The organism is Mesorhizobium sp. M0496 (assembly GCF_040321205.1).
Classification (GTDB): domain Bacteria; phylum Pseudomonadota; class Alphaproteobacteria; order Rhizobiales; family Rhizobiaceae; genus Mesorhizobium.
This window is the reverse complement of sequence record NZ_JAMYRC010000045.1, coordinates 1-47,319: the sequence shown is the minus strand read 5'-3', so window position 1 is coordinate 47,319 and position 47,319 is coordinate 1. Positions and strand designations below refer to the sequence as shown.

Genomic DNA, 47,319 nt, shown 5'->3' with positions numbered 1-47,319 from the left:
TTTTGTCGGCCACGCAGGTGGAGGGCATGGCGAAGGGGTGACATCTCAGGACTTGGGTTCCTCGCCCCAGCAAAGCGGGGGAGAGGAAGGGCGCGAGGTCGCTGGCCTTGGCTCCCTTCCTCTCCCCCACCCTTGTGGGGATGAGGAACCCAAGCTTTCCAATGATTTCGCGATGGTGGTGCAAAGATTCTCTTCGAACGATGTAAGTTGGAGAACCAAAAGAATGTCCCGTCACGTCACCTTCATGACCATCGACGAAGCCGAGCACTATTCCCCCGACGAGCGCGCGGCGATCGTTGCCGCCTATCCCGCGCATGAGCGCGAGGCCCGCGCACGCGGCATTCCGGTGCTGGGCTCCGGCCGCATCTTTCCGGTGGCGGAGGCGCTGATCGCCTGCGAGCCGTTCCGGCTGCCGCGCTACTGGCCGAGGCTCGGCGCGCTGGATTTCGGCTGGGACCATCCTTCGGCCGCGGTCGAACTCGCCTGGGATACGGAGGCCGATGTCGTCTATGTCACCAAGGCTGCCCGCGCTTCGCAGCAGACGCCGGCCATGCAGACGCTGACGCTGAAGCCGTGGGGCGAATGGCTGCCCTTCGCCTGGCCGCGCGACGGCCGCCGCGAGACGCTGGAAGGAGCGGGCGTTGCGCTCGCCCGGCAATATGCCGCGCACGGGCTGAACATGCTGACCCGCCACGCGCAATTCCCCGACGGTTCGGTGTCGGTCGAAGCCGGGCTGATGGAAATGCTCGACCGCATGCAGTCCGGCCGCTTCAAGGTGTTTTCGACGCTGGCCGACTGGTTCGAGGAGTTCAGGCTTTATCATCGCAAAGACGGCCAGGTGGTCAAGCTGCGCGACGATCTGATGGCGGCGACACGCTACGGCGTGATGATGCTGCGCGAAGCGGTGGTTGATCCGGCGGAGTTCAAGGCGGTGCGACGGCCGGTGGGGCAGAGTGATCCGTTGGGGGCGTTTCGGTGAGGGGCAAGGCTCCCCACACTTCGTCGGAGCGGGACTTTCTGGGCGGCATGTCGGCTCAAAATATGCCAATCTCGGGCCGATCCATTGGAGGCAATGATGCCCAACCACGCGATGAGCCAGGCAAGTTTCCCGGAGATGTACGAGCGGTGGCTCGCAGGCCCTCTCTTCCGGCCGTGGGCCGAAATGACTCTCGAAGAGGTGGCGTTGTCTCCAGGCGATCGTGTCCTCGACATCGCTTGCGGAACAGGAATAGTGGCCCGCGTTGCAAGGGAGCGGCTCGGTGACGCCGGATACGTTGTCGGCATCGACGTCAGTTCGGATATGCTTGCCGTTGCGCGCGCCGTGGCGCCGGGCATCGACTGGCGCGAAGGCAATGCCGGCGCCCTGCCTCTCCATGATGGAGAGCAGTTCGACGTTGTCGTCTGCCAGCAGGGATTGCAGTTCTTTCCCGACAAGCCCGCGGCGGCAGCGCAGATGCGGCGGGCGCTGGCTAAGGGCGGCAGGCTGGCGGTAGCCACATGGCGATCCGACGACGAAATCCCGTTCTTTCGGGCGCTGCGCCGCGTGGCGGAGCGTCACCTGGGCGCCATCAAGGATCTGCGGCACAGCTTTGGCGACGCGGCCTCCGCTGAGGCGCTGCTCCGGGACGCCGGCTTCCACGAAGTCCGGTCAACGACTGTATCGCGCACAATACGCTTCCAGGACAGCGCACCCCTCCTGAGCTTGAACACGATGGCGCTCGTCGGCATGAGTGCTGTCGGCAGGGAAATGAGCGATCAGGAACGCAAGCGCGTCGTGGAGGCCATCGTGAGCGAAAGTGCGCCCGTGCTGCGCCCCTACGCCGATGGGTCGGGACTCGCTTTCGAGCTCAGCACCAATTTGGCGACAGCTGAAGGCTAACGAAGGAATTGCGAATACGGTGACAGTGCACTTTTATCGGGCGCAAACTGTCGGCGGGCAGAGCGATCCGCTGGGGCTTCAGGTGAGGGGCGAAATGCCCGACTTCGTCATTCTCGGGCTTGACCCGAGAATCCATGCCGCGACGGCCGCCGGGGAACGCGGCACGTCAGAACTCCGCGCCGTAGCAGCGCTCTCAGGTCGCGGCATGGATCCCTTGGGCTGCGAAGCAGCTCCAGGGGTCTGCGCCGCGTCGCTCCGCTCCTTGCTCCGCCATAGGATGAAGAGGTATCGGTCGCACCACCGCAATTCGAAATGACGCCGTATCACTCCACGATCTTCCAGTAAGAATCCTTGCGGATCACCTTGCCGTTGCGAAACGTGTAGAAGTCGCAGCCTTGGACTTCCTTTTTCACGCCCTCGCGGGTGGCGCCGGTGAGGGTCCATTTCGACATGCCGGTGTCGGCGGCCTCGTCCGCAAAGTGCTGAGCCTTGCCGTAGTGGACATCGGGCAAGCCTTCGAAGCGTGTCGCCAGCGCGTCCCGTACGTTGCGCCTGCCCTCGCAGCGAGTTCCCCAGGGCTCGGCTCCCCTCGGCATCTCCAGGACGCAGTCGTCGGCGAAGAACGCCATGATGCGATCGAGATCGTGCGCGTTGAAGGCTTCGCATAGCTCCGTCAGTGTCGCTCGAATGTCCATTCGTCCGTCTCCTGGATAGCCGACAGCGTTCCGAAGTTAGGTCACCGACGAGGGGGACGGTCAAGTGCACAAGCCGCCAGACTCCGCCCGAAAGCAGGAACCACAACCCATCGCCCGGCCCGTTCATGCCCCTCCGCATCATCCCCGCCACACTGCGCGACCTGTCCTACATCGCCGCCAACCTCCGCCCCGAAGACCGGGCCGAGATCGACTGCCAGCTTGACCACTGGTCGCCGGTTTTGCTGGCGCTGACGGCGTTGCAGGGGTTTGCCCATGTCGCCGAGCTCGACGGCAATCCGGAGGCCGGGTTTGGCGCTGCCGAACAGCGTGGCGGGCTGTGGATCGCCTGGAGCTGGGGCACGCGCCGGATGCGGCGCTGCGTGCCCGGGATGACGGAATTCTTTCACGCCGTGCTGGGGCCGCAGGTATCTGCGCGCGGCGCCTGGCGGGTCGAGGCGCGGGCGCTGGCCGCCAATGATCTGGCGCTGCGCTGGCTTGGCCGGCTGGGCGCAACGCAACGCTGCCTGCTGCCGGGCTACGGCAAAAACGGTGAAGATTTTTTCCTCTATGACTGGACAAGAGAAGGCTGGAACCATGTGTCTGTTTCAAAAACCACCGGAACTGAAGCCGCTGCCGCCGACACCGACAGCCGAGGACAAGGACGTGCAGGCGCGCGAGGCGGCACTGCGGGCTGAGCTCGAACAGCGCCAAGGCACGCTGAGCACCATCAAGACCGACCTCGCGCCCGGCAGCCTCACCGGCCAGCGCCGCGTGCTGCTGGGGATGTGACCATGACGCGATGAAGCGCAGTTTCAGGAAGCGCGTGTGGGATTGGTGGGTGTGGAGACGGCATGCGCGGGTGATGAGAAGGCGGGGGTGATGAGAAGGCGGGGTGATCTCCCCCCTCGAGGGGGAGATGGCCGGCAGGCCAGAGGGGGTCGGTACGACGGGACGCGACCTTCTATCTTGAAAAAGAGAATGCCGGCGCTCCACGCGAGGCGACCCCCACTGTCGCCTTCGGCGACATCTCCCCCTCGAGGGGGGAGATTACGCTCGCCGCGCGAAGGCCCAGACCATCAGCGGGTATTCCTCGTCATTGCTCAAGTCCCGCCACAGGCCGTAGGCGCGGACGGGGCCGCCGATGTGAGCCCTGGCGCAAGCCTTGTTGCCCCAGCCGTGGACCTTGACGTTGGCTTCGGGAAAGCCGCCATCGACCATCAGCTGCTTGAGGCCGGCGGGCGTCCATCTGTTGTAGTCGTGCGGCCTGGCGTGCACCCGAAACAGGAACGGTGTCGCCACCATCGCCCAGCCGCCGGGCCGGGTCATGGCGTGGATGTTCTGCACCGCCGCCTGCGGCCGCCGCACATGTTCCAGCACCTGGTCTGCGATGACGATGGAATATTGCTCGTCGGTGCGGTCCTTGCAGATGTCGAAGGCGGGGAAATCGACCGAGCGGTAGTTGGGGCACATCGCCCGCCAGGTGCGGTTCCAGCCGGGCGAGATCTCGATCACGTCGGAAGCTTTGCGGTTGCCCGCTTCGAGAAAGAGGCTGAACGCCTCGATCTGGCGGATACGCAGCCAGTTGCGGGAATCATAGCCAAGCAGCCGCTTCGCTACCTGTTTGCCGCGGTTTTTCAGGGTGCCGGCAAGGCTTGTCGTCGTCACATCGACCTCCTCGAAACCCCGCCATGAGAGAAAGCTAGCCCAGGCAAGTGGGCAAAAGATGACAGGAGTTTTTAGGGGAGGTTGGCGCGAGGCACCCCCCTCTGTCCTGCCGGACATCTCCCCCGCAAGGGGGGAGATTGGATGTTGCGACGGCCTTCGCCAATTGTGAACGTTGCAGGAAAAGTGAGGCCGCAAAGCTGCCAATCTCCCCCCTTGCGGGGGAGATGGCCGGCAGGCCAGAGGGGGTGCTGTCCCTCGGCATTTCCAAGAGAACGCCACTACCAACAAGTGAGACACCCATGACCGATTCCCGCGCCCGCAATATCCTGTCCCGCCAGTCCGAGCTCGAGAGCGAGCGCAGCCAGTATGAGGCTGTGTGGGAGCAGGTGGCGGAGTTCTGCGACCCCGATGCGCCCGATATCTGGAGCGGCCGCCGCACAGGCAGCCCGGATTCGCAGGCCGAGCGGCAGGAGCGGCGGGGTGCGCGCGTCTATGCCAACACCATCAACTCGGCCGCCAACCGGCTGGCCGCGGGGCTGGAAAGCCTGATCATTCCGCAGTCGGAAAAATGGCATGGGCTGTCGACTGCCGCCATGAACGACGAGGAGACCGACGAGGAGAAGGAATGGGCGGAAGGTTTGCGCGATTTCCTGTTTGCGCTGCGCTACTCCGCCAATTCGAATTTCGTGCCGGCGACCCAAGCCTGCCTGCGCAATGTCGTGCGCTACGGTCCGGCATATCTCTATGCCGAGGAGGGGTTTGGCGCGACACTGATCCGCTACGCCTCGATCCCGGTGGTCGAGGGGTATCTCAGCCGCAATCGCTGGGGTCAGGTCGATATTTTCCATCGCCGCTATGAGCGCACGGCGCGGCAGGCGGCACAGCTGCTCGGCTACGAAAAGCTGCCGGCGCGCATCAAGGTTCTGCTCGACGATCCGGCCAAATGCGAGACGAAGATCTCGCTGATCCAGTGCATCCAGCCGCGCGACGAGCGCAAGATGTATCGGCTGGGCGGCCAGTACCAATATCTCGACACGGCCTTCGCCTCCTACCACGTCATCGAGGACGAGGAGGAAATCGTCCGGGAGAGCGGCTTTCGCACCTTCCCGGTGTCGACCTTCAACTGGCGCCGCTACGAGGGCGACCCCTATGGCATCTCGCCGACCATCGAGGCGCTGACGACGGTGCGCGAGGAAAACGCCGTGCGCCGCTCGGGGCTTCGCGCCCTGCAGCAGATCACCGACCCGGCCACCGCCTCGAAGGCCAGGCTCGACTATGTGCCGGTGCTCAACCCCGGCGAGAATTATCCCGGCCTCATCGACGACAATGGCAGACCGCTGATCGCGCCGATCTCGACCGGGCAGAACCCGACATATGCCTTCAACTACGCGCAGAGCCGCGCCGACGAGATCCGCGACATGATGTTCGTCAACCTGTTCCAGACGCTGGTGCAGAACCCGCGGATGACGGCGACCGAAGCGCTGATCAGGCAAGAGGAAAAGGGCGCGCTGCTCGGGCCGTCCGGCTCGATCATCCAGGCCGGCTTCGCCACCAATCTCGACCGCGAACTCGGCATTCTGGAGGACAAGGGCCTCTATGACGAGGACAGCCGCTTCCTGCCACCGGAAAGCCTGGCCGGCAAGGCGGTGCGGCCGACCTTCACCGGCCCGCTCGACGTGCTGCGCCGCTCGGCCGAGGCGCGCGACACCATCCAGGTGGTGACGACCGCCATGCAGATGGCGCAGTTCGACCCCGGCGTGATGGACAACATCGACAGCGACGAGGCGATCAAGATCGTGCAAAGCGCCGGCCGCAGCCCGCAGCGCATCTTCCGCCGCAAGGAGGAGGTCGACGGCCTTCGCGATGCCCGCGCCAAGGCCAGCCAGGCGCAGGCCGGCATGGCGGCGATCGCCACCGCCGGCAAGGCCGCCAAGGATGCGGTGCCGGCGGCGGTGCAGGCGCGCGACAGCGGCCTGCTCGACGGGTTGCAAGACATGCTGGGCGGCGCCCAAGATGCGCAAAGTGGTCAAGGCGGGCAGCCCATCGGCCCGGCGGGCAACGGCGCATGAGCCGGAAACGCTTCGCTCACTCCGGACAGGTAGGCAGTCCTGCCAGGGCCCGGGACGCGCTGGCCAAGGCATATCTCCGTGTGTTCTCCGGCGAGGACGGCGAGATGGTGCTCGCCGATCTGGCTGCGACGACGGGCTATTATCGGCGTCCGTCCTATGGCGAGTGGATGGCGCGCACCAGAACGCCCAATGGCTTCGAGCTGCACAGCGCGCTCAGCAATGCGCGAGCCGAAGTGGTGCAGCACATTATGGGGTTTCTGACGCTGGACGAGATGCAGCTGGTGGCGCTGGAGAAGGCGGCAAGGGCGGAGGAGCGGTAGCTGTTCGCCGACGCTGGTGCCCTACGGCGCCCCCCTCTGTCCTGCCGGACATCTTCCCCACGAGGGGGGAGATTGGCAGTTCCGCAGCAATCGCCTCAATAATCGCCGTTGTAGTACCGGTCGTCGCAAGGCGCGGTGTAGATGCGGCCGTAGCGGTCCTGGTAGCGGCAGAGTTGCTCGCCGCGGCGCTGCGGGGTGGTGGCTGAGCCGACGACGGCGCCGAGCAGGGCGCCGCTGGCCGCGCCGATGACCGTGCTCTTGGTGTTGCCGCCGATGGCCTGGCCGACGAGGGCGCCGCCGGCGCCGCCGATCAGCGCGCCGGTTCCGGCCCGCTGCTGGCCCTCGGTCTGCGCGCAGCCTGCCAGTGCTGCGGTCATCAGCACGGCGGCGATGGCTTTGTGAAAGTTCATGTGTGGTCTCCCTTGAAGGCCTGAAATCCCTATGGCTCGTCCCGTGCGGTCGCATTGCGGCGGAACGGGGGCACGAAGCCTCACGATATAAGACATGGTTTCTCGGGCGTTGATGGACCGGCGGCCGAAAACACTCCTTTCGAACAAGGCGCTAGCGTTGCTCCTTGTCAAAATGATTCAGCCTGTGGCGGCTCGGCCGGAGCCAAACCGGGGCCTCCCCCGCGCGCAGCGCACACCTCTTCTCGCCTCACCGAAAAATGGAGAAATGCCAATGACCCGAGGTCTTCCCCGGACGCTTGCCCGCGCCGCCGCCCGCGAGGCCGGTCTTGCCCCGCCCAGGCCCGGCCTGAAAGCAATCACAACAGGGCAGGGCGGATCGTATCGCACTGTCTTCACCTTCGCCGGCATGCAGGTGCCGGTCGCCGATGCGCTGGCTTATGCCGGCCAGAAGGTCTTCGATTTCACCGACGGCAAGGTGCGCATCAAGGGAGGCACGGCGCGGCTGCAGTTCGCAGTGCTCGGCATCCGTCCGTCAACGATCAACGACAATGCAGCGCTGACCTGGTCGCTCGGCTCAGCGGCGGCATCGAGCGCGACGTTGGCTGGAACCATGGTCAATGTGCTGGCCTCGACGGCCCGCACGCTCGACGGTGTGGGTGCCGCGCTCTCCACCGCCTCGACCGCCGACATCGCCGCCGCAGTGACGCTGGATGGCACCACGACGCCGATCGATCTCTATCTCAACCTGGCGTTTGCCACCGGCACCGACATCGATGCCGACGGGACGATTGCCGTGACCGGCACGATCACGCTGCTGTGGGAAAACTGGGGAGATAACGCCTAGGCGCCAATCTCCCCCCTCGAGGGGGAGATGTCGCCAAAGGCGACAGAGGGGGTCGGTTCGACCGGACGCGACTCCCGGCGACGAATGAAGTTGGCGCTCCACGCGCGGCGACCCCCTCTGGCCTGCCGGCCATCTCCCCCTCGAGGGGGGAGATACCAAGCTTTTGCCGTCGGCTCTTTTCTAACCTCAACAAAGGAATCTCACACATGACAGATCTGGCAGACGCCGGGTCCGTGGCGGCGCTTGCGCTGCCGGCGGGCAACCCGGCATGGCCTCCGGCCAACGGGGACAATGGGTCCTCCTCGACGGCCGGCAAAAGTTGGTTTGACGGTCTTTCCGAAGGCAACCGCAAGCTCGCTGAAACCAAGGGTTGGACCAAGCCTGAAAGCCTCGATCGGGTTTTCACATCCTATGCGGAGCTGGAGCGGCGGCAGGGTGAGAGCCTGCGCGTTCCCGCCCCGGACGCATCGCGGGAAGACTGGGACCGGTTTCATGCCCGGCTGCCCGAGACCATGCGTCCGGTCACCTCATCCGAGAAGGTCGAATACATCAGGCCGGAAGGACTGCCGGACAATTTCGCCTATTCGGACGAGCTCGCCAATGCGTCCAAGGCCTGGGCGGTCGAGGCCGGTGCTTCGCCAAAGACCGCGCAGGCCTATCACGACAGGTTTGTCGGCTACATGGCCGAGCAGGCCGCGCGCCAGGAAATCGCGCTCGCCCGCTCGGTCGAAGCCACCCATGACGATCTCGTCAGGGATTGGGGGCCGACCGACAGCGACGGCTTTCGCCAGAAGCTGGAGGTCGCCAACCGGGCGATGAAAAAGCTCGGCCTGGTCGACGCCTACAAGGCGAAGGGCATCCTTCTGCCCAACGGGGCGCTGACCGATCCGCAGATCGCCAAGGCGTTCCAGGCGATCGGCGAGGCAATGTTCCGCGAAGACACGATCGACGGCGGTGCTGGTCGGAGCGGAGCCAATCCGTTCAAGCGCAACGCCGCCGGCGAACGCAACCTGACTGATATCTCAGCCCTCGTCAAAAGCGACCCCGCCCGTGCCCGGCGGCTGGCTCGCGAGGCCGGGGAGAACCCCGACCTCTGGATGCCCAACAACCCCCTCTAAAGCTGTGTCGATATTCAGGTGATGCCGGCCTGCAAACGATGGCTTTCTGCGCTTCCGGTGCTCACGGACCCAAATGTCCGCTCCGCTCCGGTTCTCGAAAGCCATCATTTTCGGCTCGGCCTGACCTGAATCTCAACACACCTTCACCGCCAAACCAAACCTGAAGGAAGAGAAAAATGGCAGATGCCTACACCCGTATCGCGGACGCGATCGTTCCGTCCGTCTATGCGCAATATGCTTTCGAGGAACATGTGCAGTCCCTCGAAATCTACCAAGCCGGAATCCTGTTTTCCGACCCGGCTATCTCGTCAAAGCTGTCGATGGGCGGCCGCTCCGTCGATATGCCCGGCTGGAAGGATCTCGGCAACGACCCGTCCGAACCGGTCAATGACGATCCGGCCGATTCCATCGAGATGAAGAAGATCGGCTCGCGCCGCGAGGTCGCCGCCCGCAATGTCCGCGCCCAGGCGTGGGGCGTTCCGGACCTGACCTCGATCCTGGCTGGAGACGATCCGCAGAAGCTGATCGTCAAGCGGCAGACCGAGTACTGGCAGCGCGCCAACAAGCTGACCCTGCTCGGCATCCTGAAAGGCGTCGTCGCCGACAACATCGCCAATGACGGCGGCGACCTGGTGCGCACAACAGGCGCTTCCATCGTCGACACCGACATCATCGAGGCCGCCTATCTGATGGGCGACCGCGCGGACAAGTTCAAGACGATCTGGATGCACTCCAGGCAGATGAAAGCACTGAAGCTCGCCGACCTCATCGACTACGTGCCGTCTTCCGAGCAGGGCGGGCCGCTGATCCCCTACTACATGGGTCTGCGCGCCGTCGTCGACGACGACATTCCGCAGGCCGGGGGCGTCTACACCGCCTTCATGTTCAAGGACAAGGCGATCCTGTGGAACGAGCTGCCGGTAAACACCGAAGGCGGCCCGCTGGAGTTCGATCGCAAGCCGCGTCAGGGCCATGGCGGCGGCGTCACGGAAATGGTGGGGCGTCGTCACTTCGTCCCGCATGTTCCCGGCACCCGCTTCCTCGACGCCTCGTCGGCCGGCGAATTCGCCACCGATGCCGAACTGGCGCTGGCGGCGAACTGGGACCGCACCGCGTCGAGCGTCAAGAACATGACGTTTATTGCGCTGAAGACGACCGAGGCCTGATCAGGCCGAGGCGAGGGGCGGGGGCGACGAGCTCGCCCTTCGCCTCTCGTTCTGACAGCATTCCTTCGCGCCCCCTCTGTCCTGCCGACATCTCCCCCATGAGGGCCGGGCTATTGCATATGGAAATCCTGAGATGTCTGCGCGGCACGGACCCCCACCCCTAACCCCTCCCCACAAGGGGGGGAGACTTCCGTTGGTGCTGACCTAGGCGAATCGCTGTCTTTCGGCGCCAAAGAGGAATTAAAGGCACGCGGCAGCGTTCCCTCCCCCCTTGTGGGGAGGGTTAGGGTGGGGGTCTTCTTCGCAAGAATCCATATGCGATAGCCCTGCCCTCAAGGGGGAGATCGGGTGTTACTGCGCCCTCGCCAATCTTCGATGTCGCAGGAAGAGCGCCAGCGCCTGAACTGCCGATCTCCCCACCCGTGGGGGAGATGTCCGGCAGGGCAGAGGGGGGCGTCGTAGAGTGCGATCTCTGAATATAGCCATCCAATTCCCCAGCCGCTTCGCAGCGGCTTTTTTCATGTCCGGAGAAAAATCATGACCCGACCTGCATGGACGAGGCGCTGACCCATGGCCATCACCCCGCTCGATATCGCCAACATGGCGCTCGGCGTGCTTGACGAAGCGCCGATCGACAGTCTCGATCAGGACGTCAAGGCGGCGCGGCTCATCAACCTGCATTTCGACCTCGCGCGCGAAGCAGAACTGACCAAATGTGCCTGGGTATTCGCGATCCTGCGCGCCACTGTGGCGGGTGCGGATACCGGCGGCGATTGCGGCTTGAATTTCGTCTATGAACTGCCGGCCGATTGCCTGCGGCCGCTGCCGCCGACGCAGAATGGCGAACCGGACGGCGTGCCGATCTCCTGGCGGCAGGAGGCTGGCCTGATCTACTGCGACCAGTCCGGCCCGCTGACCATCCGCTACATCGCCAACCTCACCGACCCCAACGACTGGGATGCGCTGTTCACGGAGGTGCTGATGGCGGCCCTTGCCATCAAGGTCGCGCATCCGCTGACGCACAAGTCGGGCATGATCGACATTGCCCGCTCGGCCTATGACCGGGCGCTGGAGGCGGCGCTGACCGCCAACGCCATCCAGCGCGGCGGCCGGCTCTACAGCGCGTCGTGGTCCAACCAGCGCGGCGACAACAGGATTGCGCGCTGATGACGACGCTCTATCCCGTCCAGGACGTCTTCACCCGCGGCGAGATCTCGCCCCGGCTGCACGCACGCGCGTCGCTCGACTTCTATCGGGCGGCGCTGTCGAAATGCGAGAACTTCGTCACCCTGCCGCATGGCGGCATCCGCAAGCGCGGCGGCACTTATTTTGCCGGCGAGGTGAAGATCTCGGCCAAGAAGACGCGGCTGATCCCATTCATATTCTCCGCCGATCAGGCCTACGCGCTCGAATTCGGCGACCGCTACATCCGCGTCTACGCCTATGGTGCGCGCGTCGGCACGGTGGAGGTCGCCTCGCCCTATCTCGAGGCGGATCTGTTCGAACTGGCCTATGTCCAGTCTGCCGACCAGATGTGGATCACGCATCGGAACTACCAGCCCAAGGTGTTGACGCGAACCGCGCACACCATTTGGACGTTCGAAGATTTCGAATTTCTCGACGGTCCCTACGATCCGCTCAATGACACAGCAACGACGCTGACGCCATCCGATACCGGGCATCTCACACCACAAATGACCAGCAATTCCGCTCCATCCGGCACCGCATCCACGGGCAGCGGTGGCGCGTCGGCCTGGCAGATGTTCGACCGCGACAAGACGCAGAATATCGAGGTCGCAAGTGGTGGCGACGGCTACATCCGATATCGCAACGCCGACAGTGCGCGGCGCGTGGTCGATGCTTATTGGATCACCACGTCGAAGACGGCGACCGGCAATTATGACTTCTTCACCGCATGGGAATTGCAAGGCTCAAACGACGGTGCCAACTGGGTGACGCTGGACACGCGCACTGGGGAACTCGGCTGGGGAAACGGCGAAACCCGATTCTATGATTTCACCAACAAATCAGCGTTCGAATACCATCAGCTGGTGTTCAGTGGTGGCGGTGGCGACGATGCCAACGCCAGCGTCTCGGCTGAATTGGCTATGCATATCGCCGCTTTCGATCAGACGCCGTTCGACCTTACCGCCTCGTCAATCGTCGGCATAAACGACGACAACGGCTTTCAACCGTCGGATGTTGGTCGCACCATTCGCCTTCTCGGTGCCGATGGCATCTGGCGCTGGGCCAAGATCACCAGCCGCACGAGCACGACTGTCGTCAAGATCAGACTGTATGGCCACGCCTTGCCGAACGCGAACCCGATTACGCGCTGGCGGCTCGGCACGTTTGTCCCGGGAAAGTATGTCGAGAGCGGCTCGCTCTACGAAGAGCGGCTGACCTTCAGCCGGAAATTCTCCGTCTATGCCTCGGCCACCGGCGATTTCGACAATTTCGCTCTCGGCGAGAAGGACGACGACGCGCTCGAGTTCATCCAGGCCGGCGGCGGCCAGGCCAACGACATCGTCTGGATCGCCGACAGTGACGGTGCGCTTTTGATCGGCACATCCGGCGGCATCCGCGCGCTTTCGGGCTCGGGCATAGACGAGGCGCTGACGCCGTCCTCGTTCAAGAACCGGCGCTCGCGCACCTTCGGCTGCGCCCGCATCCGCCCGGTCGATGCGGGCCAGTCGTTCCTCTATGTCACCCGCTCGCGCAAATCGATCGCCGAGCTGACGCAGACGGCGCAAAGCCGGTTTGCTTCGGACGATGTCGGCCAGGTCTCAGAGCATATTCCCAAACAAGGCGTGGTCGAGCTGGCCTTCCAGACCGACCCCGACCCGTTGCTGTGGTTCCCGCTCGAGAATGGTGAGCTTGGCGGCTATACCCATCAGCCGAGCCAGGACGTGCGCGGTATGCACCGGCATCGCCTGGGCGGCAGCGTCAGCGGGGCCAACTGGGCGGTCGTCGAAAGCGCTGCGGTGACCCCCGGCCAGAACGGCAATGACGATCTCTGGCTGGTGGTCAAGCGCACGATCGGCGGCGTGACCAGACGCTACATCGAGATCAAGACGGCGCCGTTCGAATATGGCGCCATTGCTGAGGCCTTCGAGGTCGATTGCGGCCTGAGCTACACGGGCATTGCGGTTACCACGGTGGGCGGGGCCATCCATCTCGCCGGCCAGTCCGTCGATGTGCTGGCCGACGGAAAAGTCTATCGCGGCCTCGTTGTCAGCGGCGGCGGCACCGTGACATTGCCTGATGGCTCGACCGCCGCCAAGTGGCAGCTCGGTCTGCCCTATGCGGCGGGCGCCGACACGCTGGAACTCGACGTTGGCGGCCGCGACGGCTCCATCATCGGCCGTCGCAAGAAGGTGGCGAAGGTGATCCTGTCGCTGCTCGAGACCGACACCACGGGGCTCCAGGTGCAGTCCTTCATGCGCGGCCGCTGGGAGCCGGTGCGCATACCCTCGATCGTCGCGCCCGATGGGCGGGCAACGCTGTTCACCGGCAATGTCGAAGTGCCGATCGACGACAGCTGGGAAGGGCAGGGCCGGGTGAGAATCCGCCACGTCAACCCGACGCCTTGCACGATCAGGGCATTTACGCCGGTGTTTGACGCCGAGCCTTAGATAAAGCTGCCAATCTCCCCCCTTGTGGGGGAGATGGCCGGCAGGCCAGAGGGGGGCGCTGTCCCGCCGACAGATCAATTTGGCATCTTCGCGCCACCTCTGCCGAACGCACTCTAAGCATCAGGCCAAGGCAAGTCAGGCAAGGCCGCGATCCTTCGCGCCCCCCTCTACCCTGCCGGGCATCTCCCCCACGAGGGGGGAGATTGGCGGTTTCGACGCTGCGCCTTCTCCGAAGTCATCCCGCTCTCCGAAAAGGAATCTCCCCCATGACATCCCTCCATGCCGAGCAACTCGGCAGGGCGCGGACGGCTGCCGAATTCGCTGCCGCCATCGCCTTGCTAGACGCCGACCTCATTGACGCGCTCGCCCGCAGACGCGAACTGGCTGAGACCGAGGACCGCGCGGTCTTCGGCGATGGCGACCTGGCCGCCGCGCGTGCAGCCCTCGACGACTGCAACGACCAGATCGCCCTGCTGGAAAAGACGATCGACACCGCCGGCAAGCGCCGCGTCGATGCCGCCGCCAGCGAAGCCCGGGCCGACATCGCCGCCCTTGGCGACGAGATCAAGGCCAGGGCAGGAACGCTGGGCGAACGCTGGCGCGACGTCCGCCGGCTGGTCGAGCAGCTGCGCCAGCAATTGTTCGAGGCCGACGCGCTGGCCCGCACTATTGCCACCGCCAATGGCCTGTTCGACGCCGCCGGCGTTGCCGATCTCAAGGTCAACCTGACCACCATCCGCCGCGCCGCCATGGTAGGTCCGCGGGCCGCCCCACCCGCCCGCCTCAGCCGGCCGGTGCTGCAGGCCGACAAGCTTTTGCTGTCCTTCCTCAGCCCCGGCGGCGCGCTCGACCCGCGCCCGCCGCTCGGCGCGCGGGTCGACAGCGTCAAAAGCAAATTCATTCCCGCAACAGCAAGCAAACCCCTGGGCGAACGAGGCTGAACCATGTGCACACTTGCCCTTATCGGCACCGCCCTTTCGGTCGGCGGTGCGCTGGTCGAAGGCCAGCAGTCGAAGCGGATGGCCGACTACCAGGCCAGGGCCTACGAGCAGCAGGCGCAGGCCGACGCGCAAAGTGCCGCCTTCGACCAGAGCCAGGAGCGCAATAAGCAGGATCTCTTGCAAGGCCAGGCGCGCGCCCAGGCCGGCGTGTCGGGCGTCGGCATATCGGGCTCGCCGACCGAGGTGCTGGCCGCCAATGCCAGGCAGGGCCAGCTTGATCTCGACGCGATCCAGTACGGCTCGAAACTGCGCCAGAACAATCTCAATACGCAAGCCGCTATCTCACGCTTCTCCGGCAAGCAGGCGGTGACGGCCTCGATCTTCAACGCTGGCACCGTGCTCGTTGGCGGCCTCTCCAAAATCCAGGACCCGACGAAGGCGGCAGTCTCAAACATGGCAACCGGCGCCGTGCCGACGCGCTCGGTGATCTTCGGCCGTTCGCCTCTCAGGGCTGCGTGGGCGGGGAGAAGCTGAATGGCGACCATCCCTCTCCAGATAGCGCAGCGCCGGCTCGATACCGGCAACGCGGTGCAATACCCGCAGGGCTCGCCGATCGGCGGCGCCATGCAAGGGCTGGGCGATAAACTCTCAGCCGTCGCCGAGCGCTACCAGCAGATGAAAGACCAGCAGGAGGCGTTCGACGCCGAGCTTGCGCGGCGCCGCTTCAACGGCCGGATCGCACAGGCGGAAGACGAGGTGGCGGCGAATGCGCCGGCCGACGGTGCCGGCATGCACGACACGATGTATGGCCAGGTCGATCCGCGCACCGGCCGGGTGCTTGAAAGAGGCCTTTTCGACACGCTGTTCGACGATGCCCTGGCTGATATGCCCGGGAGCCAGCGCGCCAGTTTCGCCGGGCAAAAGGAGGCGATGCGCGCTGTGCGAGCGCGGCCCATGGCACAACGGCAACAGACGCGCCGCGACGGCTATGAACTGGCCGAGTGTACCAAGGTCGACAACATCTCCACCAGTTCCATTGCACAAAGCGACCCGAACGACACCGCCAACTTCGAGGCCATTCGGCAGAGCGGCTTTGATCTGATCGCCAAGATCGGCAACCCGATCCTTCGGCAGACAGCCGAGGCCACTTGGCGCGGCAACACGGCCAAGGCGCTGGTCCAGGCGATGATCGCCCAGGACCCGAAGCGGGCGGCGGAGATGCTGGGGGCGGGGCGAACGGCAACAACGGCAAGCTCGGCGGTCAAAGCCGTCAACAGTTCGGTTGCCGCGACCGGAAAATTCGAGAACTCCAGCGCCCCAATAGACAGGCTGGCGCCCGACGCAGAGACGCTCCCTGGGAATCCCGGACAGCCCGAGAGCAAGGCAACCTGGGCGGCCGGGCCTTGGATTTCCGACCTGTCTCCGGAAGACCTTCAGGATCTTGGCCACAAGGCCCAAGTCGTGATGACGGCGCAACTCTTTGAAGCCCGCACCAATGTCCAACTCGCGCACCAGAATGCACCGGACGCCCTCATGTACACCGGCAACTACTCCGGAAAAAAACCGGACAACGGAGAGCTTGCCGCGGTCTATGGCGTCGAGGAGGGCGACAAACAATCTCTGGATCTCGAACGGACGTTCCAGGTCGGTCACCAGGCATTCGACATGGTCCGGATGCCGAAAGATGCCATCGAGGCGAGAGTGCTCGCGGCCAGACCCAAGCCAGGCAGTCCGGAGCAGGATCAGGCAGAGTTTGACGTAACGGCCGCCGCTGCCAAGCAGGTTTTGCAGGCTCGTGCCGCCGCTCCCGCCGACTTTGTGCGCAAGATCGATCCGACAGCGGACGCGTACTGGAACGCGGTATCGAGCGAGGACAGCTATGATCCGGCTGCCTACCAAAAGGCAATCGTCCGCTCTGTCGCGGTGCAATTGCAGCTTGGAATCAAGCAAGTCCAGCCGCTGCCGCCGTCTGTCGTCAAGTCACTCGTCGATACGTTGAACGATGAGAGCGTGCCGCAACGCGAGCGAGATGCAGTGCTGCGTGATCTGTTCACGGGCACGTCTGATCCGGGTGTTCTGGCGGCCATGGCACTGCAACTGAGCGACGAGAACCAATCTCGGATTGCGCGGAGCATTGCGAACAACACAGTTCCTGTATCCGCTGAGGAACGTGTCAGCCGAAATCTGGCGGCTTTCGACGCTCTGCCTACGGCTCTGAAGCCGCTTGTAGCGCTCAATGACACCGTCCGTCTGATGGCGGACGGAGCGACATTCGGATATGCGGACAAATTCGCCGCCACAATGAATTCCCTGATCTCGGGAAGCAGCTACGAGGACGAACTCGCGGCTGCGCGTGCCGGGACACAAGACGCACGAGATCGAGCTGGCTCCGCTGGTACAGCGGCAGAGGTGCTGGGCGCGTATCTGAGTGGCGGCGGCCTCGGCAACGCAGGCATCACCCTCACCGGCAGGTTCGGCACAGTCGCCATGGAAGGCTTGTCCGGCCTTCTCGCACGCACAGGTCTCGTGGCCACCGAAGGCGCTGCGTACGGCGCCTTGGAAGCCGCCGGTCACGACCAACCCATCGGCAATGGGGCAACTTCCGGTGCATTGTGGGGTGCCGGAGGCGGTGTTCTCGCGGAAGGCCTTAGCACCATCTTCAGCCAGCTGGCGCAGAGGTTTGGACGAGGCTCCGTTTCTGCCGAGCCGAATGCTTCTCCAGAAGCTGCAGATACTGCGCTAAGTTCGGATACTGCGAATCCTCTGGCTAGCGAGGCAGTCCCAGACCCGCTTGCGATGGAGGGCGAGGCTCCCGGTGCCGGCGTCAGCGAAGCCTCCGTTGGCCACGATTTACATCTATACTACATGCCTAAGTGGGATGCCGCGCAACGCGCTGCGGCGGACCTCAAAGTTAAGATATTGACCGAGGCCGACACTGTGGTTAGCCGTGCTGTGCGTTTATTCAGATCAGCTCGTAAAAAGTTCATAGCTGCTGGTAACCACTTGCCCGCAGGCAGCCATGTTGATCACAGAGTTGATTTGCAGCTAGGAGGGGGAGACATACTGGAGAACATGGGCCCACTGGATCCCAGCGTTAACACCAGTCTTGGGTCGCAGATAAGACAGCAAACCAAGCTTCTGCCATATGGAACTAAAATCAACAAGGTAACGATTGGAGATCGCGATGTTCGAGACATTCCAACAAAACTTCCCGGTGGATAGCAGGGCGCCAACCGATGCGGGCGACCTTTCGCTTGATACGAAGGTGCCGGGATTGAAAGAGTTGCTAACGAGTTTCGGAGGCGGATCGTTCAAGCAAGGCTTGTATAGGATTGTCCGCGCACAGGACGTGGCGCGCTGGAACGCGAGGGTCAGCCTGGGCTTTCCCGAGTTCACCGGGCGGATCACCTGCTTTGGCTATGATTGGCAGGGCACGGCGTTTGCTGTCGATACCGGACGGTTGGAGCAAGGCGAGCCCGGTGTCGTGATGTTTGAACCCGACACGGGCGAGGCTCTGCAGATACCGTGCAATGTCCGAACCTTCCACGATATTGAACTTATCGAAGACGAGGACGCCATATTGGCGTCCGATGGGTACGCAATGTGGCGGGAAGCCGGCGGCGCCCAGCCGGCGTATGCTCAATGCATAGGCAGTAAGAAACCGCTTTTTCTTGGAGGCGAGGAGACGATCGAGAATCTGGAGTTGTCGGACCTTGATGTCTATTGGCACATCATGGGCCAAATCATTGCGAAAGTAAAAGGCCTACCACCTGGAACACCAGTGCGCATATCACCTTAAGCTGGATGGGCAGGTGCATGGCCATCTATTCAGCCCGATAGGTGAGCGATGCGATATTTTCATCTCGGTCCTGAGGCGGCTGGCGAGCTTGCAATTACGGTGACAGTCCACTTTTTACCGGTCACATCCATGTGACTGGGGTTAACCTCCGGACGCGCCCACGCGGCAAAATCGAACCCTTTTTCACAGCCTCGCTTTCGCGGGGCTTTTTTCATGGAGCAAGCCCAATGGCCCGACCCGCAACTGCCGCCGTTCGCCTGTTGACCGGCGAGCGCGAACCCGTGCGCCTGGCGACGACCGCGAACCTGGAAACGATCGTCATCGACGGCGTTGCCTGGATCCAGGGCCTCAAGGTCGTCGACGGCATCCAGACCGCGACCGGCGACCGGGTGCTGGTCAAGGATCAGGCTGACGCCAGGCTGAACGGCATCTATACGGCCTCGCAAGGCTACTGGTACCGCGCCGCCGATGCGCGAGCGGGTCGCACCATGCAGAAGGGGACGACTGTGCATGTCCAGGAGGGGGCGGTTTCATCTGATTTCGTCTTTGCCTTCCAGACGCTGAACCCGGTCGTTGGAACCAGCAGCATAGTCCTCAGCTTCTATCAGTCCGATGACATCGTCGGCGATATTCGGGACGCCACTCAGGGCATCATCGACCAGGCCCAGGCAGCGGCCAATGTCGCGGCCGAAGTCATGACCACGGTAATTGACCCGCAATTCGCCACGCTCGCGGCCGCCCAGGCGTTTTCCCCACCGATCGCGCCGACCTACATCCGCACCGCGTTCTACGACAGCCACCAGGTGGTAGGCAGTGGCGCCGTGTATCGCAAGAACGGGACCTCGGCAGGGGATCTGGTGATCACCTTGAGCGGCGGGGCTCTGGCAGGGTATGCGCTGGCCGATACACCGGCGCCACCGCAAAAGGGCGCTCGCAAGGACAACGCCAACGACGACGCACCGGCCATCCAAGCAGCACACGATCTGGCGCTTGGCGGCGTAAAATTGCCAGCCGGCACCTACAAGATGGTTCCCGTATCCGAATCACCGTTCACCTTCGGCAACTTCGCCACGACCAGCGTCTATCGGGCAGTCGCGTTGACAGTCGACAACATCACCTTCAGCGGCGATGAGGCTGTGTTGCATGGCGTGAGCCGTACCGCCGTTGTAGCGGGCGATGTCCAGCCAATCTTTTCAACCGACAAAAACATGACAGTGGGCACGCGAAAGAACATCACGTTTGATGGCATCACCTTTGATCCAGCTAATGATGCCGATGCCACAAACACTAACCAGCGTTTTGTCTACGCGGTTGGCGTCGATGGCCTTCGTTTCATCGGTACCAAGGGCAGTTCCAGCGGCAGCCGACGTGGCTACTATGCCCACATCCAGAACGGCAAGAACGTCCAAGTTGACGGCCATCGTCATCAGAAGATGACAGGCGGCTTCAACGTCCGATACGTCGATACTTTCATCATGACGAACTTCATTTTCGAAGATTTCTCGGAAGCGATCGACCTAGACGGCACAAGTCAGCGCGTCGTTATCCGGAATGGCGTATTCAAGTCGGTCTCGCGTGCTAGTCAGTGCATCGACATCAATGAACAGGTGGATGCCTCGATCGGCGATTTCTCGGTCAACAACACCGGCAACATCGCTACAATAAACTATAAGACCACGACGCCGGACACTTACGCGGAGTATGTCGCCAACAGCCTGGTGCGGAATTTTCAGGTGGCCAAGCGCATTGTTTTGTCCAACATCAGCGGGACGGCGGTTGGCTCGGCTGTGGCTCCTGCCTTTTACATCGGTTGGGATTGGGCGGCTGGCGGCCATGCAGGCGCGGGTCCGGTGCAGGACATCACCTTACAGAACATTACGCTTGATGATCATGGGTATTTCTGGATCCGTGAAGCCGTCAACCTTAAGCTCAAGGACATAACATCCTATCGAGCGATCTGTGGTTTCAACCACGCCTTTACCTGCTTTTCAGGCGTAGCCAACGCCGATCAGATCGGATGGTCAGACCTTGATATCGACATCGACGGGATGCGCATTGAGGCTTCCGAGAAAGGTGGTATCAGCATTCAATCCCCATCAAGCGCAAAAATTCGGCGGTTGGTCACTCGTGGCAACAACACCTCGGGCTCAGCGCAAACAGACCTCACCATCACCGCGCTACACCAGCGGGCCGGGCGCGCAACGGTCGATGAATGCGACATCGAGGGAAACGTCAACTTAAACGGCGACAGTACGGCGATCGGCGCGTGGGCGGCTGGGACGCTCTACAAGCGCAACTCTCTGGTGACGAACGGCGGCAACTATTATCGCGTGATAGCGGAGGGCGTCTCTGCTGCAGCTGGCGGGCCGGCTGGCACGGCGCTTTCAATTACGGATGACGGAACGGCGGCGATTGCAGCGTGGGCCGCATCAACCGCGTATGTCGTTGACAACGTTGTGTCTCGCGGCGGTGCCTACTTCATCTGCATGACTGCCGGCGTCTCTGCTGCCGCTGGCGGGCCAGCGGGGATGGACCAGCGAACTGCCGATGGCACAGTGGTTTGGCGTCCGATCAACGGAGTGGTGAAATGGGAATATCTGCCTGCCCCGTACTCGCTGCGGTGGGGCAAGAATAACCGTATTCGTGGCATCGTCACGGTGCAGGGCGACATCCACAAGTTCATCAAGGCCGAGAAGATCACGGCACGCCTCGGGGACGTGGCGGCTGCGGGCACGACAATTTTCCCGATGATCGTTTGCGATCGGCGAGGCCTAGTCACGGCGGCGTCATTCACTGTGAACACTGATGCGACGGCAGACGGCACGAATTACCGCAGTCTGCTTGTGCGGCGGTATCGTGCCGGAGTCGCAACTACGCTCGCCACGACGGACACGATCAGCGGGCTCACGGCCTTCTTTCCGAAAGACAGCAGCATGAGCGCGGGACAGGTATCATTGGGCTTTGAGCCGGGCGACGTCTTGACCATCACAAGCAATTCGGCTGGAACCGGAAAGGTTCTCACTGGCCTCGCCGCAACGCTAACCTTCATGGAGTTTTGATCAGCGTATTGCAATCGCCCAAATCAGGGACACCACAACAAATGCCAAGGCGTTGGGCCGGCAAATTGAAGAGAAGGCATGGTGCGGCCCTGCTCTCTATGACAGCTCCGCTCTCTATGACAGATGTAAACGACCGCCGCATGGATTCGAAAAAGATTCTAAATTCCTGTTTGGGAGAACGTTATGCGGCACGCAACAAGTCGACAGGCACAATGCGGCTTCAACTATGCTGTGCGTCGCCGTGGTCGGATTGTTCGGGCCAGCGCCAAGCGACTGCCGATGCCACCGCCGATGCGGCCAATTACCGGGACCTGATCTTGCAACGCCTCCGGGCAGGTGATTCGGCAAACGTTTCGACCATTGATACTAGCGCACCAGGGCTGACGGCGTTCGGCATGCGCGACGGCGCTGTTGCTGCCAACTCAGCCGGCGCTGACCTGGAGCCGGCGACGTCATATTCGTCAACTCAAATTCAGTCGGCACAGGTAGGGCTCTGACGGGGCTTGGCGTGACAGTTGAGTTCATTGAGTTTTGAAGCCCACAATCGAGACCGCCGGTCGGCAAGCACCTAGCGAGTCCACGTAGCGCTGGCCGGCAACTTTATTTGGAGGGGGTCAGCATCTTGCATTTCACATAACAATAATGAAGGTGCTATTGCACGTGTCGCCAAGATCAAAGGGGCGTTCGAATGCGGTCCATTCGCCAACTCTGGTTCCCAACGTTGCTCTTTCTAGCGCCAGTGCTCTTCTTCGCGGTTTCTCGAACCGACTATGCGAATTACGCCTCATATGCTTTGGAAGGTGATATCGTCGCCTACTCAAGGGATTTTGTCTATGCAACCAGGGCAACGTTCTTGGTCTATATGACGGCTGTGGCGCACGAGCCTGTGTTCATCGCCATGCATTGGGTATACGCCAACCTGGGGTTGTCGATCTCTGACAGCATGCTAGCCAATAGCATGGTCATGGTTTCAGTATACTATCTTTACTCTGTCAGGCAAAGCGATAGTGTAATACTTGGTGCGATATCGACTGTTGGCCTGATCATGCTGCCTTGGTTTGAGCAACTAGGTCAAAACACGTTGCGTCAAGGGTTTTCGCTTATCTTCATTCTCGCGTCCTTCCTCGCGATCAATGACGGTAAGCAATACCGATCCATCCTCTTTGCTGCCTTGGCGATCGGCAGCCACTATAGCGCTGCTCTATTTGTTGCGATCTATGTCTTGGCAGATTTTGTTCCACGCTCAGGAAAATTGATCGTTGGCGCCGTTACCTTGATTTTCGTGGGTTACATTACAAATTCCATCTCCGGTATTTCGAATATAATAATTACCCCGATTTTAGCGCAGGCTGGTCTATACGCTCAGTACTCCTCCGAAATGTTTTTGAGCTATCAAGTAGGATTCAAGCTTTTGTTTTTTGCCTATTCGCTAGTCCAATGCCTCGCCAGTGTCTTATTGATCAAGAGCGCGGTAAAGAAGTCGGATGAGCGCTTGGGAAAGTATTGTATCCTCATGACAGTTATATACATGTTGGCGAGCGGACTACCTTACTATAACCGAGTCGCCATGATGCCGATGCTTTTGCTCCCGGTGGTGCTCGTGACGCTGTATGCTCGTATAACCGCGCCGCGCCGTTTTTTTCGGCAAACCGATCCGCGTACTGAAACTCACTCGTCCAGCCGTTGGCAAGGCGCCTAACTCATAATCCACGGCTTGCTCCGTTCTCGCGCTCCCTTCTGTTTAGCCTGATCACCGCTTGAGCGTCGCTCAGCGCATCGACTGATGTGCTGCGAGCGATTTTCTCGCCACACGTCGCCTTGAGTGTGAAATTCCCCATCGGCCCCCCCTCCCGAACATAAGGAACCGTAACCATGGACCGCAACTTCGCGCGGGCGCTTGCGCTCGTTTTGAAATCTGAAGGGCTCTGGTCGGACAATCCGGCTGATCCGGGCGGCGCCACCATGAAGGGTGTGACGCTTGCCAATTTCCGCCGCTACGTGAAGGCCGGCGCGACGAAGGCGGATTTGCGTAAGATCAGTGATGATCAGGTGGCGACGGTTTTTCGCCGTTTCTACTGGGACGCAGTGCTTGGCGCCGAATTGTCCGATGGTGTCGACCATGCCGTGTTCGATTTCGCGGTGAACAGCGGGCCTGGCCGAGCGGCGAAATACTTGCAGGCGGCCGTGGGCGTTGCCCAGGACGGCCGGATTGGGCCGGCAACCCTTGCAGCAGTCAAGGCAAAGCCGGCCGGCGTCGTCATCGATGCGCTTTGCGATGCGCGGCTGGCGTTTCTCAAACGGCTGCCAACGTGGACAACATTCGGGCGCGGCTGGTCCGATCGCGTCAGGTCGGTACGGGTTCAGGCCTTGCTGATGTCGGCGCAACGACCGGCGGTACCGGTGGCCGCACCGGCACCTGTCCCACAGCCGCCCAAGGTCGAAACGCCCGCTAGTGAGGCGCCGACGGTCCAGATCGTGCCGCCAGCGCCGCCATCCGGCGGCAAGACGGCTGCAGCGGCCGGCATCCTCGTCCTCTTTGCCGGAGCGCTCGCAGCCTTCTGGCATCACGTCACCGGTTTTTTCGGGAGCTTCTTTTGATGACATGGTTCAACACCAACACGCTGCACAATCTTCTCAACACGCTGATCGCCATCATCTGCGGCGGCGCGCTCGCCGGTTTCGACTGGACGATGTTCGGCGTCACCGATCGCGCCGCGCTTCAGATCAGCGGCACACTTGCTCTTGCCAAGATCATCATCAACGCGGTGCGTGACGGACCGCGCGGCATGGTCGCGCCGCCAGCCAGGGAGACATGAAATGGGAACGCTCGTACTGCTTGGCCAGGTCTGGCCGTATCTCCTTGCAACGGGTGCCGCACTCGCCGGTCTCTGGACGGCCTACGCCAGGGGCAAGGCAAGCCAGAAGGCCAGGCAGGATTCCGCCGACGCCGCGGCGCGCACCGAAGCGCAGAAGATCGATGACGCCGTCGCCGGGCGGACGCCGGACGACAACCGGGGGAGGCTGGGCAGATGGTCAAAATCGTAGCGCTCTCACTCCTCTTGGCCGGCTGCACCACATCGGGTGGATCGTTTTGCGCGGCCGGGCATCCCATCCGGCCTACAAAGGCAGAGGTGGCAACCCTTTCCGATGCGTCGGTGGCGGCGATCCTGGCTCACAACGAAAAGGGCCAGACGCTTTGTGGGTGGAGGCCGTGATGCACGATCTTTTCGACCTGCTCGGCGTCAAGGGACCGGTTGTCGCCGCCGGTCTTGCCGGTGGCGTTCTGCGCGCGCTGTCGCGGCACCGCTACAAGTTGCGCGAAATGGTGGCCTCGCCGATCTGCGGTGCGCTTGCCGCAGCTTATCTGACGCTGCCGGCGGTGTCCTACTTCAAGACCACCGGCCTGCCGATGCCCTATCCCGCCGACGACACCACCACGTTGGCCGCCGCCTTTCTGATCGGCGTCTGCGCCATGTGGATCTCGGACGTGCTGTTCGAGTTTGTGGTGCGGAGATTCAGGCAGGCGCCAGAGGAGTAGTGGCTGGCTCCGGCTGGTATTGTCTGTTGGCGACTGCAACAGAATTCGAGACACATAAAATCGCGCTGAAAAGCCGCCGGACGCGGCATAGTCCTCATTTTTTTGCCCGCCTCGGCTCACGCCGAGGCGGGCTATTTTGCGTTTCGGCGATGCAGCGAAGATTCGGCCTGGCAAGCCTCAAGCCAGGATGTTGACCGCCCGTGCCGCGACCAGCGCGATGGTCAGCAGCGAGATCATGGCCTCGGCCATCATTAGCAGCTTGGCGCGTTGGGAGAGTGGCAAGGTGTCGGTGGGTGAAAACGCTGTCGCATTGGTGAAGGCGAGGAAGAAATAGTCGACGAAGCCGGGCAGCCAATCGCGAAGCTCACGGTCGTTCAGCGTCATCTGCGCGAACAGGAAATCGGCCTGCGCCAGCTTAACGAGGCCGCAGGTCGGCGGGCCGCCGCGGTCGGTGCTCCAGAACCACAAAGCAAAGACGATGACGTTGGTGACCCAGATGTTGAGCGCGTCGATCAGCAGTGTCGTGCCGCTGTTGCCGGCATGACCCTCCAGCAAGGCACGCACCAGCAAGACCAGCGAACCGCAATTCATGACGCTGATGAGGGCGGTCATGGTCAGGGCGGTTCTGCGGATGATGACGCGAAACTGGCCGATCGCGTGCCACTCGTGATCCTCGACCGCCTTTCGGGTGGCGGCCTGTGTCCAGGCGGTGGCCACCGACAAGGGCAGCAGCAAGGCGGCCTCCAGCGCCGGGGCCAGCCAGCGCGGCCCGAATGAGAGGTTGTTGATGACCAGAAGCTGCAGGCAGATGATGACGAGAACGGCCGCGCGCGCCATCCAGAAGTCGAGCGCACGGTAGTGGATGACGGCATGGTGGTGGCGCATTAGGATCCGGATTTTTCAGGCAGGGGTCAGACGTGCAGCGCAATCGTGCCTAGCGAGAGGAGCGCCGATACTCCTGCCCGATTTTGGTGCTGCAATGGCACATAGCTATACTTTTTCGTAAGCTTCGACGTTTGGGCTGTTCGTTAAACTAGACTATGTGATTTAAGCGTCGCATGGCGGGGATAGATGGATCCATGGACAACTGGGTGCCGGCGGGATTGCCTGCCGCCGGCGTCGATTCCCCATCGGTTTTGTCCAGCCTAATCCGTCATCCCTGGCATTTTCTGGCGATTTTGTGCCTGATGCAGATATTCTGCTGGACCGTGGCGCCGGCGCTTGTCAACGTCGCACCGCCCAACGATGTCGTCGAAGGCTTCATGTGGGGCCGCGAATGGGTGCTGTTGACCTACAAGCACCCACAGCTTCCCGGCTGGCTGCTCGAGACCAGCCATCTTCTGACCGGATCGTTCCGCTGGCCGCAATATTTCGTGGCCCAGCTGACGATCTCGGCGACTTTCGTCCTGGTCTATCTGCTGGCCCGTGACCTGCTAGGGCAGAGGCGCGCGCTGGCCGCCGTGCTATTGATGCCGTCGCTCTATTTCTTCGGCTGGCCGACCCCGCAGTTCAATCATGACTACGCGCAGATGCCCTTCTGGGCCGCCATCTGCTGGCTGCTGTGGCGTGCCAGCCGTGGTGGTGGGCCGGGCTGGTGGCTGGCGCTCGGACTGGTGTCGGGCGTCGGGCTCTATGCCAAGTTTTCCACCGGTCTGCTGTTGTTGTTCGGGGCGATCTGGCTGTTGTCGGATACTCGGGCACGCAGCCGGCTCGCCACGCCCTGGCCATGGCTTGGGCTTGTGGTTTTCATCGCTGTCGCTGCGCCACTGGCCGTCGAACTCTATCGCGTCGATTTCCTGCCGATCACCTATGCCGCATGGCGCGATCAGTGGGTGCTGGCCCATCGCTCCCGCTTTTATTATATCGGCGTCCAGATGGCCGGGCTCTGCGGTTTTATTCTGGTGCTGGCGATATCAGGGCTGCTGCGGCGCTCGCCCCCGCCGCAAGAGCCCGTCGGGCGCGGCATCCTTGTCTATCTCTTGTGGATGGGGCTTGGCCCGGCGCTCCTCATCATGGTGGCGTCCCTGTTCACCGGCGCCGGCGAGGCCTGGGGCGCGCCGATGTACAATCTTGCTGGCGTTGTGGCGCTCGCCTTGCTGGGCCACCGCCTCGGCACCGTCGAGATGCGAAAGCTGGCGATCTGCGCGTTCGTCTGCATTATCGGCATATCTGGTGCTTATGCCGGGATCCGCTGGACAAAATGCAATTTGCGTGGACGCATGGACGCCGTCTGCTGGCCGGCGCAGAAGATATCGGACGAGGCCGAGACCGTCTGGCACGCGGCCGCATCCGGTCGGCTCGACACCGTCGGCGGCCATACCCTTATCGCGTTGCTGGCGGGCCTCAATGCCTATGACAAGCCGTCGATCTTCACCGACCTGAATATGCAGTACGCCCCCTGGATCACCAAGGAGCGGCTGCGCGACCACGGCATACTGCTGGTCTGGCCTGGGCGCGACGTGCCACCCTATCTGCAGGCGTGGCTGGGTAACGTCCCGGTCAAAACCGTTCTTTTCGACTGGTCGCTCAGGGCGCCGCCGGTGGCGGTCAGCTTTGCCGCCGTTCCGCCCGGTGCGCCGCAGTTGCCGGGTGTGATCGACAGCCTCGCGCGACCGAGCAACTGAAGCAGATCAGCTGGTCCGCTGGACGAAGAAGGTGACAATGCCCATTTATGGGGAGACCAACTTGCTTTTGCGCAATTCTCAAGGGAAAGCGCTATGCGCTTTTCCCGGGAAACCCCTACATTTTCCCGGAATTGCTTTTGAGGAGACGTGATATGGCGACTTCGACCGAACGCGCAGTCCTTGCCGGCGGCTGCTTCTGGGGTATGCAGGATTTGATACGGCGTTACCCCGGCGTCATCTCCACCCGTGTCGGCTACAGCGGCGGCGACGTGGCCAACGCCACCTATCGCAACCATGGCAGCCATGCCGAAGCCATCGAGATCAATTTCGATCCGGCCATCATAAGCTATCGCACGCTGCTGGAGCGCTTTTTCCAGATCCACGATCCGACGACCCGCGACCGGCAGGGCAACGATGTCGGGATGAGCTATCGCTCGGCGATCTACTACACCAGCGACGAACAAAAGCGCATCGCCGAGGACACCATCGCCGATGTCGAGGCCTCGGGTCTGTGGCCGGGCAAAGTCGTCACCGAAGTCGCGCCCGTCGGTCCCTTCTGGGAAGCCGAGCCTGAGCATCAGGACTATCTGGAGAAATACCCCAACGGCTACACCTGCCACTTCGTCAGGCCGGGCTGGAAGCTGCCGGTTCGCGAAAAGGCTGTTTCGTAAACTTCACAACAGGCGGTTCTGCCATGCATTGCCGCTCGACAAGGTCGTCGAGCGGCTTCATCGCATCCCAAACCCCTTTCAGTCAGTCAGTGCGCCTGGTCGCTTCGGTGAAGCCGTCGAGCCTTCCACCGATGTCCGAAAGTGCCCATGATATTGGCGTTGTCGAGGAGTGCCCGATTGTGCTGACGCCCAAAAGAAGCCGCAGAGCATACGCTCGCGGCTTCCTCGGTTGCCAGCAATGGCCTACTTACCGCAATGGTTGTCATTGACCGTCGGCACAGAGGTGCCCGGCGAGGTGTGGGTGGCGTCAGGCTGCGCGCCCTGCGGGCCGGCCGGGCAATTTCGATCTGCGTTCGAATTCATGTCGCCGGTCGTGCTGTTGGTTATGCCGAGGTCGACAGTACCGGGGCTGACCGTATTCGGCGAGGCCGGGGTGTTCGGCTCCACAGTCACCGACTTCCCGCTGCCGACGCCATCGCCATTTGCGTTATTGCTACCGGCACTTTGCGCCATGGCTGATGTGGCCAGACCAATCGTGAGAGCCGAAGCTGCGAGGATTTTCATGAACATGGTTTGTCTCCATTTCTGTGAACTCGTCGCTTGTTTCTACGAAGGTGATCGCATTTGCGACTGTGGGGACAACCGGTCGCGGCAGCGAAGGTTCCCGATAAAATTCTGCTCCAGCAGCATCGGCGGCTTCGACCAAGGACCAGGCCTGGCGCAATGCTTTTTGGTGCAGCGCGCTGAAAAAATGGCTTTCACTTCGGTTTGATTGGTGCTTTAACCCGCGCATCCACAGGGGTGCTCCGTACGGTCGGGGCTGAGACGGGGGCGGCAAGCCCACAGACCCTAAAAGCTGATCTGGGTAATACCAGCGGAGCGAGGCGGGCCATGTTTTCAGGCGCACAGATTTCCCTATACCCCATGGCCGACGATTTCGTCGGTGTCATTCTTGGCGCGCTGGGCGCGCTCGATCCCTACCGCGACAAGCTCCGGATCGAGACCGACGACATCTCGACCCTGCTGGTCGGGCCGCCCGAGGTGCTGTTTCCAGCCATGCGCGACCTCTTCGTGGCGACGGCGCGCAGCGGCAAACATTGCGTGCTGTCGGCTACCATTTCACGCGGCTGCCCGGGCGAGCCGGATGACCCGATCTGTCGCTCCGATGCGCTTGGCGGACCTGTCGGGCCACTCGGCCCGCGCAGTGATGCGGCCATCGCGGCGGTGCGCGGCGCGGCTTCGACTGGCCAGCCGGCGGCAGCGCAGTTCTCGCTCTATGTGATGGGCACCGACGACCATATGGACGAGATTTACGGCTGCATCGATTTCCTCAAGCAGTCGGGTGTCTATGAGCTCTCCAAGCATTTCTGTACGAAATTGCGCGGTGATGCGGGCGCGATCTTTTCGGCGCTTGACGCAGCATTCTGCCGCTTCGGACCGGGTGCCGGCCACGTAACCCTCGATGTCACGGTCTCGGCCAACAGCCCGTCGGCTGTCTGAAGCTGCCGCTGCTCTCCGGCCGTCAAAGGTCATCTGCCGTGGTCTCACCATCAGTCGCTTCGCGCCCGATCGCGAGCCTTCTTGTCAAGGCGGTACCGGCGATGATGTCGGTCGGACTGCTCCTGCTGGCCTGGGAGCTTTATGCCACCTATTCCGGCATCAAGCCGACGATACTGCCGGCGCCATCGCGCGTCCTCGCGCAAGCGATGCTCAATCGCGAGGCGCTGGTCGACAACGCCGTTCCGACTATCCGCGCCACGCTGCTTGGCTTTGCCTGTTCGCTCAGTGCCGCCTTCGCGCTGTCGATGCTGGTCGACTTCTTCCAGCCGCTGCGCCGCGCGTTGTTTCCCGTCTTCATCGTCAGCCAGACATTGCCGCTGGTGGCGATCGCGCCGCTTGTGGTGCTGTGGTTCGGCTTCGGGCTGGCGCCCAAGATCATGCTGGTGTCGCTGGTCACCTTCTTTCCGATGCTGGTGGCGTTGGTCGAAGGTTACGAGTCGACCGAGGCCGAGATCGGCCAGATGCTGCGCGCCATGGGAGCAGGGCGCTGGCGCGTCTTCGTGCTGGCGCGGCTGCCTTCGGCGCTGCCTTACTTCTTTGCTGGCCTGAGGATCTCCATCACCTATGCCGTGGTCGGCGCTATCTTCGCCGAATATGCGGGTGCGGCGAAGGGCTTGGGCATCTATATGCTCAACGCCAAGAACAATTTCCGCCCCGACCTGGTGCTGGCCGCCGTCGGCGTCAGCGCAGCGCTTACACTTGTCCTTTTCGGGTTGACTGTACTGTTGCAGCGCCTTGCCATGCCTTGGGAGCACGCCGGCAACGAAACCGCCGGGAAGGGGCCGTGGCGATGAGCCGGCTCGAGCTGCGGCATCTTCGCAAGGCGTTCGGTGGGCTCGACGTGCTGGCCGATATTTCGCTGAGTGTCGGCACTGGTGAATTCGTCTCGATCCTTGGGCCCTCGGGCGCCGGCAAGTCGACGCTGTTCCAGCTTCTGACCGGCACCGAGCATGGCGAGGGCGAGATGTTGTTCGACGGCGCGCCCCTCGATGACCACGGCAGGCATTTCGCCTTCATGCCGCAACGCGACGCGCTGATGCCGTGGCGGCGCGTCCTCGACAACACGACGCTCGGGCTCGAAGTGCAAGGCATCAGGCGCAAGGCGGCGCGGGCACGTGTTGCGCCGCTGTTTGCCGAGTTCGGGCTCGCTGGCTTCGAGCGGCATTTTCCCGCTCAGCTGTCCGGCGGCATGCGCCAGCGCGCGGCCCTGCTGCGCACAGTTGTGCAGGAGCGCGACATGCTTTTGCTCGACGAGCCATTCGGCGCGCTCGACGCACTGACGCGCACCGCGATGCAACGCTGGCTCGAGCAGATGTGGCGTCATCACCGCTGGACGGCGCTGCTGATCACCCATGACGTGCGCGAAGCCGTGTTCCTGTCCGACCGCATCTACGTGCTGTCGGCGCGCCCGGCCCGCATCGTGCGTGAAATCAAGGTCCCGCTGCCGCGCCCGCGCAGCCTTGGCGGCGATGCCGCGCGGAAGGCAAGCGCGCTCGAGGCCGAGATCCTCGACACCATCCTCAACCCGCACCAATCCAAAGGACACGACCATGACTGACTTGACGCGCCGGCAGGCTTTGCTGCTGACCCTCGCTACCGGCCTTCCCTTGATTGCCGGATCGGGGCGAGCCTGGGCACAATCGGCGGCGCAAAAAGTCACCGTCGCACTCGACTGGACGGTCAACACCAATCACATCGGCCTGTTCGTCGCTCGCGACAAGGGGTTCTATTCCGAAGCTGGACTCGAGGTCGAGATCCTGCCTTACAGCGATACCGGTGCTGGCACGCTGGTCGCCAACCGCGTCGCCGATTTCGGCATCAACGGCACGATCAGCCTGTTCACCCAGAAAACCGCCGGGGCCGACTTGAGAGCCGTCTATGCCGTGGTGCAATCCGAAACCGGCCGCGTGGTTTTCAATGCGGCACGCAGCGAGATCAAAAGCCCGAGGGACCTTGACGGCCTGACTTATGGCGGCTTCGGCAGCGCCTGGGAGAACGCACTGATCGGCACCATCATCCGCCACGACGGCGGCAAGGGCAATTTCGAGACGGTGACGCTCGGCACCTCAGCCTATGAGGCGCTGGCCAATGGTTCGGTCGATTTCACGCTCGAAGTCTCGACCTGGGAGGGTGTCGAAGCCGAGCTCAAGGGCGTCAAACAGCGCAGTTTCGTCTATGCCGATTACGGCGTGCCCGACGAGCACACGACACTGATCTCTTCGAGCGAAGCCTATCTCCAGGCAAATCCGAAACCTGCCGCCGCCTTCGTCCAGGCAACGCGGCGCGGCTACCAGTTCGCTGTTGATCATCCCGATGAGGCGGCAGCCCTATTGGTCGCCGCCAATAAGGACACGCTGACCAATCCGGCACTGATCGAGGCTTCGCTGAAGATGCTGGTCGACGGCCATTATCTGCGCAGCCAAAGCGGCGCCATCGGGACGATGGATCCGGCCAAGATGGAAGCGATCGGCGACTATCTCTTCGCGTCCGGAATCCTGCGCGATGCCGATGGCAAAGTTCTGACACAACGCCCTGATTTCGCGAAGTATTTCAGCAATTCAACCCTGGGGTAGGGAGCCAATCGGGTCTTCGACCTTCGAGGAAATGGCTGGCCAGCCAAAGAAGCTCACGAGGTGCGGCAGCTCTACGTCAGACCCACAGATCAGCAGACCCGACCAATTCAATTCCGGACGATCTCATAGAGCAGAGTGGTTTTGATGTGTCGCCCGGGTTCACCCTGCAGCGACAGGGCGGCTGCGTAGAGTTTTGCTACGGCTGGCAGAGACCTTCGAATTCCCGACTGACATTGGCAATGGCAGTCATCTCGGCGGGAGTGCCGCCAGCGTTGATGAAAGCGTCGGCCAGCAGCGACCAGTCTCCGTCGCTGGCAGCGGCGGCCGGCAGACTGCCATTCTTCGCTGCGCCGAAAGCGTGGAACAGGGTGGCGCCGACCTTGTCCATGTCGATCAGGAAATCCTGGTCCGGCGTGCCGAGCGCATCCGGCCCTTCACGAAGGTAGTTGTTGCAGATGGCAGCGGTTTCCCGCGCCATGACATGGTTGAGCATATCCGATTGTGCACGCAGCGCTTCGGCGGCGTTGCCGTCCGGAGCCGAGGACAGCAGGGATGCGTATCTTCGCCTGAGATCGGCGACAGCCATCCTGCTCGTATTTCGCACCTGATCGACATTTCCAAGTCTGGCCATGGCCGTGATTTTTTCCACGACGACGTCGTAGTCGTCTGGAAACTCCTGCTTGATTGCCTTGAAAATCTGGCTTCCTTGGCTCTCAATCTGTTCGCTTACCTGAGCTGTGGTCAGCATCTGTGGATCGGGCGAGCCCGCCACCGTCTGGTAAAGATATTTGCCGCCGGCAAAGCCGAGCGCCCAGGGCAATACCTTTATCGCAACAAACGACAAAGCGGCGACCGCCGCCACACCAAAGCCTTTCCAACGTCCCATCCACCGGCCCTCCCTGACCCTGTCTAGTTCGCGCCGAGGCTCCGCGCCTTCTTGCGGTCGGCTTCGGCGCGCTTTTGGTTACCCTTGGCGTCCCACGCCCTGCTCCGCACTTTATAGGCGGCGGCGAAATCCGGTTTGAGCTTTATCGTCTGGCTCAAATCGGCGATGGCCCCGTCATAATTCGCCTTGCCGATCCGAATCACCCCCCGGCCCAAATAGGCAAAGGGATTCTTCCCGTCGAGGCTGAGCGCCTTTTCGAAATCACGTAACGCTGCGACGTCCTCATGCCTGCCCATCAATATAAGGCCTCGATGGGCATAGACCCTTGCGTCCTTGGTATTGAGACTGATGGCCTTTCCGTAGTCAGCAAGCGCTCCGTCGTAATCTCTTTGGAAACCGCGGTTCTGACCACGGTCGTAGTAAGTCTCGGCAAAATTCGGATTGAGCGTGATTGCCTGACTGCAATCGGCGACGGCATGAGCGTAGTCGCTCTTGGCCTCCCAGACCATTGCTCGGGCCAGATAGGCGTCGTGGAATGCGGGAAAGAGCGCAATCGCCTTGTCATAAAGCGCTATGGCGCCGTCATAGTCGTCCCTCTCGTGCAGCGTCCAGCCCTTGCTGAACGCCTGCGCAGCCGGCGAAGCGTTACTTGGCTTGATCGCCCCCTCGCCAGCCTGGCCAGCGGCTTCGCCTGATGTCTTTGAGGCGTTCGCCGCTGCCGCAGCCTTGCGGCCTTTGCGGGCAATGGCCAGCTTTGGGTCGAGCTTGAGTGCCTGGTCGTAGTCGGCGATGGCCTGATCGTAGTCGCCCTTGGCGAACCAGGTGCTGCCGCGCCCGAAATAGGCAGGTGCGTAGCCAGGTTCGATTTCGACCGCGCGGTTGTAGTCGGCGATGGCACGATCCAATTCGTTCTTCTTGCCCAAGGCGATGGCGCGGCCGAGGTAAGCGTCGAAATAGGTCGGATAGAGTTCGATCACCTTGCCGTAGTCATCGATAGCACCATCGTAGTCGCCCTTCTCGGCGCGCGACAGTCCTCGCCCGACATAGGCTGCTGCCTTTCTTGGATCGAGCGCGATCGCGCGGCTGTACTCAGCAATCGCGCGATCGTATTTGCGCTTCGTGTAGAACGCATCGCCGCGATCCATGAAAGCCTTGAGGTTCTTGGGATCAGAGCCGACAGCATCAGGCGCGGCGGCCCCTTTCTTTAACGCAGTCACCGCCGCCTTGCGGGCGACCGCGTAATCGCGGTTGCCCGGATTGAGTCCTATCGCCTGGTCGAAGTCGGCAATGGCGCCGCTGTAGTCCTTGTTGTCGGCCCTTTCTATGCCACGTCCATAATAGCTGGGAGCATCCTTCGGATCGATTTCGATCGCCGCCGAGTAGGCTGTGATCGCTCGCCCGGCGTCGCCCTTGACGTGCCAGGCCATGCCTATGCAGAAATAGGCATCCAGCAGTTTCGGATCGACCATGGCCGCCCGGCCGCAATCGAGGAGAGCACCTTCGGCATCCTCGGACGTGGCCTTGGCCATGCCCCGGCGAACATGGGCAGAGAGCAGGTCCGGTACGAGCCGGATCACCTGATCATAGTCGGCAATCGCCCGGTCATACGCTCGCTTGGCGGACCAGGCATTGCCGCGGCCAAAATAGGCGAGGGGGCTGTCGGGGTCGAGCGCGATCGCCTTGTCATACGCGCCGACTGCCTGGTCATACTTGCCCGCATTCGACAGACTGTCGCCGTGCTGTACCGCGGCAAGAACGCGCGGGTCTGTCGCCTGGACGAGTTCCGCCATCCTGACGGCGGAACGCTTGCCGCCGGACTTGGCGCTATTGCCGGCGTTCCGCGGAGTGGCACGTTTGGTGCCAACCGCGTCGTCCTGTCCCAACGCCGCCAACGCCGCCTTACGGCTGACGAGGTAGTCCGCATTGTCGGGGTCGAGCTTGATTGCGTGGCCGAAGTCGGCGATAGCCTCGTCATAGTCCTTCCTGTCGGCTCGCGCCATGCCGCGCCCATAGTAGCTGGCGTCGTCCTTCGGATCGATCTCGATGGCTACCGAATAGGCAGCGATCGCGCGCGCCAGGTCGCCCTTGGCGTGCCAGGCCATGCCTTTGCAGAAGTAAGCGTCGCGCACCTTTGGATCGAGTGTTGAAGCCCGGTCGCAGTCGGCGAGAGCGCCATCGATATCGCCTGAGGTGACCTTGGCGAGGCCGCGGCGAGCATGCGCCGACGCCATATTGGGGGCGAGGTGGATGACATTGTCGTAGTCGGCGATCGCCCGCTCGTAATCGCGTTTGGCTGCCCAGGCCTTGCCGCGGCCGAAATAGGCGAACCGGTTGTTCGGATCAAGTGCGATCGCCTTGTCATACGCGCCGATTGCCTGGTCGTATTTGCCCATATCCAGGAAGGCGTCACCGCCCAGGATCGCTTCCAGGGCGCGCCAATCGGTTGACTCCAGGGCCTTGGCTGCCAGCGTGTCTTCCGTGGCCGCCATGTCGGAAACGGCGGCTTGGGGTTCTGGCGCATCCGCAGGCGCGGGCGCCTTGCCTTCGACGTTCGCATCATGTTCGCGACAATTTCCCGTCCGCTCCGGGTCGAGTTCGATGGCGTGCCGGCAATCCGCCGCCGCCCCGGCTAGATCTCCCTTCAGCGTCTTGGCGCGACCCCGGCTGAAATAGGCATCGGCATTGTCCGGATCGAGGCTGATAGCGCTGTCGAAATCGAGAATAGCGCCCTCGATGCCATACTTGGACAGCCGCACCATGCCGCGCTCGACCAGGATTTTGGCGGCGCCAGAATCCCCGATCTCTTCCCCTGCAGCGGATGCGGCTGGCTGGACTTCGTCTGCGACCTGTTCATTGCAGGTACCTGTCCGTTTCGGATCGAGCTTGATCGCCTGCCTGCAGTCGGCGGCAGCAATCACATAATCTCCTACAGACGCGCTGGCCAGGGCGCGATCGTAATAGGCGTCGGCATTGTAGGGATCGAGCCGGATTACAAAGCTGAACGAGTCTATGGCGGCCCCGACATTCCCTTGTATCTGCTGGTCCAACCCCTGCTGCAGATTCCAGGCAATGGCGGCGGAATTGTCCTGCCGCGGAATGGCCATCGCTTCCTCCCCAGGCAGAGCTTCGCCGCCCATCATCTGCTCGTTGCAGGCGTCGGCCCGTTTCGGGTCAAGTTTTGTCGCTTTTCGGCAGTCGGCGGCGGCGCGGTCCAGATCGCCCTTGCGCGTCAGCGCCAGCGCACGGCCGAAATAGGCGGCGGCATCCTTCGCGTTGAGGTCGATCACCTTATCGAAATCAGCTATGGCGCGATCATCGTCGCCTGTATTCGTCCAGGCGACGGCTCTGTTATAGTAGCCATCCGCACTGCCGGGGGCGATCTCAACCGCCCTACTGGCATCGGCAAGCGCGCGCGGCCAGTCGCTCTTGCCAATCCAGGCTGCGCTTCGATTGGCATAGGCGTCGACGCTTTCCGGATCGAGGCTGATGGCATGGTCGAAATCAGCTATCGCAAGGTCGTAGTCGCCCTTGGAGGCGTGGGCGATGCCTCTGTTGACATACACTGTGGCGTCTTGTGGATCGAGGCGGATCGCCTCGTCATATTCGGCGATAGCCCTGTCATGGTCGCCCTTGCGTTGCCAGGTGGCGCCGAGACTGTTGTGCGCCTTGTTGTTTTGCGGATCGACCGTGAGCGCCTGCTCGAAATCGATAATGGCCGCGTCGGTCTTGCCTTTGCGAAAAAAGGCAAGGCCACGGCTGTAGTAGGCATCGCCGGAGTCGGGCTCGAGGCTGATGGCGACGTTGAAATCAGCGATGGCGCGGTCGTTTTCCTCCTTGCAGTACCAGGCAGCCCCGCGATTGAAGTAGGCCGAGGCCTCTCTGGCATCAAATGTGATCGCCTCGCTGTAGTCGGCGATCGACCGGTCGTAGTCGTGCTTGTCGTCCCAGGCGAGGCCGCGATGGAAATAGGCGATAACACGGTTCCGCGACGGTTCCGTGTTGTCCTCGGCAATCGGCGTGCAGGCGGCGATGAGCTGGTCGGCAGCGATCTTGCGGTCGCTGAAGCAGACGGCATAGTCCTTGCCGGCGGCGAGCGCGACGGCGTTCAGAGCGAGAATGAGCGCAAGCCCAGCCAGCCAACCCGGGCGCAAAACCCTCACCAGCAAGCACGACCCGACCGCAGCGGCAACCTGCCGCGCACCTTTGCTCGTCATCTCGCTGGTCCTCCCCCGAAAACCTGGTCCGCTTCAGCGGCAATCGCGCATTGTTCCTTATTTGTTCCAGAATGCAAGCATAAATTGCAATGGAGCAGAGCCAATCTGCACCGCAGTGCCTTCGGCTTGCGTGCGTTTGGGACGTTGTGCGTTCAATGCCGATCTGATCTTGTTGATTAACTGCCCGGCAATGGCCGGCACTTTCACGAGGCCTCCCGCCCATCCTTCACTTGTGATGCGGTAACGCGTGAGGCGATCGCCTGGTGCGTCGCCGCAAGACCTGGCGGATGTCATGCCTTCCGGGCAGATTGTCTGCCTGATGCAGTACCCTTGCCGCTCGCGTTCGGCCGCCGACAAGCTCTGGTCAGATCGGAGCCATCGTGGCGGCGATGCTATCCTTGGCCAAGGGCTGTCTCTGACGCCATCGGTGATGCTGCCTCAACTATCAGAGCAGAATTCCAGTCATGAGGGATGGAATTTTTAGGGTTTTACAGAAAATCGTTTTTTGGCTGCCTCGTAAATGTATATCGACGATACCCGCACGTTGATATATTGCACTAGTGAAATTTGTATTTAAATTTTACTATTATTACGAATTCGCAATTAAAAAAACAGACACCATAATTTGTGCTATAAGATATCAATCTGAAACTTAAGCCAACCTGTTTCGTAGATAAACTTTGCAATCGGCTTCTCGCCGACTGCCCTAGCGTAACGACAACAGGAGAGTGTTATGGCTTTTACGATCAAAACAGTCGCCAGTGTGTTGGCAGGCAGTGCAGTAGTCCTGGCCCTTTCCCTGCCGGCAAATGCCGCAGGACTTGGTATTGGCGTCGGCGCCTCGGTGGGTGGAAGCGGCGGTGTCAATGCCGGCGTCGGGGCCTCCGTTGGCGGCAGCGGCGGCATCAATGCCGGTGTGGGCGCCTCGGTCGGCGGCAGCAGTGGCGTCAATGCTGGTGCCGGTGCCAATGTTGGCGGTTCCGGCGGCATCAACGCCAGTGTGGGCGCCAATGTCGGAGGGTCTGGCGGCATTACCGCCGGTCTCGGCGCCAATGTTGGTGGCTCGAGCGGCGTCGGCGTTGGTGTCGGCATCGGCGGCGGAACCAACCCGAGCAACCCGAGCAATCCAAGCAATCCCGGAAATCCGGGTAACCCTGGTACTCCGGGACATCCGAACCTGCCCGGTGTCGTCGCCGACATGTCGGATAGCCAGTTGGCGCGGATGAAGAAGCGCTGCGTCGATGTTCTCGGCAGTTCCGGGGTCTACGACCGCGACCTGCGCCAGCTTTGCCTGCTGATCGCACGCCGCTGACACCAGGAGCGCCGGGATCGGAAGTGCCGAACCAGCCGTGAGGCTTGACCGCACTCTCCTGGCCTCCGGCCGGTTGGAAAGCCCGCCATCCTTGGCGGGCTTTCTGCGTGGTTACTCGTGGGTCTTTCCCGTGCGGCACCGTTGCACGGGGTGGAACGCCAATCCTTTGAAAGTGTTCACATCCTCTGCAACATCCGAATAGGGCGATGTTGAAACCGGCGCGAGAGCGCCTACAGGAACGGGAGGATCATGAGCCTTGGAACCATTCTCATCATTATCCTCATCATTGCGCTGCTTGGCGGCGTCAGCGGCTTCGGCGGCCCTTCTATGGCACCGGCAACGATGGCGGCGGCGGCCTCGGGCTCGTGTTGTTCATCATTATCGTGCATGTCGTGCTGGGGCGGATTTAGCCGCGCTCGATCATCTCGGGGTGATCGCAATCTCGTGACCGGCTCGATAACCCGCGCCCACCGGATTGTGATGCGTGCAGGTCTGCTTGTGATCCGGCTTGTTTCAAAATTTTTGTAGGATGGTCGCGGTCCACACCCCCCGTGGAAACAAGAGGAGAGGGTCCCACCCCTTGTCCTCCTCCAAGGCCCGCTCCGGTTCACCGTGGCGGGCTTTTGCTTGGCGCCAATAGATTACTCCATGTCAGGTACATCGCCGCTGACGAAGAGGGTGTTCGGCGGGCCGTATTCGCCTAGCGTCGGATCGGCCTCGCGGCTCCATGCGATGACGCCGGCATGCTTTGCCGCCAGAGCCCTGGCGGTGCGTATGGCGCGGTCTTCGCTCTGTTGGTCGGCGGGTCCAAAGGCTGGAAACAATTCCCCATCCTCGCCGCGATCGAACGCAACCACGACGATCAGCCTGGGATTTTTCTGGCCACTGGAATCAGACATCTTGCACCTTTGGCGCGAAACCTATCACAATACAGGGAATTGGGTCGGCACGTTCGATTCCGGAGGTGGGGTGGTGCAAGACCAGCGTTTCGATGAGCCGATCAGGATTGCGCTCGGTCGGTCGCGAAACTCGATCTTCAACGTGGAGAGGGTCGCTCAGGCTGCCGACATCCTGATGAACCGCTGGCCGGTTGCCACAGGGCAAAGGCACATGGTTGCCCGCAAGGTCTGCCTGGCCGTGCTTGAGGGAAAGAAAGAAGCTTCGGCGGCACGGGCGGCGTTCATCAACGCCGCGATCGAGGCGGATATCCTCGTTGAGCCTCGTGAAGTGTCGATGCCGTAGCCTGCTCGGCCAAAATTGAATCAAGATTTGCCTCTATCCTGTTGATTGATTGCGGTCTTTTCAGCGATCGGTGGTCGGCTTTTCCAAGCCCATATTTGACCGTCCTGTCGGCGCGCTTCGCGGGCATTTCGAAATTTTCTGCCTCGTCTCGCTTGCCATAGGCATCCGTTGACACGGCATCCGTGTCTCTGTATTGAACAGGATTATACAGGTTCATTGAACAGGTACCCATATGAAGCGGCGCTCGGTTCAACTGTCTCCAGGCACGGGCAAGCCCGAGCAGATCGCCACCGTCCTCGAACATGAGATCCGCTCCGGCGTTCTCGGTTTCGGCGACCGCCTTCAAAGCGAGAACGAACTCGTCCAGCGCTTCTCCGTCAGCCGCAATACGGTCCGCAAGGGCCTCGAGGAACTATCCAGCCGCGGGCTGATCACCACCAAGGTCGGCATCGGCTCGTTCGTCACCTTCGACGGCAAGCCGGTCGATGACGCCATCGGCTGGTCGCGGGCGCTGGCCAATGCCGGCGCCAACGCCGAGACGCGGACACTGCGGCTGGAGGTCATCGAGGACATCGATCTGGCTGCGCTGCTTGGTATCGAAAGCCCGCTCTTCATCGCCGTCGACCGGGTGCGCACCAACGCCAGCGATGGCCATGCGATCTCCATCGAGCGCAGCCGGCTGCCCCTTTCTCCCGAACTGGAGGACGTGCCGCTGCGTGGCCTGCGCGAGGGCTCGCTGCACCAGACGCTGCGCGCCGCCGGCCTCTTTCCCGACCATGGCGAGGAATGGGTGGAGATCGAGATGCTCAACGCCGAGGACGCCACTATCCTCGGCTGCCCGCAAGGCACGCCGTTCCTGCGCGGCCGCCGGTTGACACGCGCCGTCGACGACCGGCCGATCGAATATGTCACCAGTCTGCTCAACCCGGCGCATTTCGCGCTGCATATGAGGTTCTGAGCGATGCCGGACACAGCCAAGGACCCGCTCGATCGCGCCATGGGCGCGCTTGTCGGCGGAGCGCTGGGAGATGCACTCGGCATGCCGACACAACTTTTGTCGCCGGCCCGAATTGGCGAACTCCACGGCCATGTCGAGGATTTCATCGCGCCTTTCGCCAATCATCCGGTGTCGAAGGGACTGGCTGCCGGCACCATCACCGACGATACCGAACAAGCGCTGCTGCTCGGCCGCATTCTCGTCGAATCCGGCGACCGCTTCGACCATAAGCGCTGGGTCAATGCGCTGCTCGACTGGGAACGCGAGGTCAAGGCGCGCGGCAGCTATGATCTTTTGGGACCGTCGACCAAGCGTGCCATCGACGCTATCAACAATGGCGTGCCTGCAGAGGAAGCGGGACGCAGTGGCGACACCAACGGTGCGGCCATGCGCATTGCCCCGGTCGGCATCATGATGCCGCTCGAACCATTGGGGGCATTCGTCGACAAGGTGGCGGAGACCTGCCGGGCGACGCACAACACCTCGATCGCCATCGCCTCCGCCGCCGCGGTTGCTGCCGCCGTCAGCCGCGGCATCGCCGGCGGGGACTGGCGCGATGCTTCCGCCAGCGCCGTCGCGGCGGCGAGGCGGGGGGCGACGCTCGGCCATTGGGTCACCGGCGGCGACATCGCCGCCCGTATCGTCTGGGCACAGGACATCGTGAGCGGCAAGGCGACGAAGGACGCGATCCGGCTGATCACCGATCTGGTCGGCACCGGCGTCGCCAGCCAGGAATCCGTTCCGGCTGCCTTCGCGGTGCTGGAAGTCGCCGGCGGGGATCCATGGCAGGCGGCGGTCATCAGCGCCAATCTCGGTGGTGACACCGACACGATCGGCGCCATCGCGGCCGGCATGGCCGGCTCCTGCACCGGCTTTTCCCGATTGCCGCAACAACATATCGCGCGGCTTGTCGGCATCGACATGTCAGAGGTTCGCGCGCTTGCAGCCGACCTCGTGACGGCACGAGTGGCGAAAATCGGTTCCAGCAAGGACGCGGCGGGATGAGCGGGCGTCTCGTCCATATCGGCAGTGCCGTGGTCGATTATGTCTACCGCATCGACGCCTTGCCGGCGCCCGGTATGGAAAAGACGGCGTCGAGCTTCGCCCAGGTTGCTGGCGGCGGCTTCAACATGATGGTCGCGACCAGCCGCACCGGTATGCAGGTGGTGTTCGGCGGCCAGCTCGGCTGCGGGCCGAATGGCGACTTCTTGCGTGCTGCGTTCGCCGCCGAGGGCATCGAGACACTGACGCCGCCATCGCCCTTGATGGACAGCGGCAATTGCGTCGCCATGATCTCGAGCGACGCCGAACGCACCTTCGTGTCGTGGCCAGGTGCCGAAAGTGTGCTCAGCCTCGACCTGATGGCGCCGGTGACGGTCGCGCCTGATGATTGGGTGTTCATCTCCGGCTACACGCTGAGCTATCCCGGCAGTCGCGATGCGCTCACCGACTGGATCGAGGCACTGCCGGACGAAACACCTTTCGTCTTCGACCCGACGCCGGTCGTCACGGACATTCCGCGCCCGATCCTGTCGCGGGTACTCGCCCGCACGACATGGCTGAGCTGCAACACGACGGAGGCGGCCGAGATTGCCGGCCCGGGCGATATCGAGGCTGTCGCGGCACGGCTTCTGGACGACCATTGTCCGCAGGCTGCCGGCGTGGTCATCCGCGCCGGGGCAAAGGGCTGCCACGTGCGGTTGGCCGACGGGTCAGCGCAGACCATTGCCGGCTACACGGTCACCGCCATCGACACCAACGGCGCCGGCGACACCCATATCGGGGCTTTCGTCAGCGCGCTGGCACGCGGTACCCCACCCTTCGAGGCAGCGCGCTATGCCAATGCGGCGGCGGCTATTTCGGTCACCCGCCATGGCGGCTCGTCGGCGCCGACCGATGACGAAATCCAGACATTCCTGAGCCATGTCGATGATCACGGGCATGGCCGGAAGCAAGAGGCTTAAACAAGCCCCGCCAAGCGGGCAAACAATGAGAGGAACGAACATGCGCATGCCCAGACTGACCGCCCTGCTGACGGCGACTGCCGTCATAACCTCCGTACTCACGCCGGCCGCAAGTGCCGCCGAAATACATGTGCTCAACTGGAAGGGCTACGGCACCGACGAGCCGTGGGCCGTCGAGGCTTTCGAAAAGGCGACCGGCAACAAGGTCGTCAACGACTTCTTCAATTCCGAACAGGAGATGCTGACCAAGATCCGGACCAATCCCGGGCTCTACGACGTGGTCATGATCAATGCCGCCTTCAACGACCAGGCGATGGACGGCAAGCTGATCCAGCCGATCGACGTCTCCAAGTTGCCGAACTACGCCGACATCAGCAAGGACAAGGCGGGATCGCCAATGCTCGTCCATGACGGCAAGGTCTATGGCGTGCCGTGGGTGTGGGGCCTGACGGCGCTCGCCATCAACGACAAATCCTTCGACAAGCCGCCGACGAGCATTGCCGAGATGTGGGATGCCGCGCACAAGGGCCGCGTCGTCATTCGCGACGACGCCGTCGAGGCGGTGCAGTTCGGCGCCATCGCCACCGGCCAGAACATCAATGACATCAAGGATATGGACGCGGTCAAGACGAAGCTGACTTCGCTGATGCCGCAGATCAAGACCTTCTGGAGTTCGGAGAACGACTGGAACCAGATGGTCGCCTCCAACCAGATCGACATCGGCACCTACTGGAGCGGCTCGGCCGATCGGGCCAAGACGCATTTCAAGCTGCCGGTCTCGCTGGTCGTGCCGCAGGAGGGTGCTGTCGCCTGGCTCGACGCATTCTCCATTCCGGTCGGCGCCAAGAATGTCGCGGGAGCCGAGGCCTTCATCAACTATATGATCGACCCGAAATTCTATGTCGAATGGGTCACCAAGGTCGGTGCGCCGGTGTCGGCCAACGCCAAGGCGGTGGAAGCGCTACCCGAGGATGCCTTCAACCGCAAGGTCATGGGTGACCCGGAAGTGGCCAAGCGCATCCAGTTCCAGGCGCCGATAACCGACGCGCAGCGCGAAGCCTATCTGGCGCTGTGGCAGCAGCTCAAGGTCGACGTAAAGTAAAGCTCACATCCGGGCCAGCCGGCGGTTCGCGCCGGCTGGTTCTTCAATCCTGGGGAGGAGGGTATCATGGCAGCTGCAACCGCGTCGCGCAGCCGGCTGAGATCGGCGTTGCCGCTGCTGGCGCCAGCCTATGTCTGGCTAACGGTGGCGATCTTCCTGCCGCTGTCGGCGATGGTCTTTTTCTCGTTCATGACCGAGTTGCCGCTGTCGGGAAAGCCGTGGGCATTCACCCTTGGCAACTATGCCGCCTTCTTCTCGCAAAGTCTCTATCTGACGCTGCTGCTGGCCTCGCTGCGCCTTGGCCTCGAAGTGACGTTGTGGTGCGTCGTCATCGGCTATCCGGCGGCTTACGTGCTCGCCAAGGTGCTGAAGGGGCGCAGCCGCGAGGCGATCTTCCTGCTCGTCATCCTGCCGTTCTGGTCGAACGGGCTGGTGCGCATCTTCTCCTGGGCGATGGTTTTGCGCGAAGGCGGCATCCTCGACACCGCACTCAACGCCGTGCTGCCGTTCAAGATCAACATCGACCTGATGTATTCCTATCCGGCCGTCATCATCGGACTGGTGCACTCCTATGTGCCCTACATGGTGCTGACCTGCTATCTCACGCTCCAAGCGATCGATGACTCGCTGATCGAGGCCGGGCGCTCGCTCGGCGCTTCACGGCTGCAGGTGCTGAAGCGGGTGATCATCCCTTTGTCGATGCCGGGGCTGGTGGCGGGCGCGGCGCTTATCTTCGTGCCGGTCGTGGGCTCATTCATGGAGCCGCGCATCCTTGGCGGCCGCACCGGCACTTTTTACGGCACGGTCATCGAGGACCAGTTCGTCGCCGTGTTCAACTGGCCGCTTGGGGCGGCGCTCTCCTTCATTCTGCTGGCGGTGGTGCTGGTCATCCTGGCGGTTGCCTCGCCGGTGCTGCGGAGAGCCGTGTGATGATGACGGCCCGCATCCTCGAAGGGCTCGGCCGGTTCTACGTCGGACTGCTGCTCGCCTTTCTCTATCTGCCGATCATCATCATGGCCCTGATGTCGTTCAACGTCTCGCCCTTCTACCAATTGCCGTTCGAATGGACGACCGAATGGTACGCCTCGCTGTGGCGGAACGACCAGCTTATTGCCGCGACCTGGAACAGCGTCGAGATCGCCATCATCACCACCATCATCTGCACCGTGCTCGGCTCGGCGGCATCATTGGCGCTCTATCGCTATGAATTTCGCGGCAAGAAGTTCCTGCAGGCGCTTTTGTTTCCGCCGATCGCCATACCGTGGCTGATCACCGGCACGGCGATGCTGATCTTCTTCTTCGGCATCGGCATCGGCCGCGGCCTGCACGCCATTCTTCTCGGCCATGTCGCGCTGGCGCTGCCTTATGTCATCGTCGTCGTCTCGGCGCGGCTGCAGACCTTCGCGCCGGAATTGGAAGAGGCGGCGCGCTCGCTCGGCGCCAACCAGTGGCAAGTGACGCGGCGTGTCACGCTGCCGTGGATCATGCCCGGCGTCATCGCCGGCGGGCTGTTTGCGTTTGCCGTCTCGTTCGACCAGTTCGTGGTGTCCTATTTCCTGGCGACACCGGGGCAGACGACACTGCCGGTCGAAATCTACGCCGCGATCCGCAAGGGTTTCACGCCCGAGATCAATGCGGTCTCGACGATCATCATCGTGGTGTCGATGGCGCTGATGCTGCTGACGGCGCGGTTCTTCAAATTCGGCGGAGAGAAATAATGGCTGGCGTGCAGGTATCGAACATCTCGCGCAGTTTTGGCGCGCACAAGGCGCTGGACGATGTCTCCATCGATTTCGCCGACGGTGGCTTCTATGCGCTGCTGGGGCCATCGGGCAGCGGCAAGACGACGCTGCTGCGCCAGATCGCAGGTTTTGATTTTCCAGACTCCGGCCGCATCACCATCGGCGGTGAGAGCGTCGAGCGGGTGCCGGTCGAAAAGCGTCGCATCGGCATGGTGTTCCAGAACTATGCGCTGTTTCCCAATATGAGCGTCGCCGACAATGTCGCCTTCGGCCTGTCGGTGCGCGGCGAGGCCAAGGCGATCATCGCTACCGAGGTGCAGCGTGCGCTCGACCTGGTGCAACTCGGCAAGCTCGGTGCCCGCCGGCCACATCAGCTGTCGGGCGGCCAGCGCCAGCGCGTCGCGCTCGCCCGCGCCATCGTCACCAAGCCGCGCGTGCTTTTGCTCGACGAGCCGCTCGGCGCGCTCGACAAGGCGCTGCGTGTCGATATGCAGATCGAACTCAAGCGCATCCAGCGCGAGATCGGCATCACCACCATCTTCGTCACCCACGACCAGGAAGAAGCGCTGACGATGAGCGACCGCATCGGCATCCTGCGCGATGGCAGGCTGGTGCAGGAGGGGCCACCGGAGGAGATCTACGACCGGCCGAAGAGCGAGTTCGCCGCAACGTTCCTCGGCGACGCCAACATCTTTCGCGGCGACAGCACTGGCAACGGCATCCGGCTGCCGGACGGCACGGCGATCGCCGCCGGGGCCGGTGCTCGCCTTGCCGCTGGTGCCAAGGCGAGTTGTGCGGTGCGGCCCGAACGCATCCGTATTGCTACTGATGGCGGGGCTTCGGATGGCAACGCCAACATGCTCAAGGGGCAGGTCTCCAAGCGCATTTTCGCCGGCAACAACAGCACATACTTCGTCGACCGTGCTGGCCAGACGCTGAAGGTCATCGTGCAGAACACCGGTGCCGACAGACTGGCGGAGGGCCAGGAGGTGGTGCTGCGCTGGTCGCCTGAGAGTACGGTGCTGATTGCGCCGGGCTAGTCGACGCGGTTCGATAGATGGGACTGTTGGCGTTCCTTCGCACCCCCCCTCTGTCCTGCCGGACATCTCCCCCGCAAGGGGGGAGATTGGCCGTCATCGATGTTTTCGCAAATCTCCTACATTGCAAGAATGAGTGCCGGGGTCGAAGCTGCCAATCTCCCCCCCTTGCGGGCAGGGCTATCGCATATGAGTAAAGAGGCGGAGGAGGTCTTGGTCGGCCCATCGTGCTTTGAGTCGTTTGTGGCTGAGCGGGA

The 47,319-nt window shown here is 62.5% G+C and carries 46 protein-coding genes, 1 pseudogene and 1 riboswitch; of the genes and pseudogenes, 38 read left to right on the top strand and 9 right to left on the bottom strand.

The genetic code is table 11. The annotated features are described in order from the left end of the window. The first annotated feature begins 37 nt into the window (after positions 1 to 37). Both NKI73_RS27895 and NKI73_RS27890 read left to right on the top strand, forming a co-directional pair. The gene (locus NKI73_RS27895; protein WP_352634478.1) at positions 38 to 979 is read left to right on the top strand and encodes a phage terminase large subunit family protein; all 942 of its coding nucleotides are present in this window, start codon (positions 38 to 40) and stop codon (positions 977 to 979) included. 96 nt (positions 980 to 1,075) lie between these two features. Beyond that, on the top strand, positions 1,076 to 1,879 hold the full coding sequence (locus tag NKI73_RS27890; RefSeq protein ID WP_352634476.1) for a class I SAM-dependent methyltransferase: 804 nt from the start codon (positions 1,076 to 1,078) through the stop codon (positions 1,877 to 1,879). 323 nt (positions 1,880 to 2,202) lie between these two features. On the opposite strand, the gene NKI73_RS27885 is transcribed toward NKI73_RS27890, so the two are convergent. Beyond that, a complete protein-coding gene (locus NKI73_RS27885; protein WP_352634474.1) occupies positions 2,203 to 2,574 on the bottom strand; it encodes a nuclear transport factor 2 family protein in 372 nt (123 codons plus the stop codon). Between the two features lie 125 nt (positions 2,575 to 2,699). Here NKI73_RS27885 and NKI73_RS27880 point away from each other — a divergent pair, with 125 nt between their 5' ends. Both NKI73_RS27880 and NKI73_RS27875 read left to right on the top strand, forming a co-directional pair. Next, entirely contained in the window at positions 2,700 to 3,269 is a 570-nt protein-coding gene (locus NKI73_RS27880) for a hypothetical protein (protein WP_352634472.1), read from the top strand. Further along, positions 3,238 to 3,363, top strand: coding sequence for a hypothetical protein (locus tag NKI73_RS27875; protein WP_352634471.1), 126 nt, complete (start codon positions 3,238 to 3,240; stop codon positions 3,361 to 3,363). The genes NKI73_RS27880 and NKI73_RS27875 overlap by 32 nt, the downstream gene beginning before the upstream one ends. Before the next feature lie 258 nt (positions 3,364 to 3,621). Here the strand turns inward: NKI73_RS27875 and NKI73_RS27870 are convergent, their stop codons facing one another. Continuing rightward, positions 3,622 to 4,239: a class I SAM-dependent methyltransferase gene (locus NKI73_RS27870; protein WP_352634469.1), complete on the bottom strand. Its 618-nt coding sequence runs from the start codon at positions 4,237 to 4,239 to the stop codon at positions 3,622 to 3,624. Positions 4,240 to 4,538: 299 nt separating this feature from the next. Here NKI73_RS27870 and NKI73_RS27865 point away from each other — a divergent pair, with 299 nt between their 5' ends. Continuing rightward, positions 4,539 to 6,308, top strand: a complete 1,770-nt coding sequence (locus NKI73_RS27865; RefSeq protein ID WP_352634467.1) for a portal protein — start codon at positions 4,539 to 4,541, stop codon at positions 6,306 to 6,308. Further along, positions 6,305 to 6,628, top strand: a complete 324-nt coding sequence (locus NKI73_RS27860) for a Bbp19 family protein (RefSeq protein WP_352634465.1) — start codon at positions 6,305 to 6,307, stop codon at positions 6,626 to 6,628. Before NKI73_RS27865 ends, NKI73_RS27860 begins: the two co-directional genes overlap by 4 nt. A 95-nt stretch (positions 6,629 to 6,723) precedes the next feature. Here NKI73_RS27860 and NKI73_RS27855 read toward each other — a convergent pair whose 3' ends face one another. Beyond that, a complete protein-coding gene (locus tag NKI73_RS27855) occupies positions 6,724 to 7,038 on the bottom strand; it encodes a YMGG-like glycine zipper-containing protein (RefSeq protein ID WP_352486238.1) in 315 nt (104 codons plus the stop codon). Between the two features lie 271 nt (positions 7,039 to 7,309). On the opposite strand from NKI73_RS27855, the gene NKI73_RS27850 reads away from it, so the two are divergent. The 16 genes from NKI73_RS27850 to NKI73_RS27775 all read left to right on the top strand — a co-directional run bounded on the left by NKI73_RS27850 (position 7,310) and on the right by NKI73_RS27775 (position 25,138). Beyond that, positions 7,310 to 7,882: a hypothetical protein gene (locus NKI73_RS27850; protein WP_352634463.1), complete on the top strand. Its 573-nt coding sequence runs from the start codon at positions 7,310 to 7,312 to the stop codon at positions 7,880 to 7,882. 206 nt (positions 7,883 to 8,088) lie between these two features. After that, positions 8,089 to 9,000 carry a hypothetical protein gene (locus NKI73_RS27845; protein ID WP_352634461.1) on the top strand — a complete coding sequence of 304 codons (912 nt, stop codon included), beginning with the start codon at positions 8,089 to 8,091 and terminating at the stop codon, positions 8,998 to 9,000. Positions 9,001 to 9,176: 176 nt separating this feature from the next. Then, positions 9,177 to 10,166 (top strand): Coat protein, encoded by a 990-nt coding sequence (locus NKI73_RS27840; RefSeq protein ID WP_352634459.1) that lies wholly within the window; start codon positions 9,177 to 9,179, stop codon positions 10,164 to 10,166. 570 nt (positions 10,167 to 10,736) lie between these two features. Further along, on the top strand, positions 10,737 to 11,333 hold the full coding sequence (locus tag NKI73_RS27835) for a phage connector family protein (protein ID WP_352634457.1): 597 nt from the start codon (positions 10,737 to 10,739) through the stop codon (positions 11,331 to 11,333). Next, positions 11,333 to 13,801, top strand: a complete 2,469-nt coding sequence (locus NKI73_RS27830; RefSeq protein ID WP_352634455.1) for a phage tail protein — start codon at positions 11,333 to 11,335, stop codon at positions 13,799 to 13,801. Before NKI73_RS27835 ends, NKI73_RS27830 begins: the two co-directional genes overlap by 1 nt. Before the next feature lie 266 nt (positions 13,802 to 14,067). Continuing rightward, positions 14,068 to 14,742 (top strand): hypothetical protein, encoded by a 675-nt coding sequence (locus NKI73_RS27825; RefSeq protein WP_352634453.1) that lies wholly within the window; start codon positions 14,068 to 14,070, stop codon positions 14,740 to 14,742. A gap of 3 nt (positions 14,743 to 14,745) precedes the next feature. Beyond that, the gene (locus NKI73_RS27820) at positions 14,746 to 15,276 is read left to right on the top strand and encodes a hypothetical protein (protein ID WP_352634451.1); all 531 of its coding nucleotides are present in this window, start codon (positions 14,746 to 14,748) and stop codon (positions 15,274 to 15,276) included. Beyond that, positions 15,277 to 17,964 (top strand): hypothetical protein, encoded by a 2,688-nt coding sequence (locus NKI73_RS27815; RefSeq protein ID WP_352634450.1) that lies wholly within the window; start codon positions 15,277 to 15,279, stop codon positions 17,962 to 17,964. Beyond that, on the top strand, positions 17,927 to 18,541 hold the full coding sequence (locus NKI73_RS27810) for a T6SS immunity protein Tdi1 domain-containing protein (protein ID WP_352634448.1): 615 nt from the start codon (positions 17,927 to 17,929) through the stop codon (positions 18,539 to 18,541). Before NKI73_RS27815 ends, NKI73_RS27810 begins: the two co-directional genes overlap by 38 nt. A 227-nt stretch (positions 18,542 to 18,768) precedes the next feature. Then, positions 18,769 to 21,600: a hypothetical protein gene (locus NKI73_RS27805; protein ID WP_352634447.1), complete on the top strand. Its 2,832-nt coding sequence runs from the start codon at positions 18,769 to 18,771 to the stop codon at positions 21,598 to 21,600. 140 nt (positions 21,601 to 21,740) lie between these two features. Next, positions 21,741 to 22,097 (top strand): hypothetical protein, encoded by a 357-nt coding sequence (locus NKI73_RS27800; protein ID WP_352634444.1) that lies wholly within the window; start codon positions 21,741 to 21,743, stop codon positions 22,095 to 22,097. Between the two features lie 191 nt (positions 22,098 to 22,288). After that, entirely contained in the window at positions 22,289 to 23,299 is a 1,011-nt protein-coding gene (locus NKI73_RS27795; protein ID WP_352634442.1) for an EpsG family protein, read from the top strand. Positions 23,300 to 23,472: 173 nt separating this feature from the next. Further along, positions 23,473 to 24,198, top strand: coding sequence for a glycoside hydrolase family 108 protein (locus NKI73_RS27790; RefSeq protein WP_352634440.1), 726 nt, complete (start codon positions 23,473 to 23,475; stop codon positions 24,196 to 24,198). Then, positions 24,198 to 24,416, top strand: coding sequence for a hypothetical protein (locus tag NKI73_RS27785; RefSeq protein ID WP_352634438.1), 219 nt, complete (start codon positions 24,198 to 24,200; stop codon positions 24,414 to 24,416). The genes NKI73_RS27790 and NKI73_RS27785 overlap by 1 nt, the downstream gene beginning before the upstream one ends. A gap of 1 nt (position 24,417) precedes the next feature. Beyond that, the gene (locus tag NKI73_RS27780; protein WP_352634436.1) at positions 24,418 to 24,645 is read left to right on the top strand and encodes a hypothetical protein; all 228 of its coding nucleotides are present in this window, start codon (positions 24,418 to 24,420) and stop codon (positions 24,643 to 24,645) included. A 169-nt stretch (positions 24,646 to 24,814) separates the two neighbouring features. Then, the gene (locus tag NKI73_RS27775) at positions 24,815 to 25,138 is read left to right on the top strand and encodes a hypothetical protein (protein ID WP_352634434.1); all 324 of its coding nucleotides are present in this window, start codon (positions 24,815 to 24,817) and stop codon (positions 25,136 to 25,138) included. A gap of 177 nt (positions 25,139 to 25,315) precedes the next feature. On the opposite strand, the gene NKI73_RS27770 is transcribed toward NKI73_RS27775, so the two are convergent. Further along, on the bottom strand, positions 25,316 to 26,023 hold the full coding sequence (locus NKI73_RS27770; protein WP_352634432.1) for a hypothetical protein: 708 nt from the start codon (positions 26,021 to 26,023) through the stop codon (positions 25,316 to 25,318). A 194-nt stretch (positions 26,024 to 26,217) separates the two neighbouring features. Between NKI73_RS27770 and NKI73_RS27765 the strand changes: the two genes are divergently transcribed. Both NKI73_RS27765 and msrA read left to right on the top strand, forming a co-directional pair. After that, a complete protein-coding gene (locus NKI73_RS27765) occupies positions 26,218 to 27,762 on the top strand; it encodes a glycosyltransferase family 39 protein (protein ID WP_352634430.1) in 1,545 nt (514 codons plus the stop codon). 152 nt (positions 27,763 to 27,914) lie between these two features. Next, positions 27,915 to 28,433 (top strand): peptide-methionine (S)-S-oxide reductase MsrA, encoded by a 519-nt coding sequence (msrA, locus tag NKI73_RS27760; RefSeq protein ID WP_352634428.1) that lies wholly within the window; start codon positions 27,915 to 27,917, stop codon positions 28,431 to 28,433. Between the two features lie 243 nt (positions 28,434 to 28,676). On the opposite strand, the gene NKI73_RS27755 is transcribed toward msrA, so the two are convergent. Continuing rightward, the gene (locus tag NKI73_RS27755) at positions 28,677 to 29,003 is read right to left on the bottom strand and encodes a hypothetical protein (protein ID WP_352634426.1); all 327 of its coding nucleotides are present in this window, start codon (positions 29,001 to 29,003) and stop codon (positions 28,677 to 28,679) included. Positions 29,004 to 29,220: 217 nt separating this feature from the next. Then, positions 29,221 to 29,334: riboswitch (TPP riboswitch) on the top strand. Here NKI73_RS27755 and NKI73_RS27750 point away from each other — a divergent pair. The 4 genes from NKI73_RS27750 (at position 29,325) to NKI73_RS27735 (ending at position 32,566) form a co-directional block, all read left to right on the top strand. Next, positions 29,325 to 29,933: a YkoF family thiamine/hydroxymethylpyrimidine-binding protein gene (locus NKI73_RS27750; protein ID WP_352634424.1), complete on the top strand. Its 609-nt coding sequence runs from the start codon at positions 29,325 to 29,327 to the stop codon at positions 29,931 to 29,933. It overlaps the preceding riboswitch by 10 nt. A 101-nt stretch (positions 29,934 to 30,034) precedes the next feature. After that, positions 30,035 to 30,787, top strand: a complete 753-nt coding sequence (locus tag NKI73_RS27745) for an ABC transporter permease (RefSeq protein ID WP_352634422.1) — start codon at positions 30,035 to 30,037, stop codon at positions 30,785 to 30,787. Further along, the gene (locus NKI73_RS27740) at positions 30,784 to 31,551 is read left to right on the top strand and encodes an ABC transporter ATP-binding protein (protein ID WP_352634420.1); all 768 of its coding nucleotides are present in this window, start codon (positions 30,784 to 30,786) and stop codon (positions 31,549 to 31,551) included. Before NKI73_RS27745 ends, NKI73_RS27740 begins: the two co-directional genes overlap by 4 nt. Next, positions 31,544 to 32,566, top strand: a complete 1,023-nt coding sequence (locus NKI73_RS27735) for an ABC transporter substrate-binding protein (RefSeq protein WP_352634418.1) — start codon at positions 31,544 to 31,546, stop codon at positions 32,564 to 32,566. The genes NKI73_RS27740 and NKI73_RS27735 overlap by 8 nt, the downstream gene beginning before the upstream one ends. A gap of 196 nt (positions 32,567 to 32,762) precedes the next feature. Here the strand turns inward: NKI73_RS27735 and NKI73_RS27730 are convergent, their stop codons facing one another. The 3 genes from NKI73_RS27730 to NKI73_RS27720 are packed head-to-tail and all read right to left on the bottom strand — an operon-like array spanning position 32,763 to position 37,873. Further along, positions 32,763 to 33,428 carry a hypothetical protein gene (locus tag NKI73_RS27730; protein WP_352634417.1) on the bottom strand — a complete coding sequence of 222 codons (666 nt, stop codon included), beginning with the start codon at positions 33,426 to 33,428 and terminating at the stop codon, positions 32,763 to 32,765. Positions 33,429 to 33,475: 47 nt separating this feature from the next. Beyond that, positions 33,476 to 37,666 (bottom strand): tetratricopeptide repeat protein, encoded by a 4,191-nt coding sequence (locus tag NKI73_RS27725; RefSeq protein ID WP_352634416.1) that lies wholly within the window; start codon positions 37,664 to 37,666, stop codon positions 33,476 to 33,478. Positions 37,667 to 37,723: 57 nt separating this feature from the next. Then, positions 37,724 to 37,873, bottom strand: a complete 150-nt coding sequence (locus NKI73_RS27720; RefSeq protein ID WP_352634415.1) for a hypothetical protein — start codon at positions 37,871 to 37,873, stop codon at positions 37,724 to 37,726. A gap of 526 nt (positions 37,874 to 38,399) precedes the next feature. Here NKI73_RS27720 and NKI73_RS27715 point away from each other — a divergent pair. Together NKI73_RS27715 and NKI73_RS27710 are read left to right on the top strand one after the other, a co-directional pair. Next, positions 38,400 to 38,978, top strand: a complete 579-nt coding sequence (locus tag NKI73_RS27715) for a hypothetical protein (RefSeq protein WP_352634413.1) — start codon at positions 38,400 to 38,402, stop codon at positions 38,976 to 38,978. Positions 38,979 to 39,227: 249 nt separating this feature from the next. After that, positions 39,228 to 39,388, top strand: a pseudogene (locus NKI73_RS27710) (DUF3309 family protein). A gap of 231 nt (positions 39,389 to 39,619) precedes the next feature. On the opposite strand, the gene NKI73_RS27705 reads toward NKI73_RS27710, so the two are convergent. After that, entirely contained in the window at positions 39,620 to 39,877 is a 258-nt protein-coding gene (locus tag NKI73_RS27705) for a hypothetical protein (protein ID WP_023814060.1), read from the bottom strand. Positions 39,878 to 39,950: 73 nt separating this feature from the next. Between NKI73_RS27705 and NKI73_RS27700 the strand changes: the two genes are divergently transcribed. The 8 genes from NKI73_RS27700 to NKI73_RS27665 all read left to right on the top strand — a co-directional run bounded on the left by NKI73_RS27700 (position 39,951) and on the right by NKI73_RS27665 (position 47,065). Further along, positions 39,951 to 40,220, top strand: coding sequence for a DUF982 domain-containing protein (locus NKI73_RS27700; protein WP_352634411.1), 270 nt, complete (start codon positions 39,951 to 39,953; stop codon positions 40,218 to 40,220). A 232-nt stretch (positions 40,221 to 40,452) separates the two neighbouring features. Next, entirely contained in the window at positions 40,453 to 41,178 is a 726-nt protein-coding gene (locus NKI73_RS27695; RefSeq protein WP_352634409.1) for a GntR family transcriptional regulator, read from the top strand. Positions 41,179 to 41,181: 3 nt separating this feature from the next. Then, positions 41,182 to 42,222 carry an ADP-ribosylglycohydrolase family protein gene (locus tag NKI73_RS27690; RefSeq protein WP_352634408.1) on the top strand — a complete coding sequence of 347 codons (1,041 nt, stop codon included), beginning with the start codon at positions 41,182 to 41,184 and terminating at the stop codon, positions 42,220 to 42,222. Then, positions 42,219 to 43,181, top strand: a complete 963-nt coding sequence (locus tag NKI73_RS27685; RefSeq protein WP_352634407.1) for a PfkB family carbohydrate kinase — start codon at positions 42,219 to 42,221, stop codon at positions 43,179 to 43,181. Before NKI73_RS27690 ends, NKI73_RS27685 begins: the two co-directional genes overlap by 4 nt. 40 nt (positions 43,182 to 43,221) lie before the next feature. Continuing rightward, the gene (locus NKI73_RS27680) at positions 43,222 to 44,283 is read left to right on the top strand and encodes an ABC transporter substrate-binding protein (RefSeq protein WP_352634405.1); all 1,062 of its coding nucleotides are present in this window, start codon (positions 43,222 to 43,224) and stop codon (positions 44,281 to 44,283) included. A 66-nt stretch (positions 44,284 to 44,349) separates the two neighbouring features. Beyond that, the gene (locus NKI73_RS27675) at positions 44,350 to 45,213 is read left to right on the top strand and encodes an ABC transporter permease (protein WP_352634403.1); all 864 of its coding nucleotides are present in this window, start codon (positions 44,350 to 44,352) and stop codon (positions 45,211 to 45,213) included. After that, positions 45,213 to 46,001 (top strand): ABC transporter permease, encoded by a 789-nt coding sequence (locus NKI73_RS27670; RefSeq protein WP_352634401.1) that lies wholly within the window; start codon positions 45,213 to 45,215, stop codon positions 45,999 to 46,001. The genes NKI73_RS27675 and NKI73_RS27670 overlap by 1 nt, the downstream gene beginning before the upstream one ends. Further along, entirely contained in the window at positions 46,001 to 47,065 is a 1,065-nt protein-coding gene (locus NKI73_RS27665; protein ID WP_352634399.1) for an ABC transporter ATP-binding protein, read from the top strand. Before NKI73_RS27670 ends, NKI73_RS27665 begins: the two co-directional genes overlap by 1 nt. Positions 47,066 to 47,319 lie beyond the last annotated feature (254 nt).

Excerpts from the sequence above, each read along its gene's own strand:
- NKI73_RS27890 (WP_352634476.1), top strand. The coding sequence starts at position 1,076 with ATGCCCAACCACGCGATGAGCCAGGCAAGTTTCCCGGAGATGTACGAG.
- NKI73_RS27885 (WP_352634474.1), bottom strand. The coding sequence starts at position 2,574 with ATGGACATTCGAGCGACACTGACGGAGCTATGCGAAGCCTTCAACGCG.
- NKI73_RS27880 (WP_352634472.1), top strand. The coding sequence starts at position 2,700 with ATGCCCCTCCGCATCATCCCCGCCACACTGCGCGACCTGTCCTACATC.
- NKI73_RS27865 (WP_352634467.1), top strand. The coding sequence starts at position 4,539 with ATGACCGATTCCCGCGCCCGCAATATCCTGTCCCGCCAGTCCGAGCTC.
- NKI73_RS27860 (WP_352634465.1), top strand. The coding sequence starts at position 6,305 with ATGAGCCGGAAACGCTTCGCTCACTCCGGACAGGTAGGCAGTCCTGCC.
- NKI73_RS27855 (WP_352486238.1), bottom strand. The coding sequence starts at position 7,038 with ATGAACTTTCACAAAGCCATCGCCGCCGTGCTGATGACCGCAGCACTG.
- NKI73_RS27850 (WP_352634463.1), top strand. The coding sequence starts at position 7,310 with ATGACCCGAGGTCTTCCCCGGACGCTTGCCCGCGCCGCCGCCCGCGAG.
- NKI73_RS27845 (WP_352634461.1), top strand. The coding sequence starts at position 8,089 with ATGACAGATCTGGCAGACGCCGGGTCCGTGGCGGCGCTTGCGCTGCCG.
- NKI73_RS27840 (WP_352634459.1), top strand. The coding sequence starts at position 9,177 with ATGGCAGATGCCTACACCCGTATCGCGGACGCGATCGTTCCGTCCGTC.
- NKI73_RS27835 (WP_352634457.1), top strand. The coding sequence starts at position 10,737 with ATGGCCATCACCCCGCTCGATATCGCCAACATGGCGCTCGGCGTGCTT.
- NKI73_RS27830 (WP_352634455.1), top strand. The coding sequence starts at position 11,333 with ATGACGACGCTCTATCCCGTCCAGGACGTCTTCACCCGCGGCGAGATC.
- NKI73_RS27825 (WP_352634453.1), top strand. The coding sequence starts at position 14,068 with ATGACATCCCTCCATGCCGAGCAACTCGGCAGGGCGCGGACGGCTGCC.
- NKI73_RS27820 (WP_352634451.1), top strand. The coding sequence starts at position 14,746 with ATGTGCACACTTGCCCTTATCGGCACCGCCCTTTCGGTCGGCGGTGCG.
- NKI73_RS27815 (WP_352634450.1), top strand. The coding sequence starts at position 15,277 with ATGGCGACCATCCCTCTCCAGATAGCGCAGCGCCGGCTCGATACCGGC.
- NKI73_RS27810 (WP_352634448.1), top strand. The coding sequence starts at position 17,927 with ATGTTCGAGACATTCCAACAAAACTTCCCGGTGGATAGCAGGGCGCCA.
- NKI73_RS27805 (WP_352634447.1), top strand. The coding sequence starts at position 18,769 with ATGGCCCGACCCGCAACTGCCGCCGTTCGCCTGTTGACCGGCGAGCGC.
- NKI73_RS27800 (WP_352634444.1), top strand. The coding sequence starts at position 21,741 with ATGGATTCGAAAAAGATTCTAAATTCCTGTTTGGGAGAACGTTATGCG.
- NKI73_RS27795 (WP_352634442.1), top strand. The coding sequence starts at position 22,289 with ATGCGGTCCATTCGCCAACTCTGGTTCCCAACGTTGCTCTTTCTAGCG.
- NKI73_RS27790 (WP_352634440.1), top strand. The coding sequence starts at position 23,473 with ATGGACCGCAACTTCGCGCGGGCGCTTGCGCTCGTTTTGAAATCTGAA.
- NKI73_RS27785 (WP_352634438.1), top strand. The coding sequence starts at position 24,198 with ATGACATGGTTCAACACCAACACGCTGCACAATCTTCTCAACACGCTG.
- NKI73_RS27780 (WP_352634436.1), top strand. The coding sequence starts at position 24,418 with ATGGGAACGCTCGTACTGCTTGGCCAGGTCTGGCCGTATCTCCTTGCA.
- NKI73_RS27775 (WP_352634434.1), top strand. The coding sequence starts at position 24,815 with ATGCACGATCTTTTCGACCTGCTCGGCGTCAAGGGACCGGTTGTCGCC.
- NKI73_RS27770 (WP_352634432.1), bottom strand. The coding sequence starts at position 26,023 with ATGCGCCACCACCATGCCGTCATCCACTACCGTGCGCTCGACTTCTGG.
- NKI73_RS27765 (WP_352634430.1), top strand. The coding sequence starts at position 26,218 with ATGGACAACTGGGTGCCGGCGGGATTGCCTGCCGCCGGCGTCGATTCC.
- msrA (WP_352634428.1), top strand. The coding sequence starts at position 27,915 with ATGGCGACTTCGACCGAACGCGCAGTCCTTGCCGGCGGCTGCTTCTGG.
- NKI73_RS27755 (WP_352634426.1), bottom strand. The coding sequence starts at position 29,003 with ATGTTCATGAAAATCCTCGCAGCTTCGGCTCTCACGATTGGTCTGGCC.
- NKI73_RS27750 (WP_352634424.1), top strand. The coding sequence starts at position 29,325 with ATGTTTTCAGGCGCACAGATTTCCCTATACCCCATGGCCGACGATTTC.
- NKI73_RS27745 (WP_352634422.1), top strand. The coding sequence starts at position 30,035 with ATGATGTCGGTCGGACTGCTCCTGCTGGCCTGGGAGCTTTATGCCACC.
- NKI73_RS27740 (WP_352634420.1), top strand. The coding sequence starts at position 30,784 with ATGAGCCGGCTCGAGCTGCGGCATCTTCGCAAGGCGTTCGGTGGGCTC.
- NKI73_RS27735 (WP_352634418.1), top strand. The coding sequence starts at position 31,544 with ATGACTGACTTGACGCGCCGGCAGGCTTTGCTGCTGACCCTCGCTACC.
- NKI73_RS27725 (WP_352634416.1), bottom strand. The coding sequence starts at position 37,666 with ATGACGAGCAAAGGTGCGCGGCAGGTTGCCGCTGCGGTCGGGTCGTGC.
- NKI73_RS27715 (WP_352634413.1), top strand. The coding sequence starts at position 38,400 with ATGGCTTTTACGATCAAAACAGTCGCCAGTGTGTTGGCAGGCAGTGCA.
- NKI73_RS27705 (WP_023814060.1), bottom strand. The coding sequence starts at position 39,877 with ATGTCTGATTCCAGTGGCCAGAAAAATCCCAGGCTGATCGTCGTGGTT.
- NKI73_RS27695 (WP_352634409.1), top strand. The coding sequence starts at position 40,453 with ATGAAGCGGCGCTCGGTTCAACTGTCTCCAGGCACGGGCAAGCCCGAG.
- NKI73_RS27690 (WP_352634408.1), top strand. The coding sequence starts at position 41,182 with ATGCCGGACACAGCCAAGGACCCGCTCGATCGCGCCATGGGCGCGCTT.
- NKI73_RS27685 (WP_352634407.1), top strand. The coding sequence starts at position 42,219 with ATGAGCGGGCGTCTCGTCCATATCGGCAGTGCCGTGGTCGATTATGTC.
- NKI73_RS27680 (WP_352634405.1), top strand. The coding sequence starts at position 43,222 with ATGCGCATGCCCAGACTGACCGCCCTGCTGACGGCGACTGCCGTCATA.
- NKI73_RS27675 (WP_352634403.1), top strand. The coding sequence starts at position 44,350 with ATGGCAGCTGCAACCGCGTCGCGCAGCCGGCTGAGATCGGCGTTGCCG.
- NKI73_RS27670 (WP_352634401.1), top strand. The coding sequence starts at position 45,213 with ATGATGACGGCCCGCATCCTCGAAGGGCTCGGCCGGTTCTACGTCGGA.
- NKI73_RS27665 (WP_352634399.1), top strand. The coding sequence starts at position 46,001 with ATGGCTGGCGTGCAGGTATCGAACATCTCGCGCAGTTTTGGCGCGCAC.